The organism is Emticicia soli, from assembly GCF_037860775.1.
Classification (GTDB): Bacteria; Bacteroidota; Bacteroidia; order Cytophagales; family Spirosomataceae; genus Emticicia; species Emticicia soli.
Genome location: NZ_JBBEWC010000007.1, coordinates 171201 through 228871, shown reverse-complemented (window position 1 = coordinate 228871; position 57671 = coordinate 171201). Strand labels below are relative to the sequence as shown.

38 protein-coding genes (2 of these 38 cut by a window edge) are annotated in these 57671 nt (G+C 38.2%); 23 read left to right on the top strand and 15 right to left on the bottom strand.

The genetic code is table 11. The features are described 5' to 3' along the window. From WAE64_RS13035 to WAE64_RS13020, 4 genes are all read left to right on the top strand, one after another. On the top strand, positions 1 to 75 hold the 3' end of the coding sequence (locus WAE64_RS13035; protein WP_340237110.1) for a sulfate adenylyltransferase subunit 1. The gene continues 1185 nt to the left of window position 1, outside the view; 75 of the gene's 1260 nt are visible here — the last part of the coding sequence; its start codon lies off the left edge, out of view; the stop codon is at positions 73 to 75. Between the two features lie 138 nt (positions 76 to 213). Then, entirely contained in the window at positions 214 to 1707 is a 1494-nt protein-coding gene (locus tag WAE64_RS13030) for an FG-GAP repeat domain-containing protein (protein ID WP_340237106.1), read from the top strand. 303 nt (positions 1708 to 2010) lie between these two features. Continuing rightward, complete coding sequence (locus WAE64_RS13025; RefSeq protein WP_340237104.1) at positions 2011 to 3852, top strand: PAS domain S-box protein; 1842 nt, start codon at positions 2011 to 2013, stop codon at positions 3850 to 3852. A 70-nt stretch (positions 3853 to 3922) separates the two neighbouring features. Continuing rightward, complete coding sequence (locus WAE64_RS13020) at positions 3923 to 4336, top strand: response regulator (RefSeq protein ID WP_340237102.1); 414 nt, start codon at positions 3923 to 3925, stop codon at positions 4334 to 4336. Between the two features lie 53 nt (positions 4337 to 4389). On the opposite strand, the gene WAE64_RS13015 is transcribed toward WAE64_RS13020, so the two are convergent. After that, positions 4390 to 4968 carry a lysozyme family protein gene (locus WAE64_RS13015; RefSeq protein ID WP_340237101.1) on the bottom strand — a complete coding sequence of 193 codons (579 nt, stop codon included), beginning with the start codon at positions 4966 to 4968 and terminating at the stop codon, positions 4390 to 4392. 256 nt (positions 4969 to 5224) lie between these two features. Next, a complete protein-coding gene (locus tag WAE64_RS13010; RefSeq protein WP_340237097.1) occupies positions 5225 to 5839 on the bottom strand; it encodes a hypothetical protein in 615 nt (204 codons plus the stop codon). 756 nt (positions 5840 to 6595) lie between these two features. Between WAE64_RS13010 and gltB the strand changes: the two genes are divergently transcribed. Then, a complete protein-coding gene (gene gltB / locus WAE64_RS13005; RefSeq protein ID WP_340237096.1) occupies positions 6596 to 11167 on the top strand; it encodes a glutamate synthase large subunit in 4572 nt (1523 codons plus the stop codon). Between the two features lie 95 nt (positions 11168 to 11262). Then, a complete protein-coding gene (locus WAE64_RS13000) occupies positions 11263 to 12768 on the top strand; it encodes a glutamate synthase subunit beta (protein ID WP_340237094.1) in 1506 nt (501 codons plus the stop codon). A 71-nt stretch (positions 12769 to 12839) separates the two neighbouring features. Here the strand turns inward: WAE64_RS13000 and WAE64_RS12995 are convergent, their stop codons facing one another. The 3 genes from WAE64_RS12995 to WAE64_RS12985 are packed head-to-tail and all read right to left on the bottom strand — an operon-like array spanning position 12840 to position 15466. Then, positions 12840 to 13787 (bottom strand): phosphoribosylaminoimidazolesuccinocarboxamide synthase, encoded by a 948-nt coding sequence (locus tag WAE64_RS12995; protein WP_340237092.1) that lies wholly within the window; start codon positions 13785 to 13787, stop codon positions 12840 to 12842. 36 nt (positions 13788 to 13823) lie between these two features. After that, complete coding sequence (locus WAE64_RS12990; protein ID WP_340237090.1) at positions 13824 to 14483, bottom strand: tetratricopeptide repeat protein; 660 nt, start codon at positions 14481 to 14483, stop codon at positions 13824 to 13826. Between the two features lie 20 nt (positions 14484 to 14503). Then, positions 14504 to 15466 carry a vWA domain-containing protein gene (locus WAE64_RS12985; RefSeq protein WP_340237089.1) on the bottom strand — a complete coding sequence of 321 codons (963 nt, stop codon included), beginning with the start codon at positions 15464 to 15466 and terminating at the stop codon, positions 14504 to 14506. Between the two features lie 85 nt (positions 15467 to 15551). Here WAE64_RS12985 and WAE64_RS12980 point away from each other — a divergent pair, with 85 nt between their 5' ends. Beyond that, the gene (locus WAE64_RS12980) at positions 15552 to 16730 is read left to right on the top strand and encodes an SGNH/GDSL hydrolase family protein (protein WP_340237086.1); all 1179 of its coding nucleotides are present in this window, start codon (positions 15552 to 15554) and stop codon (positions 16728 to 16730) included. Here WAE64_RS12980 and WAE64_RS12975 read toward each other — a convergent pair. Both WAE64_RS12975 and WAE64_RS12970 read right to left on the bottom strand, forming a co-directional pair. After that, positions 16727 to 17779, bottom strand: a complete 1053-nt coding sequence (locus tag WAE64_RS12975) for an acyltransferase family protein (protein WP_340237081.1) — start codon at positions 17777 to 17779, stop codon at positions 16727 to 16729. The two genes, WAE64_RS12980 and WAE64_RS12975, sit on opposite strands and share 4 nt — an antisense overlap. Then, a complete protein-coding gene (locus WAE64_RS12970; protein ID WP_340237079.1) occupies positions 17766 to 18914 on the bottom strand; it encodes a glycosyltransferase family 4 protein in 1149 nt (382 codons plus the stop codon). Before WAE64_RS12970 ends, WAE64_RS12975 begins: the two co-directional genes overlap by 14 nt. Positions 18915 to 19042: 128 nt before the next feature. Between WAE64_RS12970 and WAE64_RS12965 the strand changes: the two genes are divergently transcribed. Together WAE64_RS12965 and WAE64_RS12960 are read left to right on the top strand one after the other, a co-directional pair. Further along, a complete protein-coding gene (locus WAE64_RS12965) occupies positions 19043 to 20401 on the top strand; it encodes a hypothetical protein (RefSeq protein ID WP_340237077.1) in 1359 nt (452 codons plus the stop codon). Positions 20402 to 20442: 41 nt separating this feature from the next. Further along, entirely contained in the window at positions 20443 to 21378 is a 936-nt protein-coding gene (locus WAE64_RS12960; RefSeq protein WP_340237075.1) for a formylglycine-generating enzyme family protein, read from the top strand. Between the two features lie 61 nt (positions 21379 to 21439). Here WAE64_RS12960 and WAE64_RS12955 read toward each other — a convergent pair whose 3' ends face one another. The 6 genes from WAE64_RS12955 to WAE64_RS12930 all read right to left on the bottom strand — a co-directional run bounded on the left by WAE64_RS12955 (position 21440) and on the right by WAE64_RS12930 (position 29621). After that, positions 21440 to 23302 carry a LysM peptidoglycan-binding domain-containing protein gene (locus WAE64_RS12955; protein WP_340237073.1) on the bottom strand — a complete coding sequence of 621 codons (1863 nt, stop codon included), beginning with the start codon at positions 23300 to 23302 and terminating at the stop codon, positions 21440 to 21442. 348 nt (positions 23303 to 23650) lie between these two features. Beyond that, complete coding sequence (gene pgi, locus WAE64_RS12950; protein ID WP_340237072.1) at positions 23651 to 25294, bottom strand: glucose-6-phosphate isomerase; 1644 nt, start codon at positions 25292 to 25294, stop codon at positions 23651 to 23653. Between the two features lie 76 nt (positions 25295 to 25370). Then, entirely contained in the window at positions 25371 to 26180 is an 810-nt protein-coding gene (locus tag WAE64_RS12945; RefSeq protein ID WP_340237070.1) for a glycoside hydrolase family 25 protein, read from the bottom strand. A 134-nt stretch (positions 26181 to 26314) separates the two neighbouring features. After that, positions 26315 to 26950, bottom strand: coding sequence for a peroxiredoxin (locus tag WAE64_RS12940; RefSeq protein ID WP_340237068.1), 636 nt, complete (start codon positions 26948 to 26950; stop codon positions 26315 to 26317). 189 nt (positions 26951 to 27139) lie between these two features. Next, positions 27140 to 27682, bottom strand: a complete 543-nt coding sequence (locus WAE64_RS12935) for a hypothetical protein (protein WP_340237066.1) — start codon at positions 27680 to 27682, stop codon at positions 27140 to 27142. A 211-nt stretch (positions 27683 to 27893) separates the two neighbouring features. Further along, positions 27894 to 29621, bottom strand: a complete 1728-nt coding sequence (locus tag WAE64_RS12930) for a T9SS type A sorting domain-containing protein (RefSeq protein WP_340237064.1) — start codon at positions 29619 to 29621, stop codon at positions 27894 to 27896. 250 nt (positions 29622 to 29871) lie between these two features. Here WAE64_RS12930 and WAE64_RS12925 point away from each other — a divergent pair, with 250 nt between their 5' ends. From WAE64_RS12925 to WAE64_RS12915, 3 genes are all read left to right on the top strand, one after another. Further along, positions 29872 to 32556: a carboxypeptidase-like regulatory domain-containing protein gene (locus WAE64_RS12925; protein WP_340237062.1), complete on the top strand. Its 2685-nt coding sequence runs from the start codon at positions 29872 to 29874 to the stop codon at positions 32554 to 32556. Positions 32557 to 32682: 126 nt separating this feature from the next. After that, complete coding sequence (locus WAE64_RS12920) at positions 32683 to 33975, top strand: Na+/H+ antiporter (RefSeq protein ID WP_340237060.1); 1293 nt, start codon at positions 32683 to 32685, stop codon at positions 33973 to 33975. Next, a complete protein-coding gene (locus tag WAE64_RS12915) occupies positions 33972 to 34760 on the top strand; it encodes a sialate O-acetylesterase (protein WP_340237058.1) in 789 nt (262 codons plus the stop codon). Before WAE64_RS12920 ends, WAE64_RS12915 begins: the two co-directional genes overlap by 4 nt. 7 nt (positions 34761 to 34767) lie before the next feature. Here WAE64_RS12915 and WAE64_RS12910 read toward each other — a convergent pair whose 3' ends face one another. Then, positions 34768 to 35577 carry a metallophosphoesterase family protein gene (locus tag WAE64_RS12910; RefSeq protein WP_340237056.1) on the bottom strand — a complete coding sequence of 270 codons (810 nt, stop codon included), beginning with the start codon at positions 35575 to 35577 and terminating at the stop codon, positions 34768 to 34770. A gap of 91 nt (positions 35578 to 35668) precedes the next feature. Between WAE64_RS12910 and WAE64_RS12905 the strand changes: the two genes are divergently transcribed. From WAE64_RS12905 to WAE64_RS12885, 5 genes are all read left to right on the top strand, one after another. Beyond that, positions 35669 to 36238, top strand: coding sequence for a Crp/Fnr family transcriptional regulator (locus WAE64_RS12905; protein WP_340237055.1), 570 nt, complete (start codon positions 35669 to 35671; stop codon positions 36236 to 36238). Positions 36239 to 36307: 69 nt separating this feature from the next. Next, the gene (locus WAE64_RS12900) at positions 36308 to 37228 is read left to right on the top strand and encodes an NAD-dependent epimerase/dehydratase family protein (RefSeq protein ID WP_340237053.1); all 921 of its coding nucleotides are present in this window, start codon (positions 36308 to 36310) and stop codon (positions 37226 to 37228) included. A 376-nt stretch (positions 37229 to 37604) separates the two neighbouring features. Continuing rightward, on the top strand, positions 37605 to 39995 hold the full coding sequence (locus WAE64_RS12895; RefSeq protein WP_340237052.1) for an ABC transporter permease: 2391 nt from the start codon (positions 37605 to 37607) through the stop codon (positions 39993 to 39995). A 150-nt stretch (positions 39996 to 40145) separates the two neighbouring features. Further along, complete coding sequence (locus tag WAE64_RS12890; protein ID WP_340237050.1) at positions 40146 to 42521, top strand: ABC transporter permease; 2376 nt, start codon at positions 40146 to 40148, stop codon at positions 42519 to 42521. Positions 42522 to 42653: 132 nt separating this feature from the next. Further along, complete coding sequence (locus tag WAE64_RS12885) at positions 42654 to 45032, top strand: ABC transporter permease (protein ID WP_340237048.1); 2379 nt, start codon at positions 42654 to 42656, stop codon at positions 45030 to 45032. A gap of 25 nt (positions 45033 to 45057) precedes the next feature. Here the strand turns inward: WAE64_RS12885 and WAE64_RS12880 are convergent, their stop codons facing one another. After that, the gene (locus WAE64_RS12880; RefSeq protein WP_340237046.1) at positions 45058 to 46350 is read right to left on the bottom strand and encodes a helix-turn-helix domain-containing protein; all 1293 of its coding nucleotides are present in this window, start codon (positions 46348 to 46350) and stop codon (positions 45058 to 45060) included. Positions 46351 to 46534: 184 nt separating this feature from the next. Between WAE64_RS12880 and WAE64_RS12875 the strand changes: the two genes are divergently transcribed. From WAE64_RS12875 to sov, 6 genes are all read left to right on the top strand, one after another. Continuing rightward, positions 46535 to 47164 carry an ABC transporter ATP-binding protein gene (locus WAE64_RS12875; protein ID WP_340237045.1) on the top strand — a complete coding sequence of 210 codons (630 nt, stop codon included), beginning with the start codon at positions 46535 to 46537 and terminating at the stop codon, positions 47162 to 47164. A gap of 64 nt (positions 47165 to 47228) precedes the next feature. Then, entirely contained in the window at positions 47229 to 48485 is a 1257-nt protein-coding gene (locus WAE64_RS12870) for an ABC transporter permease (RefSeq protein WP_340237044.1), read from the top strand. Positions 48486 to 48589: 104 nt separating this feature from the next. Then, on the top strand, positions 48590 to 49042 hold the full coding sequence (locus WAE64_RS12865; protein WP_340237043.1) for a DUF3299 domain-containing protein: 453 nt from the start codon (positions 48590 to 48592) through the stop codon (positions 49040 to 49042). Positions 49043 to 49182: 140 nt separating this feature from the next. Then, entirely contained in the window at positions 49183 to 49728 is a 546-nt protein-coding gene (locus WAE64_RS12860) for a hypothetical protein (protein ID WP_340237042.1), read from the top strand. 103 nt (positions 49729 to 49831) lie between these two features. Then, complete coding sequence (gene ruvA, locus WAE64_RS12855) at positions 49832 to 50425, top strand: Holliday junction branch migration protein RuvA (protein ID WP_340237040.1); 594 nt, start codon at positions 49832 to 49834, stop codon at positions 50423 to 50425. Between the two features lie 206 nt (positions 50426 to 50631). Continuing rightward, positions 50632 to 57671, top strand: the 5' portion of a protein-coding gene (gene sov, locus WAE64_RS12850; protein ID WP_340237039.1) for a T9SS outer membrane translocon Sov/SprA. 247 nt of this gene lie beyond the right edge of the window; the window shows 7040 of its 7287 coding nt (coding positions 1-7040); it begins with the start codon at positions 50632 to 50634; the stop codon falls past the right edge of the window.

Here is a 57671-nt window from a genome sequence, read left to right as displayed (position 1 = left end):
AACCCAACAAATGGTGCATTTATTTTGATTGACGAAATGACGAACAGCACTGTAGGGATTGGATTTGTAGAGTAAATGCAATTACAAATCATTCATCAACCAAACTTGCGACTTTGAATTAGTTTAGGGTTCGGTTAAAAATGGACAGCAACTTTGCTGTCTTTTTTTTTTAAGAAATTTTTCTTTACTTGTGGCTAGCAAATTATTCAGCTTATGACTTATAAAATCCTTATTCCCCTAGCTTTTCTGATTGTGGCACTCAATGCCTGTAACAAAGAACAAGACAATACGGCCGGCCTTGCATTAGCCGAAAAACATTGTGGCAGTTGCCATCTTTATCCAAAACCTGAACTTTTAGACAAAAACAACTGGGAAAAAGTATTGCCCAAAATGGCTCTGCTCATGGGCGTAACGCACGAAATAAAAAAGCAAGGCAAAATCGATGCGAATGAATTAGATAACCTTCCAGATAAACCTTTGGTAACAGAAAAAGAATGGGATCAAATAAAAGATTATTATCTATCTAAATCTCCTTACAGGCTTAGTTTTCCTTTGAGTGCTAACGTGCAGTCAGACTCAAAACTATTTGTCGGCAAAAGCCACATGCCTCTTTCTAAAAAAATGCCTAATATTACCTGCGTAAAGATTGATACAGCTAAGCAAATAGCCTACGCTTGCGATGAAGTAAATCAGGAGATATGGGTGCTTGACAAAGAAAGCAACGCAATTAATCATTACCCGCAACACGTGGCCATAAGCGATATTCAGATTTTGAAAGATAAGCTTCTGCTAACTTATATTGGCAATGCAATAGACCCAACGCTTAAGAAACATGGCTATGTTAAAACCACAGACCTTGTTGATACCGATAAAAACGAAATATTGGTGAGTAACCTTGCCAGGCCAACACAAACGCTTTCGGTTAATCTTGACGATAGCCCTGATGATGAATTGGTAATTAATGAGTTTGGGCTAAATAAAGGCGCCGTATCCGTATTTAAAAAGAAAGGAACAAACACCGAAAAGCCTATTATTGCCGATAGCCCCGGTGCAATTAAAACCATCGCAGTTGATTTTGATAAAGACGGAAAAACAGATTTAATTACACTTTTCGGGCAAGGCGATGAGCGAATTGTATGGTTCAAAAATAATGGTAATTTACAATTTACCCCTACTACCCTACTGCGATTCCCGCCTGTAAATGGGTCATCAAGTTTTGAATTGACCGATTTTAATAATGATGGCTTGCTGGATATTTTGTACACGGCAGGCGACAATTCTGACTATTCTCAGGAGTTGAAACCTTATCATGGTGTTTATATTTATATTAATCAAGGGAAAACCACCTTCAAAGAAACTTATTTTTTTCAGATGAATGGTGCGTATAAGGCCGTAGCACGAGATTTCGATTTAGATGGCGACCTCGATATTGCAGCCGTGGCATTTTTTGTTGATTATTTTGAAAAAACGCCTAAAGACTTTATTTATTTAGAAAACACAGGCAAAGGCTTTACGCCTAAAACATTAAATATCAGAAAATACGGTCGTTGGCTGGTTATGGATACCGGTGATATTGATGGCGACGGAGATGAAGATATTATTTTAGGTAGCCACCCGATTGGTGCTACACCCGGAACCCTATTGAAAGAATGGATAAATGCCAAGGGAGTATTGCTTTTGGTGAACCAGAAAATTAAAAAAAAATAATATTTATTTGACTTTTTACACCTTAAATTCATCTATCTTTTTTTTACAGCTATTTATCGAAGAGATAGTATTTCTAAATTAAAAATCTATATATTTGGGCTTACAACAAAGCTACGTGATATTAAGAAAACGCATTATTATTTTTCTGTAATAATGGCTATTGTTTCCCACCTGACACATTAATTGTTGTAATAAAACACTAATGTGCCATTCCCAAAAATAAAAAACTATACTATTTTACTATTATTTCAGGTATCAATTACTTTACTTTTGAGTGATTCAATTTATTTTGTTTACTAAAAAATGAAATACGAAAGGGCTAATTTACTACCCAATATAGGCACGTGGGAACTGGATTTGAAAACCGGAGTTCTGGAATGGGATTTTATTACCAAGTCTATCTATGATGTTGTTGACAATCAATTCTCTGATTATAATTCAGTTATTAATTCTTATGCTGGCTCTGAACATCGTGACAGAATAAATGCCCTGATAGAAAAATTGATTCGTACAGGAGAGCCTTTCGTAGAGCAATTTGAGATTTTAACCAGAAAAGGAAATTTAAAATGGGTTGAAAGTAGCGCTCAGGCTGAGTTTGAAGACGGCGTATGTGTATTGATTTACGGAACATTTCAGGATATTACTGCTCATAAAACCCTACTGAATTCACTAAAACTCAATGAAGAAAAATTTCAGAAAGCTTTTGAGTTTGCCCCTATTGGTATGGCACTGGTATCGCTTGAGGGGAAGTGGATGAAAGTAAATAAACAAGTATGCAAAATAACGGGCTATACTGAAGACGAATTAATGGAGCTGACATTTCAGGAAATTACGCACCCTGATGACTTAGATAACGATCTGGTGTTTCTGAACAAAATGCTCAAAAAAGAAATTGATAATTACGACATGGAAAAGCGTTACTTCCATAAAAACGGGCATACTGTATGGGTGCATCTGACGGTTTCGCTGGTATGGAATAATGAGGGGGCGCCGCTTTACTTTATCTCACAGATTAATGATATTACTGAACAGAAAAAAGCTTCGGAGGCACTTCTGAGAGAGCAACAAAGGCTGAAACAAACAATTGAAGGCACAAATATTGGTACCTGGGAATGGAATGTATCTGAAGGCAGAATTATCTATAACGAACGCTGGGCAGCAATTGTAGGTTATACACTAGAAGAGCTGAAACCCATAAGTAAACAAACCTGGACCGATTTGGTGCATCCCGATGATAAGGAGATTCCGGATAAAGCACTTGATAAATGTTTTACAAAAGAAACTGAGTATTATGAGTGCGAGTATAGAATGAAACATAAAAATGGCGAATGGGTTTGGGTACATGATCGAGGTAAAGTGATTGACTGGACCAATGATAATAAACCTTTGCTAATGCTTGGTACTCATGCCGATATTACTCAAAGGAAAAATAGCGAACAAGAACTCAGAAATACTTTAGATTTAGTAAGTGAACAAAATAAACGATTGGTAGACTTCACCCATATTACTTCCCATAATCTACGGTCGCACATAGGTAATTTTCAGATGCTACTGAATCTACTTCCTGAAGAGACAGATGAACATAAGAAAAAAGAACTCATTGATTTTCTGATAACCATAGCAAACGACTTACAAGAAACGGTTCATTACCTCAATGAGGTTTTGCAGATACAAACTAACCTTAACCAACAGATAAAAAAGGTAAATCTTTACCATGAGGTTGAAAAAGTACTCGTAAATTTCAAAGAAACTTTAGATAAAAATTCGGCTATTGTGCAGGTAAATATACCAACTAACCTAAGTATAAACTATAGTATCGAATATATAGAAAGTGTATTGGTAAATCTTATCTCAAATGCGATTAAATTTAGGCAGCCAGGGCGAAATCTGCGCATAAAAATTGAAACAGAGATACAAGAAAAATATATTATTCTTAAAATTGAAGACAATGGCACAGGAATTGATTTAGAATTACACGGACAAAAACTTTTTGGAATGTATAAGACTTTCCACTCAAATAAAGATTCTCGTGGGCTTGGCTTATTTATCACCAAAAATCAGGTTGATGCCATGGGTGGTAAAATAGAAGTTGAAAGCGAAGTAGGACAAGGAACCACCTTTAAAGTATATATTAAAAAGCATTAGAATATTTTTTATAAATTGCCCAATTCCACAGGCAATTAGCATTTATTAACAAAACCCATAACCTTCTGAGATGACCGCATATACAACAAGAAAAATAAATAATGCCTGGATTATCGACGACGATAAAATTCTCTCTTATGTTTTGCAGAGAATAATGGGCTCAGTAAATTTCAGCGAAAAAATAGAAGTTTTTGAAAATGGCCAGGAGGCAATCAATCAATTAGCAGATATTAAGTTGAATCCTGACTCACTGCCTGATGTAATATTATTAGACCTTAATATGCCGGTAATGGATGGGTGGCAGTTTTTAGATGAGTTTGAAAAGATACACCTGGATAAAAAAATAACACTTTATATAGTTAGCTCTTCTATTGATGCCAGAGACCATAAAAAAGCCAAGAGTTACAAAACGGTATCTGATTTTCTGATTAAACCTATTGGAAAGAAGCAAATAGAACAGATGATTGAATCCTATAATAAGTAAAAAGCCTTCTTACGAAGGCTTTTTTGTTTTTCTGACAATTTTACGAACAAATATCACTTAGCTGTTGGTAATATTATATAATCTTCAATTATATTCTCTTGTTCTTGTGGTTCAGGAGCTTTTTCTATATAAAAAGATTTGGCTCTTTTAAACCAGCCTTTATTCTTGCTCGCATCTTTACGGGTTCTATAATACCTTAATCGGTAATCAACATAAGGGTTTACAATATCTTCAGTTTTTTCGAACGAATTAGCCAGTTCTACATCAGCAACACTTAAAACGCCATCTTGCTCAGCCCCGATAATCTTTTCAAACGCCTTTATATTGCGTTTATCTTTACCTTCGCCGGCGTTAATCAGGTGGTCAATAAAAACTTCAGCTACTGTTTGGTCTGCAAATCTATTACCTAAATAGCGATTCCAGTAATAATGCTTGTGAATGTAGAGGGCTTCTTCTTTACTAAACATTTTATCGCCCCAGATGGGCTTATGGATTCCGTAACCTTCGCCTTCAAACTTTAATAGTTTGGGTGCATACTTATTAAAGGAGGCAGCATTGTTAAGAAATATCACGCAGGTAAACGACAGGCAAGAGATTGCCAGTAAAGTAAAAATTACTTTTTTGGGATTCATGGTAATGTTTAAAAATTAATTCAACTCAATATTGTGAGTTACAAAGCAAATATTATACCGCTTAATCAGAAAATACCTTAAAATACGTAGAATGTATAACAATAATGAAGATTTTTAGTATGAAGACTTGAACCTGATAGATTAAAAACGAGAATACCTCTCTAAAATTGCGATTATACAGAAATAAAAATCCCCTCAAAAATCATACTAATTTTGAGGGGACTCTTTAAAGTTTGAAAAAATAAATTTAAAAATGTTAGTCAACCTTTGAGGCGAGGTCGTCGGCTGGCGTTTCAAAATCCTCTTCCGGCGTTTTACCTACCAGTATATCAGGCAGTACCAGAAAATCAGCCAGTTTGTTGTTATCCTCATCCATTATGCCAAAGGCCCTTGCTCTAATTAACCATCCTGGGTATTTACTAGCGTTTTTTCTAGACCCATAGTAATGTAGCCGATAATTTACGTACGGATTAACTACATACTCACATTGGACGAAAGAATTAGCGACTTGCACATCTTCTTTTGAGAGTTTTCCATCTTGCGGTACGCCGATAATTGCCTCAAAAGCTCGAATGTTAACACTGTTTCTGCCTTCTCCGGCTGTAATAATCTGATCAATAAGGGCTTCAGCCACTTCCTGGCTTTTAAACAAATTTCCGTGGTATTTATTCCAATAGTATTTTCTATGGATTTTAAATGCCTCGTCTTTTGTGAAATTCTTTTTACCCCAAATTTCCTGATTAATTCCGTATCCTTTGCCTTCAAATTTTATGAGTTTTGTGAAGTATTTTTCAAAGGATGCCGCTTGAGAAGTAGCAGACATAAAGCTGACCAGAACCCCGGCCAGAAACATGCGTTGCAGTTGTTTCATTTACAATTTTGATATGTGGAACGCAAAGGTAACTAATAATATGCTGATTATCAAGCATTTACTGATTTATTGATTAAACGGCAAAGGAAAACACGGTATTTTACGACCACTTTTTACTTATTTATCGGTATGTTACATAGTCAGATTTTATTAGAATCATCCTAGTAAACTTCTACAAAAAATACTATAATTATAAAAATAGTACAATTCATAGAAAGTCATGGTGGTAGGCGTTTTCTAAGATTTTGAAAACTGCATAATTTTTTTTAACTTTAAGGTTCACTTTGCTGAGTGTAAGAGGTTTTCTTGCTCAAATGGTTAATGAGAATGGAATAACAGTTTTACGTATAATAGTAAAAAGATTATAACTCAGACATAAACTTAGCTTTTATTATTAACAAATTATTTTTTTGTTAACCTATTCAAAATCGCTTAAAATACGCTCAAAACAAGGGTTTTGGAGCGAAAATTCGCTATATCTAGTTAGCACATTTCTCAGCAATATTTAGTAACTTTAATTCTTATTGCATTATTCTTATAACATTTATTGTAAAAGAAAGTATTTTTATTAAAATAAATAAAATTTGGTTTCAAAGTTGTTATGCCAAATAAATTTGGTATTATATTGCATTTCAATTGCTGTATATACTATATATATATAACAATTCAGAAGATTATTAGGCAGTTAACTTCACGTTTAAGTTACAATTTATCTAAACAGAGTACAATTTAAAACCCTATAAATTTTATCGCACGATGACTGAAGCAGAACAAGTAACAGAACAAGGTCTATATCGTTCGGAATTCGAGCATGATGCCTGTGGTATTGGCTTTAGAGCCCATCTGAAAGGTAGAAGGTCTCATGGAATTGTTACAGATGCTATAAAAATGCTTGAGCGCATGGACCACCGCGGTGCATGTGGCTGTGACCCAAACACGGGTGACGGTGCCGGTATTTTATTGCAAATACCCCATGAGTTCTTTTTAGATGAATGCAATAAACTGAATTTCCAATTACCTTCAAGTGGTGAGTATGGCGTAGGCATGGTTTTCTTTCCGGGCAACGAAACAGAAAGAGAAGAATGTAGAGAAATACTTAACCGAAAGATTAAGAAAATTGGATTAGAATTATTGGGTTACAGAGTTGTACCTACCAGAGGAGATTGCCTTGGAGAAGGGTCGGGTTCGGTTGAACCACACGTAGAGCAGGTGTTTATCAAGCGCTCTGCTGATATTAAAGAAGAAATTGATTTTGAAAGAAAACTATATATTCTTCGTCAGTATGCTTCTCGTATTATTCGTGAATTGGTGGCTGGTGCAAAAGACCATTTTTATTTCTCTTCGCTATCGTGCCGTACAATTTCATATAAAGGGCAATTGACTACTGAGCAATTAAAGTATTATTTCCCTGATTTATACAATGACTCGGTAACTTCTGCATTTGCAGTAATTCACTCTCGTTTCTCTACCAATACGTTCCCATCATGGAAACTGGCACAGCCATTCCGCTTTATTGCGCACAATGGCGAGATTAACACAGTAAAAGGAAACGTAAACTGGATTAGAGCCGGAGAAAAATCTTTCATGTCAGAGTTTTTCACGCAAGAAGAAATGGATATGATTCTTCCTATCTGTGATGCCGGAAACTCAGACTCTGCTCAATTAGATAATGTAATCGAACTACTTTACTTGTCTGGTCGCTCGTTACCTCACGTAATGATGATGCTCGTACCTGAAGCCTGGGACGGCAACGAGCAAATGGACCCGGTACGTAAAGCTTTTTACGAATACCACGCCGCTATAATGGAGCCATGGGATGGTCCTGCGTCTATCTCATTTACCGATGGTAAAATGGTAGGTGCTACGCTTGACAGAAACGGCTTGCGCCCATCTCGTTACTGGGTACTAGATGATGATACAGTAGTGATGGCGTCAGAAGCCGGAGTATTAGATATTGACCAAGAGAAAGTAGTTTCGAAAGGACGTCTTCAACCTGGTAAAATGTTTATTGTAGACATGGAGCAAGGAAGAATTATTCCTGACGAAGAAGTTAAAGCTACCATTTGCTCTCGCCAGCCTTATCAGGAATGGCTAGATGAATATAAAATTAAAACCTCAGTATTACCAAAATCGATTCGTCCTTACCAAAATTATAGTGAAGAAACTTTACTAAAAAGACAAATTACTTTTGGATTTACTTCAGAAGATTTAAGAATGATTCTGGCGCCAATGGCGCAAACAGGTCAGGAAGCAATAGGCTCAATGGGTGTTGATACGCCATTAGCTATTCTTTCAGACCAAAGCCAGCATCTTTCGTATTACTTCAAGCAATTATTTGCGCAGGTTACCAACCCTCCTATCGACTCGATTCGTGAAAGAGCCATTATGTCGTTGATTTCGTTTGTAGGTTCAAACGAAAACATTCTGTCAGAATCGCCATTGCACTGCCGAATGGTAGAATTGGAGCAACCTGTGTTAACAGTAGAAGAATTTGACAAACTTCGTTTTGTAGATTATAAAGGCTTTCAGGCCAAAACCATCAATACATATTTCAATGCAAAAGCTCAGAATCCGGGCAAGGCACTAGAATTTGCCTTAGACAGAATCTGCCGCTATGCCGAAGATGCTATTGAAGACGGTTTCGAAATTCTGATTCTTTCAGATAGAGCCATTGACTCAGACCATGCCCCTATTTCATCGTTGCTTGCTACTGCGGCTATCCACCACCACCTTATCAAAAGAGGTATCAGAGGAAAAGCCGGAATTGTAGTAGAAGCCGGAGATATTTGGGAAACACACCATGTTGCTACGCTTATTGGCTATGGTTGTTCGGCAATATGCCCTTATATGGCTTTCGAGACCATTTCGTGGATGAACAGAAAAAATCTGATTGAAGGAGCCTTTGATGATTATACACTTTATAAAAACTACGTAAAGGCAGTTAATAAAGAATTATTAAAGATATTCTCAAAAATGGGAATTTCAACCTTGCAATCATACCAAGGTGCTCAGATTTTTGAATGTATCGGCTTAAATAAACAAGTTATTGATAAATACTTCACCGGAACCATCTCTCGTATCGGTGGTATGGGCATAGCAGACATTGCCAAAGAAGCCATCGTACGCCATAAAGTTGCGTATCCGGAAGTACCACAGGTTTCTATCCAAAGATTAGAAGTTGGAGGGGTTTATCAGTGGAAACAACGTGGCGAGCGCCATATGTTTAACCCGCAATCAATTCATCTTTTACAGCAATCAGGCCGTGTAGGTGAGAAAGATAAGGACAAAGGTTATCAGATTTTCAAGCAATATTCAAAGCTAATCAATGACCAAAGCATTGATGCTCTAACAATAAGAGGTTTACTTCAATTCAAAAAAGGGAATCCGATTCCGATTGATGAAGTTGAGCCAATCGAAAACATATTTAAGCGTTTTGCTACGGGTGCCATGTCATTCGGCTCGATTTCATGGGAAGCACATACAACGCTTGCAATTGCCATGAACCGTATCGGCGGACGCTCGAACTCAGGTGAGGGTGGCGAAGACGAAATCCGTTATGAATTAGACGGAAACGGAGATAATCTTAGCTCAAGCATCAAACAAGTAGCTTCTGGCCGTTTTGGCGTAACAAGTCATTACCTCACAAACGCCAAAGAGTTACAAATCAAGATGGCGCAAGGTGCAAAACCTGGCGAAGGTGGTCAGTTACCGGGTCATAAAGTAGATGATTGGATTGGCCGTGTACGCCATAGTACACCGGGGGTTGGTTTGATTTCTCCACCACCTCACCACGACATCTATTCGATTGAAGACTTAGCTCAGTTGATTTATGACTTGAAAAATGCCAACCGTGATGCCCGTATTTCAGTAAAACTTGTGTCGGAAGCTGGCGTAGGAACCATTGCAACAGGGGTAGCTAAAGCACACTCTGATGTGATTCTAATTGCCGGACACGACGGCGGAACTGGTGCATCGCCGCTATCATCGATCCGCCACGCAGGTTTACCTTGGGAGCTTGGTTTAGCCGAAACTCACCAGACCTTGGTTAAAAACAAGCTTCGTGGAAGAGTGGTAGTACAAGCCGATGGACAGATACGCACAGGTAGAGACCTTGTGATTGCAGCCTTGCTAGGTGCCGAAGAATTTGGTGTTGCTACTGCAGCTTTAGTATCGGTTGGTTGTATCATGATGCGTAAATGCCATCTGAATACTTGCCCTGTTGGTGTAGCTACGCAAAACAAAGAGTTGCGTGCTATGTTCAGCGGCAAACCAGAGCACGTAGTAAATATGTTTACTTATCTGGCAACAGAAATGCGTGAAATTATGGCTGAGTTGGGCTTCCGTACTGTTGATGAAATGGTAGGACAAGTGCAATTCCTTGAGAAACGTGATGATTTAACGCACTGGAAATACAAAAAAATCGATTTAAGTGGTATTCTATACAAAGAGCCTGCAGAACCAGAAGTAGCTCAGTACAAACAAGAAGAGCAAGACCACGGTATTGCAAACGTACTTGACTGGCGAATGATTGCAGATGCACAAGCCGCTATCAACGATAAACAAGAAGTTACAGCCGAATATACGGTTAATAACCTTGACCGTAGTATCGGAACCATGATTTCGAATGAGATTTCGAAAGTGCACAAAGGTGATGGTTTACCTTATGGCACTATTCACTTCAAATATCGTGGTACTTCGGGGCAATCATTCGGTGCATTCTCTACCAAAGGGCTGAAACTAGAATTAGAGGGCGACTCTAACGACTACTTCGGTAAAGGTCTTTGTGGTGCAGAATTAGTGGTTTACCCTGACAGAAAAGCGAAGTTTAAGGCTGAAGAAAACATGGTAATCGGAAACGTAGCATTCTATGGTGCTACATCTGGTGAGGCATATATCAGAGGTATGGCTGGTGAGCGTTTCTGCGTAAGAAACTCAGGTGCAAAAGTAGTAGTTGAAGGTATTGGTGACCACGGTTGCGAGTACATGACCGGAGGACTAGCCATTATCTTAGGCAAAACTGGTAGAAACTTTGCGGCTGGTATGAGTGGCGGTATTGCTTACATATATGACGTTGACGGCGATTTTGAATCGAAATGTAATAAAGAAATGGTAGGTTTAGAAAAACCAGACCATGAAGATGCTGAAATGTTGAAAGCATTTATTGAGAAACATCAAGCCGAAACCGATAGCAATGTAGCAAAAACTATTCTTGCCAATTTTGATGAAGCAGTTTCTAAGTTCGTGAAAGTAATGCCGACCGATTACAAACGTGTATTGCTTGAAAGAAAAAAGAAAGCAACAGCAGAAGCAGAAAAAGTTTTAGCATAAGAGCTACCCACTGAAAGCTGAAACTTCAAGATACATGAGGTTTTAGCTTTCAGAAAATAAACAACCTAAGATATACACAAAATCATAATAAAGAAATGGGAAAACCGACCGGTTTTTTAGAGTTTGATCGTCACGCGTCGCAAAAGCGTGATGTGCTCGAAAGAAAAAAAGATTATAATGAGGTAGAAACCAATTATGATGCCCAGCAAACACGCGAACAAGCTGCTCGTTGTATGGATTGTGGAGTTCCGTTTTGCCATAATGGTTGCCCGCTTGGAAATATTATTCCAGAATTTAATGATGCTGTTTGGGAAGAAAACTGGGAGTATGCTTATCAGATATTAAGTTCAACTAATAATTTTCCTGAGTTTACAGGCAGAATTTGCCCTGCGCCTTGCGAGGCCTCTTGTGTATTGGGGATAAATAAACCGCCTGTAGCTATTGAATACATCGAGAAATCGATTATTGAAAAAGCCTACGAAAATGGCTGGGTAAAACCAAATATACCAAGTAAAAGAACAGGTAAAAAAGTGGCTGTTGTGGGCTCTGGCCCGGCAGGTATGGCGGCGGCATCGCAATTAAATAAAGCAGGCCACTGGGTTACAGTTTTTGAAAGAGCTGACGAAATCGGTGGTTTGTTAAGATATGGTATTCCTGATTTTAAATTAGATAAATCGGTAGTAAAACGCCGTGTGGCTGTAATGGAGCAAGAGGGTATTGTTTTTAAAACCAATGCCAATGTAGGTGTGAATGTGAAAGCCAGCGATTTAGTACGTGATTTTGATGCAATTGTTCTTGCAGGTGGCTCAACAGTACCAAGAATGATTGATATTAAAGGTAAAGAATTAAAAGGCATTTATCCTGCTATGGAGTTTCTGAGCCAACAAAACAAACGTGTTGCAGATATCGAACGTATTACTGACCATAAAGGCGATGCTTATGCTAACGGCGAGCTACTAGCTACCGGAAAGAATGTAATGGTGATTGGTGGTGGCGATACAGGTTCTGACTGCGTGGGTACATCGAACCGCCATGGAGCTAAAAGCATTACCCAGGTAGAGGTTATGCCAGAACCAGGCATTGATGACAAAAAACAACCATATTACAAATTCAGAGCAGAAACTACACCTTGGCCAAACTGGCCTTTGACCAAACGTACGTCAACATCGCACGAAGAAGGTTGTGAACGTTTGTTTAGCATCAACGTAAAAGAATATATCGGCGATTCTGACGGTAATCTGAAAGGGATTCTGATTTCGGAAAGTGCTATGTTCAATGGCACCAGAGTAGAAATGAACGAAAGAGAAATTCCTTGCGAATTAGCCTTGATAGCCGCAGGTTTTGTGAATCCTCAACAAGATTTATTACAACAACTTGAAGTTGAGGTTGATGAAAGAAGAAATGTTAAAGCATTGGAGTATCAGACAAATAAATCTAAAATTTTTGCAGCAGGCGATATGCGTCGAGGACAATCTTTGGTTGTGTGGGCAATATCAGAAGGACGTGAGTGCGCCAGAAAAGTAGACGAATATTTGATGGGAGAATCGTTATTAGAAGCAAAAGCCGTTTCTATGATTTCTCCGGCTTATATTGGTATTTGATTTTATCTTCAGAAAAAGATTGAGCCGCACCATAGGTGTGGCTCAATTTATTTATGGTGTATTTGTAAGTATTAGCTATTTAGGTAATTCTTCACATTGGCCTCAATACGAGCAATAACATCGCCACTTGCCGAAGCCTCAAATTTTTCGCCTGTTACTTTCTCATAAAGCTCAATATAGCGTTTTGAGATCTCCTCCACTTTTTCATCAGTCATTTCAGGTATAGTCTGCCCTTCTTTCCCTTGAAAATTGTTAGCAATCAACCATTCTCTTACAAACTCCTTTGAAAGCTGTTTTTGAGGCAAGCCTTTTTCCAGATTTTCTTCATACACATCAGCATAAAAATATCTTGATGAGTCAGGCGTATGAATTTCGTCTATCAGATAAATAACACCATCTTTTTCTCCAAACTCATATTTCGTATCAGCCAGAATCAGCCCTTTTTCAGCAGCCATCTCTGTACCTCGTGCAAAAAGAGCCAAGGCATATTTCTCTAATTGAGCATATTTTTCTTCTGATACCAAACCTCGGCTTATGATTTCTTCACGAGAAATATCTTCGTCGTGCCCCTCATGTGCCTTTGTAGTGGGTGTAATAATCGGCGTAGGGAACTTCTGGTTTTCGACCATCCCTTCGGGTAGGCTTACACCACAAAGGGTTCTAAGACCACTTTTATATGTACGCCAGGCATGGCCTACAAGGTATCCCCTTACTACCATTTCAACCGGGAAAGTCTCACATTTAATACCCACCGATGCGTTAGGGTCTGGCGTTGCCAGAAGCCAGTTAGGTGCAATATCTTTGGTTGCGTTAAGAAATTTAGAAGCAATCTGGTTTAATACCTGCCCTTTCGAAGTGATTGGTCTTGGTAAAATTACATCGAAAGCCGAAATTCTATCAGAGGCAATCATTACTACTTTATCGCCAAAATCATATACATCACGCACTTTACCACGATAAAACCCGGTTTGTCCCTCGAAATTGAAATTTGTTTCTTTAACTACTGAATTTTCTGTCATATTTGTTAATAATAATTAAAATATACTTCATTCCCTCTACCAGTCCTTCTCATTCTTGGCATTTTTCTTGTTTGCGTCCTTTCTTTGAGGGTTATACTGTAACTCATTCGTTTTCATTGCTTCCAGTATCTGTAATGCCTTTTCTCTACTCATTTTTTCCGGATTCACCGACTGTAAGTCATCCTTTTTCTCTTCCGATTGCACCGTTTCTGAGTTCTGCTCTTGCTCGTCCTGATATTGAGGCGGCGGTGGAGGCGGATTGGTATCAGGCAATCGTTTTTTTAGCAATTCGTAGTTATATCGGGCTGTAAGATTAGCCGGATTTTTCTGTAAGGCTTCCTTAAACAACTTTAAGGCAGTTGCACTATCATTTTGCATGGCGTTTATTACACCAATCTGAATTAAAGCACCCGTAAAAATCTCCTCGTCGCTTACCCTCAGCAAACGTTTATATTCCTGCAAAGCCCTTGAAGTATCTTGTGTAAAGAAATAAGCATGAGCCATATTGAGGCGTGCTTCGGGCTCCAGATTAAACGAAATACTGGCTAAATTCTGGTATTTATCTCTTGCAAGGGCATAGTTCTTTTTCATAAAAGCCGCTCCGGCTTCTATTTTAAGCCTGTTACGTTCCGAAACATTTGTTAATGTACGAATGCTCAGAAAAAACAGAACAATATAATAGAACCATGTATTCATTAAATAATATTAAAGCACAATTAGAGCTTAATTGTGCGAATAGTTATGAGTATATCAATTATCATTAATATCAGCGCCAGAAAAACAAAATAATGATACTTGTTATTGGCTACTGTCATTTTTCGGGAATCTACCCAATTACTTTCCAGTTGCGACACTTCTTTCAGAATAGCCGGCACTTCGTTTACCTGATTTGAAAGTTGAAAATACTTACCTTTCAAAACTCTTGCTAGCTGTTTCAGATAATCTGCATCTAATTTTGAAACAATTTCAGCCCCGTTTTTATCCTTTTTAAATCCGCTACCTTCTCTTATTTTGCCACCAACGGGCGTTCCTACCCCTAATACCAGAAATCCTACTCCGTTTTTCCGTAAATCCTGAATAACGCTTGTTTCCAACTGCCCGAAGTCTTCACCATCACTTATCATAATAATTGCCTTTGCCTTACGGTTGGAAGCATTGCTTGCATTAAACTTTGTTTGTATCAACTTGAGTGCTTCATTAACATCAGTGCCTGACTCTGTAAACAAATCGCTGCTTAATTTTTGAATGAATAGCTTTAGCGCATCTTTATCATAAGTAAGGGGTATATGTACATACGCATTAGACGAAAAAACAACTATTCCTACCCTATCCGACTTTATGGCATTCAGGTTTTTAATCAGTTCAAATTTTACTTTTTCTAATCTTGTAGGCTCAATATCTATGGCATCCATCGAGCGAGAAACATCAAAAGCAAAATAGATGTCTTTCCCACTTGCTTGCGCTTCGATTTCATTTACGCCAAAACTAGGGCCTAACAAGCCTATGATACAAAGGCCCAGATAGCCCGTTCTGATAAAAAACTTAATAACTACCGAGCGAGCCGTTGTACCCAAATGCTTGGCTATTAAGTAGGTACGTATAAAATATACAATATATACGAGTAAAAATATGCCAATAAAAACGTATTCAACCAGCGTGAGAGGCTTTATCCAATTCATACTTTATAATGATATTTCATTAGTTTCCCCTCTGCAAAATATTTATCTTTGCGAAAAGTACACAAATTTGCAAAAAATTATTTCAATGTCTACCTTGATTAGAAAAGTTTTTCCTTTAGTTCTGACTTTTATCATTAGCATTTCAATAGCTCTCCTCATCGGCGAATTCATCGTTCGGATATTTTTCCCACAGGTTACATCACCAGTTCAGTTCTTTTATGATGAAAAACTCGGTGGCATGATACCCGTACCAAACCAGAAAGGCTTTAAAGATTTTCCGAAGATATATTATTACGAATATCAGAATAATGATATTGGCATGCGTGATACACGCAAGGTAGCCGACTATCAGCAATATCCACATAAGATACTTTGTCTTGGCGATTCGTTTACCTACGGATGGGGTGTAAACGACGACCAGACTTTTGCACATATTCTGGAAAAGAAGATTAATAAAGATACCATTGCTGTACTTAACGCCGGAGTGTCGGGCGCAGGTACCGACTATGCGCTTAAGTTTTTTCAGGTAAGAGGCAAAGAACTTGCCCCTAATACGGTTATTTATTTTTATTTCGACAACGATATGACCGATAACATGGCTAATGCCTATTTTCATATCGAAAACGACACTATTATTGCTAATGAAGAGCATTCTTATGCCAAAGTAAATGCATTGAAAAAGAATAAACTCGTTGATAACAAGCTTTATAACTGGTTATCGTCTAATTCGCAGTTGTTTGGGATGATTCGCTACAATATAGGCATGATGTGGAACCAACGTGTGAGCGATGCTAACAAAACAAGCCAGGCAACGCCAGAAAATAAACAAACGGCACAAGCACCGCAAAAAGATACTACCAAGGCTACGACGCAAGAAAAAAATACAGCTTCTACCCCAGCAGCACAACCGCAAGAAGCACAAGCCCCCAAAGGCTTACCACTGTATCATACTTATAAATACCTATCGGCTTTAGCTAAAGAAACCAAGAAACAAGGGGTTAATTTTGTAGTTTTTTACATTCCGGCACATACATCGCTTGAAGAATATCAAAAATCAGGGCGTATACAAGTAGAAGAAGAACTGAATAATTACTGTAAAAATAATCAAATCAGATTCTTTTCTTTTAAAGATGAAATAGTAAAAGAAAAGAACCCGATTGAAACATATTATTTACCTGTCGACTTCCATTGGAACGACAAAGGGCATGCACTTGGCGGAGATTATTTGTATAAAACGCTGAAACGTGAAAACCTTGTTCCTTAGAACTTGGCTTTTAATGCCCTTTGTTCTATCAGTTTCCACGATGTATAGGCTAGGATACTTACAATAATGGCCATCACTATTAAGTCCCAGATACTACCAAAGAAGCCGTAGCTAAGCATGGTATTAATAACAGGCAAATGGTATATATAAATACCATAAGAGATGTCGTTTTCGTTTAAGAGATTTTTACTCAGATTAATATAGGAGAACGCAAACGAAAGGCTGAATAATGAAAGTAAAGTGTTGGCAATGATTCCAAATACCGAAACATCATAAGGGTCTATATAGAGCTTTAGCCATGTATGAAATACAAGCACATAGGCAACATAAATAATTAACCATATAAAAACCTTTTCACGCAGAAATTTTTCAAGCCAGCCCCAATTTTTATAGATAGCTATACCCGTCAGAAAGAAATACAGGTAATAAAATACGGTGTTACCTAAAAACTTTGCCAAAAGTTCGTGGCTCAATATCCACGTATTAGTATTGATAACATACCTCATCATAACAGCCAGCACAAACATTATAGCAATAATGATATTGATATGCAGTAGTTTTTTTGCCCGATTGATTATGTACAAAACAATTGGCAATATCAGATAAAACTGTAGCTCAACAGCTATGCTCCACAAACTCCCGTTCGGGTGGCCTGCTCCCCAAGCTTTTAGTGAAGGTGTTACATAAAATTGTAGGAAAGTAATCTGAGCTACAAACCAGATAAGTAAATCTTTGATTATAATTGGTCTGAGAAAGTAAATCAGTAGTAGACCCGTGAGGATGGTACACACCCACAAAGCCGGATAGATCCTCAAGGCACGGTTTCTGAAATATTTCTTTAAATCAAAGTTATTGCGCTCTAACGAATAGCTAATCAGAAAGCCGCTTATTGTAAAGAAAACAGGTACCCCCGGAAAATGAAACAGTACAGATAGGGAACCGTACATATCATCAAAAATCTTGAAATGAACTGCTCCGTGCCAGATTAATACCTGCATTGCAGCAATCAATCGTATCAAATCAAAATTATTAGTTCTATTTATGTTCATACATTACTTTTTTAAAACCATCGTACATTTCCTGCGCCACTTGTTCGGGAGAGTATTTTTTAATTATTGATTGTGAAACAGCACCAAAACTCTTGATTAAATCAGGGTCATCAACAAATTTCTTCATAATTGCGGCTAGTTCATCGGTATCATACGGATTAAAAGTGTATCCATTTTCACCGTTTTTCACCAAATCATGAGACGAACCACATTTATTAGATACAATCACGGGCATTCCACCAACCATGGCTTCGTTTACAACCAAGCCCCAAGGTTCTGAGTAACTAGGTAGTACAAAAACATCGCCCAGTGCCATAAATTTAGGCACATTATACCATGCCTGCCCTTCTATAAACGTTACACCTTCCAGTTGCTCGTCGGCTACATACTTTCTAAGGTTTTCGCCTTCGGCACCGTCGCCTAAAATAACCAGTCCCCAGTTTTGCGGTTTTAATTTAGCAAAAGCAATCAATAAATTAGCAACATTCTTAATGGCCATCAATCGGCCGGTATAAATAAAATTAAATGGTCTAAGGCCATACTTTGCTTTTTCAGTTTCTCTGGTCTGGTAGGCTTCTTTGTAGATAGATGCAATCTTCTGGTTATCGACGGCATTATTTTCGAGTAAAATCTGATGCGGTTTTGCACCGAATTTCAGCATATATTCAGCTGCTTTTGAGCCATAACAGAAAAACCCCTGAGCCCTGTTTACTACAAAGCGCTTGATAGCCTCTTTCCACCAGATATTTGGTTTGTCTTCTTCGGTAGAATCAACAGAAATAATAACTTTGATACCAACCAGGCGGCAGTAAAAGAGCACAGTATTCATGGCAGGCTCATAATAGCCTGAAATATTCACCACATCGGGTTTGAATTTACGCACCCAATACAACATTTTCTTAGCGCGTGTCGTATTAGGTATGTTCTCATAATAATCATCAACCAAAACCTGATAGTTGTATTGATGAATGCTTCTATCAACTGGCCCAAGGTTAGCACGGGTTATTTCGTTTAATGAAGTCTGGAGAACTAATAATTCATCGTTTTTATGCGTATTGACTATTTTCTGAAGTTCTGAATAAATTTTGCCTTTATAATGAGACCAAAGATATTGATGAATGATAAGTATCCTCATTCGTTGCCGTTTTTTTCTTTTAATAACAATGCCCCAAAATTAAGAAATTTTCGGCCTTAAAATAGAAAATTCAAGGATAATAAATGACAATTAGAACTAGGTAGAGTATATTTGTAAAAAATTTAAAGATGGCAATCTACATAGACTTCATACTTAATAAGTTATTAAAATACAGGCAGAGTCTGGGTTTGAGCTTTTTCTTTTTTGGAGCTCCAATCATCTATTTCCTTCGGGACGGCCTAAAATTAGCTCCTAATAGTACTGCTTTTACTGCTGCGCTAACTATTGGCAGTTTGTTGATTGCATTTCCGTTTACTATCAAGCGAGTTTATCAGACCAATACATTGGGCTATCTGCTTTGTATTGCTTATTCAGTTATTGCACTCTTTTATCTGGCGGTTTATGCACCTAATAGAGGTTGGTTTACTAACACAACCGTTGAGCTTGTGTATCAAGGTGTTATTCTGTTATCAATGTTTATTTTTGCCGGAACATCCATTAACTCTCTGAAAGAGAATTTCTTATTCTTTTCGCTCATTATATGCCTCATAGGTGGTTTAAGCCTACTCTATTATATATTCCGTAACCCGATGTATGTAATTGGTATGCGTGCTTCTATCAGCTTTGGCGGCGATGATGAGATGTCGGCTATGGGAAACCCACATATCTATGCAAAAAGTGCTTATTCGGGGGTTGTGGCCGGAATTATATTACTCTCGAATGAGAAAAGAATGCTATGGCGTTTGTTTTATATAGGCAGCGTGCTATTAATGCTGTTGGTTGTAGCATTGTGCCAGGCGATGGCTATTATCCTTGTTACGGGTGTATTTTTCTTCTTATATTATTTGTCAAGCATCAATGCCCATAACATTTATAAAGTACTGAAATGGATGTTTGGCTGGCAAGGTTTAGTGTTGTTTCTGATGGCTTGCGGTGGGGTTTATTACCTTTGGAACTATACCCGCTTTGATGAGTACTTTATCAACGTATCGTCAATCATAACCGACCGGATAGAAAGGATTGTTACCTCACTAACCGATACCAAGACCGCCTCAAGCGTAAAACTGGCAGGTGATGATTCGGCCTCTACACGTGTAACCAATATTACAAACCTCTTTAAAAGTATTGACGAAAGGCTTGAAGATGGTGATTGGCTTACGGTGATTTTTGGCAATGGCTACCACCATAAATATATCGACTCTCCTATTTTCCAGACGCTAAACGACCTTGGCATAATGGGTTTCTTTGTATTTACTACACTCCACATTGTGTTACTTTATTGGGTTGCAAAAGAAGTTTTTAAGCCTAGCAATAACTTTACGCTTTTTGTTGCCTATGTATTTCTGGTAACAGCCATACAGAATTTTACAATGGGAATGCCTTATGATTATCAGCGATGGACTGCCATGATTTTTGTGGCCCGTTTTGCACTCAATTATAAACGGGTTCCGATTGTGAAACAGCCGCAAACTGCACTAGTCAATTAAAAATTTATGGGTTTCTTAAGCTTTTTTATTCTTACTTTGGTATGAGGTATCTATGTGTATTATTCTTTGTATTGCTTTTTTCGTGTAAAAAAGAAGTTGATTCTTATCAGTTTTCAGAGAACATTACTATTTACCAAGCAGAACCAGAAGAAAAAACTGCGGTTAATTCTCCTCCAAAAAATCTTCCTGCCGGAATGGTTTATGTACCGGGTGGCTTTACTCAAATTGGTGCTAAAGATGGTGTAGATTGGGAAAAACCCACTTTCTGGGTAAAAGTAAAACCCTTCCTGATTGATGCCCACGAAGTAAGTGTGGCAGATTTCAGAAAGTTTATTGAAGCAACCAAGTACCAGACCGAAGCTGAAAAATTTGGCGATGGTGGCACTCTGAATGAAGAAACCAAGCAATGGGTTTTAGAAAAAGGAGCAAACTGGGAGTACCCGTATGGTAGAAAAGCTGAGAAAGCTCCTGATAATTATCCTGTAACGCAGGTATCGTGGAACGATGCGAAGGCTTATGCACAATGGGCAGGCAAACGCTTACCCTACGAAATTGAATGGGAACACGCTGCCCGCAATGGTACTAACTCAAAATTACTCTATCCGTTCGGAAATGAACTTGTAGCCGGTGATAAATATCTGGCTAATACATGGAACGGCACTTTTCCGACTTTTGATAAAGCGCTTGATGGGTTTCATTTTGCTGCTCCGGTTGGCAATTATAGTGCTTCTCCTTTAGGCATATACGATATGTGTGGCAATGTATGGGAATGGTGTGAAGATTGGCGAACCAATTATGCTGATATTTTAGCAAAAACATCTACGGAAACAGATGAGAAAAAAGAAAAAGTACAGCGTGGTGGTTCTTTTTTATGCGAGCCATCGTGGTGTCATGGTTACAGAGTTTCGGGCAGGTCATTTACAACACCAGAGACAAGCCTAATGCACGTGGGCTTTCGTTGTATAAAAGACATTTAATAAAAAATTAGCCCCCACCAGTGGCAGAGGCTAATCTGAGCTATTGAGTGAATCTATACTATTACAAACGTCTAATTTTCAGTATTACTCCAACCTCCACAATATTGCTTGTTAAATTGTTTAATCTCCACAATTCTTCAAGTGTCACATTGTAATTTACTGAAATCTTAAACAAGGTATCGTCTTTCTTGACCGTGTGGTTCAAAAAATTTCCTTGCTCAATGGTTTTATTTTTTACGGTATTAGTGCGCTCAGGTGATGTCGCAGGTGTAGCTTTACTCTCTGTTTCTTGTTTTTTCTGAACCTGAGGAGTATCGGCTTTAATATCAACGTTATTTGGCAAATTTAAGTTCTTTGTTTCTTCTTTCCTAATTTCTTGTGCCAAAGCTGCTGAATTTAATTCCTGCGTTTTTGTTTCCTGTGCTATCTCTTTACCTGTATCTTTTTTACTTTCTTTTATTGCTACTTTTTCTTTCTCAGCCAATACTACTTCCTTTTCAACTAATACAACGGTATCAGCTTTTATCGGCTCTTTATTCAATGCATCCTCGTTAAACTCAAGATTACTTTCTGCCCTTACAATCTCATCAATCGCCTCTAGTTCGTCAGGCATATTAATATACTCTACCGGTTTATTTTTAGGTCTGGCCGCCTGCAACCAAATAACCCTTCCTCTTTGTAAACGTTGAATTGTCTCAAATCTGTTATTTTTTAACAAATTTTCTAATTTAACACCGTAAATGTGGGAGATACTCCATAAAGTCTCTCCCTCACGTACAACATGAAATGGGACACTCGCTTTGGCACTCTTACTCTCTAAATAGTAAACCTGCCCTATTTGCAGCAAGTCGTTTTCTTTTATATCGTTGTATTCAACAAATTTTTTGAGCGGAATATCGGCTTTATATGCCAAGGTTACGGCATTATCACACATTTCGGCTTGAATACCCGGCAGGTGGTTTATCTGATAGAAGATTCCGCCTTTACCTTTGTTCTTTGCCTGGTCGTTTTCTTTTTTTAATATCGGAAAACCTAAATCTTTTGTAGGTATGCCCGACTTTTTTGAGAGTTCGGTTAAAACCCTAATGTCGTTGAAACGGCTTATGGGTATAACTACCAATACCTGACAATCGGTATCGGGTACAGTCTTGGCCAATAACCACTGGTTGTATTCTGTCAGTACAGATAAATCTGTTTTCAGTTCTGCCGAAATGCGATTCAGGCTTTTAGCTCTACTGTACGGGTATTCATATACGATTTTTGGCACTTGTGGTTTGTATGCAGGCAGCTCTTGCTCTATTACGAGCTTATAGGCCAGAAACTCCAAAAGCGCCATATAAGCCGGGCTATCTAGTGCAATGTATTCGTTTTCATTGCTTCTTGTATTGGCCCACCTGCGGTTTACCTCTAGCTGATTTACGATTTTTTTGTGGGCAATGAGCGAATAAAGCGTTGCTCCCCAATTATTATATAATACGTTATTTCTCTTTAAGCAAAGTGCAGCGCCTCTTGTGGCCATAAGCAGATGTTTCCGTTCATCAATCTGCGCATTCATCTGCAAATCAACTTCTTCGGCTTTCTGGCGGTCTAAACACCAGAATACTCCTGCTTCCGGGCGCCCGTTACGCTCAATTGATGACTGAAATTTATCATAATTGACCAAAAACCTAAAATCATCAGGTACGCCCTGTTCTCTAAGAATTGGTTCAACGATGGGAAAGAACAATGAGATTTTTTCGAGCTTGTTTAAAAGCACTTGTCGGTTAGAAAGAATGTCTTTCATTTCAGCCTGAACCAGATATTTTGTAACATCATTCAGTTGAAAGGTAACATTCGCAAATTTAACCTCATTAGGAACTACTGGGTTGTATGGGTTTGCTGCCAACAAACTATTGTTCAACCAACAACCCAGTAGTAAATTCAAGTAAACAATATTTCTAAAAGCACGTAAGTCCATTTTTTAGATTCATTGCTACTGTAAATGGGAGACGCATACGCATCTCCCATAACAGTTGATAACTTTACGTTGGGTTTGAGTTCGAACTTGCGTTCTCGCCATGGCCTACCTTTGTGTGCGGTTTAACCATTTTTTTTTTAATTAGGAAAGCTTATTTGTAATTCTGATGCTAAAGTAAAATATGGGTTTGATATTTCCAAATGTAAACGCCATTTTTTTTTATAATTTCTATTAAAATAATTTTTTCAAAAAAAAATGAAAATATTTAAACAAAAATATAACCTGCTGGTTTACAACAGGTTATAATAAAATAGCTTATTTTCTCCACTTTTTATATTGGTTTATCAAACCATTGGTAGAAGTATCGTGCGATGCTACTGCGGCGTCATTTTGCAATTCAGGGTATATCTTATTAGCTAATTGTTTACCAAGTTCAACACCCCATTGGTCGAAACTAAAGATGTTCCAGATAACCCCCTGCACAAAAATCTTGTGCTCGTAAGCAGCTATCAGGCTTCCCAAAGTTTTAGGTGTTATTTTCTTCACCAGAATTGAGTTAGTTGGTCTGTTGCCTTGAAAAACCTTGTATGGTGCAATCTTGTCGATTTCTTCCTGCGATTTTCCAGCTAGTTCTTGCAACACTTCTTCCAACGACTTCCCGTTCATTAAAGCTTCGGTTTGTGCAAAGAAGTTTGACAATAACATTTTATGGTGGTCGCCAAGCGGGTTGTGCGAGATTGCAGGCGCAATAAAATCAGCAGGAATCAGTTTAGTACCCTGGTGTATTAACTGATAAAATGCATGCTGCCCATTTGTACCCGGTTCTCCCCAGATGATTGGCCCTGTTTGGTAATCAACTTTATTACCATTGCGGTCTACATACTTACCGTTCGATTCCATATCGCCTTGTTGGAAATAGGCAGCAAAACGGTGCATATATTGGTCGTAAGGTAAAATAGCGTGCGATTCTGCACCATAGAAATTATTATACCAAACACCCAAAAGGGCTAATATTACAGGAATGTTTTTTTCGAATGGCGTGCTTCTAAAGTGGTTGTCCATTTCGTGTGCACCTGTCAGTAAGGCTTCGAAATTATCAAACCCAATATAACAAGCGATTGACAAACCAATGGCCGACCATAGAGAGTAGCGGCCCCCTACCCAATCCCAGAAACCGAACATGTTGGCAGGGTCAATACCAAACTTTTCTACTTCTTTCTGATTGGTTGAGATAGCCACAAAGTGTTTTTTCACAAACTCTTCGTCAACTGCCGTATTCAAAAACCAACTACGAGCCGAATGCGCATTAGCCATTGTCTCTTGTGTTGTAAAAGTTTTTGAGGCAATCATGAAAAGCGTTGTTTCCGGCGATACCTTTTTCAGTGTCTCGGCAATGTGCGTGCCATCAACATTAGAAACAAAGTGTACTTTCAGCTTTTTAGCGTATGGCTTCAATGCTTCGGTTGCCATTACAGGGCCAAGGTCTGAACCACCGATTCCGATATTAACAATATCAGTGATAGCTTTATTGGTGTAGCCTTTCCATGCACCTGAGTTAACTTTCTCAGAGAACTCTTTCATTTTGCCTAATACTTCGTTCACATCAGGCATTACATCGTTGCCATCAACCAGAATCGGGCTGTTGCTTCTGTTGCGTAATGCAACGTGCAACACAGCACGGTTTTCAGTTTGGTTAATTTTAGCACCGCTGAACATCTGCTCAATGGCATCAGAAAGATTACACTCACGAGCCAGTTCAATTAGGTAAGAGATTGTACGGCCGTTGATATTGTTTTTCGAATAATCAAGCAGAATATCGTTGAACTTCAAAGAGTATTTCTTGAAACGATTTTTATCTTCAGCAAAAAGCTCTTTCAATTGCTTTTTGCTCATGGTTTTATGATGACTTTTTAGTTTTTTAAATGCCGGAGTTTGGGTAAAATTTGTAGTAGGTAGCATAGTATAAATACCTCCGTCCCCTAACGTGAGGTCTTGATTTGATTAGTATTTTTCCTTAAAGGGGTAGGAATAGGCTTTATTTTACGCAAATATCGTCTAAATGACTTTTAGATGCTACAAAAACATTAAAATCTACATCACCGCTGATGCCATCAAGGCGGCCATTGGTGCTGTGTTGCCATAGCATTAGCTTCGAATTCTCGTATCCTTCTAGTTTTCGGCTGTCATAATCTGACATCCAAAGTGGGTAAGAATCAAAATTACCTTTTATATATTGACGATAAATGTGCCTGTTTGTATAAATAATGGGTGTAACACCATAATGGCTTTTCAGCCGTTCGGCAAATGTGGTTACATTGGCCACCAGGTTCTGTCTTACTTTTTTGTTGAGACCTTGTATTTCAAAATCTATCACCGGAACAAAGTCACCCTCTTCGAGCGAGACTGTATTTATAAAGTTTTTTGCTTGAAGCACGGGGTCAGCCCACGGAACATAAAAATGGTAAGCCCCTCTTCTTAAACCAGCCTTTTTGGCTTCTTTCCAGTTATACTTAAAATCTTTGTCTTTCAGGTCTGTTCCTTCGGTGGCTTTAATAAAGCAAAAACTCACACCTACGTTTTCGTTACTATTTTTTACTTTATGCCAATCAATCTTTTTATTATGGTGCGATACATCAATACCATGGAGTGTATAGCGCAAAGGTACTTTAATGCCAAAGCTGTCAATATAAGTCCATTTCTGTCCATCGCTTACATAAACCGGATATAAGATGATAAGCGCAATAACAACAAAAGCATAGAGTGTCTTTAGATTGAATAATCGCTTTACCAACGGTTTTTGTTGATTAGCGGCTGGCTGTATCAGGGTCTTTTTCTTTCTTTTCATTAGACGCAATAGCGAAGTCTTTATCGATAATTCTAATGCTATTCTTATCGCAAATATTGTGCAAAAATAATCAAAAAATAAAAACCGAAAGTTTTTGCTTTCGGTTTTCTGAGAAAAATGTATTTCAGCGAATCTTATTTATTCGGTTGCGGAGTGTATCTCAAGTAAGGTTTTACCACGTTTACACCTTTCGGGAATTTAGCAATCGCATCTTCTGTTGACACCGCAGGTACTACAATGGTATCATCACCATCTTTCCAATCGGCTGGTGTAGCAACCTGATAATTGGCAGTTAATTGAAGAGAATCGATAACTCTTAGAATCTCCTGGAAATTACGGCCTGTTGAGGCAGGATATGTTAAAGTCAATTTGATTTTTTTATCTGGCCCGATAACAAATACTGAGCGCACTGTTGCTTTTTCAGAAGCATTTGGGTGAATCATATCGTATAATGTAGCCACGTTACGGTCTCCGTCGGCAATGATAGGAAAATTAACCTCAACATTGTTTACTTCCTGAATATCTGGCACCCATTTGTTATGAGAATCTAAATCATCAACTGAAACAGCAATAACTTTTACATTTCTTCTTTCGAACTCACCTCTTAAAAGTGCTGTTTTGCCTAATTCGGTTGTACAAACAGGTGTAAAATCGGCCGGATGTGAAAACAATAAGCCCCATGAGTTTCCGAGCCATTCATGAAAATTGATTGTTCCCTGTGTGGTTTCTGCTGTGAAGTCAGGTGCGATATCTCCTAATCTAAGTGACATAAGCTTTATATTTTAAAAAGATGAATAATATTTAATAGCGACAATAATCTACTAGTTTAGTAGATAATGTATTTGTATTTATTTTAGTTCCAAATGTAAAGAAAAAAACGGTCAGGTAGCCCGAACTTCAAGCATTAATTATAAAACAAAAGAGGCTTCTTTCAAAGCCTCCTGATAGTAAGATTAATATTACTGAATCTGTGCCAATGGAATTTTGTTTTTATAATTCCAGAATGCTGAAACATTCACAATTTTCCATTGCCCGTTGAGTTTTTCCATCAAGCGTACTTCTTTACTCTGCAAGAAATACTTCTGGTTACGGTCGCTATTGTATTGGTCCCAGGTAAGATGAGCGGCATTGTTTCCGTAGAATTTGAAACGCACATTTTCACGTTTCACAATTGGGTGGCTATTACCTGCCTCTTCTTTTTCAGCAGGATTTTCTTTTATAAACTTGCCGAGGTTTTTATTGATACTTTCCCAACCTACGCTGGCATCAAAAGTTCCATCGGCGTTACTCCAAGCCTGATACGAATAGTCAGAGTGAGCAAATTGGTTTTGCCAACAATTATAATCTCTCTTAAAAAAACAATCAGTTTCGGATTGAATAACAGCCATGATTTCTTTTTTCTCTTTTTCGAGGTCAGTGAAACCAGTCGTAGACGAATTGGCTGTCTGGCAGGCGTAAGCAATTGCTGAAATCAGCATAAGCGATAACAAATTCGTTTTCATGATTAGAAAAATTTTAAAGTCTAATAAAAATTTGTCTGCGAAAACTTCTGTTTAGGGTATCATCACTTAATTATATTGATTTAAACATAAGAAACATATATGATATTTCCAATATTTATTTGATTTATTTTAAGCAAAGAAAGGACTCAGCCCAGCTAAGCCCTTCTTGGTGATAGTTCCGTCATAAACAATCGGTTTACTTTTTGCGAAACTACCTGATTACAACAATTTTCTTTTCAATAAGCCTGTCTTGCAAGTGTATTTTAATGAAATAAACCCCACTGACTATTAAACGTGGTAGATAAATATTTATACTTTGCGCTGAAATATCGTTTTCATGCATTAGCGTTTTACCTGCTAGATCTATCAGCTCGAAACGCCAGTTCTGATCCACCTCTCCTTTTAAATGAATAGTGATGCCTGCATCAGCAGGATTCGGAGAAATCACCACCGCAATTCGTTCATCTGCATTTAACTCAACACCGGTAATGGTAGTACCACCACCAGGGTCAACGATAATGTTTTTTTTTCCGACTATCTTGTCCGACAATTCATTCAAGTAGCATTCCAGATTAGTATAACCCTCTATACCCGTGAATTTCTTTGATAATTGCGTACCATTATGGTCTTGCACATTAGGATTCAAGCCATTGGCTGTTTCCCACGCATCAGGCATGCCGTCGTTATCTGTATCTATTGGTGCATTTTGCGCAGGGTCGGTCAGAAAAGCATCGTTGTAATAGTCAGTCCCGTTAATGGCTTGGTTATTAATCGCATTGTTTTTGAGTGGATTCAGCAAGCGCCTGTCCATTGGGTCTCTCGGAAACGCCCCTACGTTCTCAACCGCATAGGTAAGTAATTGTGCAGATGGCGTATAGCTAATGGCAGGAAAATTATGCCTTGCACCTAAATGCATAGCCGCACCTTGATTAGTATTTGGTGCACTGGAATTAAAATCATTACAGCAATAAAACAACTGATAATCGGTAAAATTGGCGTATTGGTTCATACTATTACCACTCACAAAAAGCTTATTACTCGCATTAGCCAACATATCAAAAGAAGCCATAGGGCCTGTGTAAGTACTACGAGCTATGGTGCGATTATTAACGAAATTGAGATTGAGATGAAAATCCCGGCAGCCATCACCACCTTGTGTACACGGATTATACCAGGTCTGAATCTGTTGATCCCAGAATAGATTATTAGAAATCTCAAAGTTCAGGGTGCGATTTCTGCAATGTGGTGATTCACACGAAAGTTCTGGCATTCTCCCGCCTATCCTATTCCATACATTATGATGAATACTGATGTTGTCTTGTTCGTGCCCTTCTTCGCTATAATTAATCAGCATTCCTCCTAAAGCATAATGCTCACCTAATGTTTCGGCCAATTGACTATTTTGTATCGTAATGTTCTTTGAATTTGAAATCTGAACGGCTTCATCAACCGCATTGGCAAACGAGCAATGGTCTACAATTACATTAGATGCACCATCGAGCCGCAGGCCATCATCAAGCACATACCCTTGATTAGGTAGATTTGTGCCTAACTTTGGCCTTGAACGTAAATGTCTTATAATTACGTTCTTCGCATTTGTATTGGTTTCATAAATTTCATCCAGTATAATTCCCCGCACAATTACACCACTTGGTGAGGTTTGCCCTGCAATATATACATCGCCCTGAAAAACCTCTGCTGCACATGGGATAACACCACTCACTTTAAACAAAATGTACTTTTTGCCAACCACCTGCAAAGCCGCTGCTAATGACCCTGCCCCACTGCAATTTAGATTAGTTACATAAATAACCTGCCCGCCTCGCCCACCCGAGGCCGATGCACCAAAGCCCTCGGCTCCGGGAAAAGCAGGAATTGACTGGCTATAAAGTGAGCAACACATTAATTGACAAAGCAGTATAAAAACAATGGTTTTCATGTTAGTTTTTAGCTTATAGGGTATTGAAAGAAAACAGTTTTTCAATTTTGTTCAATCTGTGTTTATTCATGGCATTGATTCGTATGCTACAAAATTCTGTTAAAAACGTGCAAAGCACATGGAAAATAACGCCAAATACTCGTAAAAAAACGACTAGATAAAAAGATAGCAGCTAATCTCTCCTCATAAGTTAAGATTTAACTATATTTGAACTATACTCATAAAAAATCAGACATTTCAAATACCCCGAATGATAAATCGTGTATTACTTGGCGTTTTAACTTTGTTATTGAGTGGTAGCCTTATTGCTCATGCACAAAGCAATACCTGGACGGTTCGGGGGAAAGTTCTGGAAGCCACCAAAGCTCCGCTTGAGTTTGTAAATGTGTATGTCAATAATACATCAATCGGTACAACTACTAAAGCCGATGGCAGTTTTCTGTTAACTGTTCCTAAAACCATTCAGCGGGTCGAGATCGTGGTTTCGTTTATCGGCTATAATAGCATAAAAAAGGTTCTTACACCGCAGGAAATGAACAAAACCATTGTGTTTATACTTGAGGGCTCAACTCTATTGAAAGAGGTAAAAATAACAGCCAAACGAGATAAGGACTGGAAAAAAAAATGGCGGATTTTTAAAGATGGCTTGCTGGGAGATTCGCAATTTACGACTGATTGCGAGATACTAAACCCTGATGCTATTAAACTTACCTACGATAAAAAGAAAAATGTAATAGCCACAGCCAACGAACCTATTTTTGTCCAGAACAATGGTTTAGGTTATAAGATTATGTTTCAGATGGAAACGTTTATTTCTGATGGTAAGCTTACGTTTTTTGCAGGAGATAAGTTTTTTGAAACACTTACATCGAAAGATGAAAGGCAAGAAAAACGATGGAACAAATTAAGAAAAAGGGCTTATAGGCATTCGTTCCGAAACTTTCTGGTCTCGTTGAGCCAAAACAAATTGCATCAAAATGGTTTTGAAGTATTTAAAGAAAAAAAAATAAAAGATACTTATCTTGGGCGCAGCAGCGTGTATAAAGAGCTAAGAGACAGTATCATGTTTAATTGCAATGTCAACGAAATTTGCAGCTTTGATAGCCTAAGCAATCGTTTCACGCTTCACTCAGATAAACCATTGCTGGTTTTTCTGACAAATCATTTTAATACCCTACCAATCTTCAGCGATTATCCTTATAAACTCTCGCAGATTGTGTTACCCAATGGCTCGCTGGAATTTACACAGAATGGCTGGGTAACAGTGCCTAATGGCATGATTCTTCGGGATTTTTGGGGTAACGAGGGCTTCTCTAGCCTTTTACCTGATGACTATGCCGATGACGATATTCTTAATCAAAATAATTCACCGGAAACGCTGGTGAGATTATATGCCGAGAACGAACAAAAATTTTGGTTTATAAGCGGCAAAGTAACCGATGCTAATGGTATTCCGGTTGAATCTGCCGATGTATTTATTAATCAGACACAGAACGGGGCCAAAACTAATAGCAATGGTAGCTTTACCTTAAAAGTACCTGATATTTTAAAACAGCCTGAATTGCTGGTAACACATCCGAAATTCTATACCGCCAAAAATAAGATAGATACGAAAGGAAATATCAATCAGTACAAAATCAGCCTACAAGCAGATAATTTTCAGGCTTCAAACGAGAAAGACAAGGAGTTTCAACGGAACTGGAAAATATTTTCGAAGGTATTATTAGGTGACCCTAGTGTTATACAAAGCAAAACACAGTTTCCTGAGAGTTGCGAAATTACTAACCCGGAGCTTATCAGTTTTGAACAAGATGGCAACAAAAGACTGAAAGCTAAGGCAAGTAAACCACTTTTTATTACCAATAAGGCACTTGGGTATGCTGTTACATATCAACTAACACATTTTGAGTCAGACGGAAAAGATAGTAGTATTATTAAAGGTGATATGTTTTTTGAAAAACTAACGCCTACCGACAACAAACAAGCATTAATCTGGAAAAGAAATCAGTTGAAAGTTTATCAGGAAAGTTTCAGGTATTTTCTGAGTTCGCTGAGCCAGAACAAATTAAAAGAAAATGGGTTTGAAGTATTCAAAATGGCTTCTATTCTTGACAATTACGATGCCCTGGTAACAGTAGAATCGCAGATAGCCAATGGCTCGTTTATACCCTGCAAAGCAAGTGATTTGTACAAATTTGACCCTCAAACCAATCGGTTTTACTTGCATTCAGAATTACCATTATTGATATTCTTAACAAAAAGAACCGAGCCTATAAAACTAACTTTTAAAGACTATCCTTATAAACGCTCGCAAATTGTATTGCCTAATTTCTCGCTTGAATTTGCAGCAGACGGCACAATTACCAACTATAACGATGTAGAGTTACGTGATTTCTGGAGCAACGAAGGCCTATCAAGTACTTTACCTAATGATTTTATTTTTAACGAGCAAAGTACCGATAGAACCAGTTTTGAGACTTTTGAAGAACTCAGTAATCGCCCACTTGTTGCCGATAGTAGTAATAGATTTAACACCAATGGCATAGGCCTTAATCGCTCTCAGGTTGAGTTAGTACAAGAAAAAAGCTATGCGAGCGTTCCGACTGATTTTAATGTACGGATTTACGAAAAGGACGAAAATCTTACAATCTTTGATTTACTAAGGCGAATCCCCAGTTTGACAGTAAGATTAAAACCTGAAACAGGTGATTATTTCATAGGATTCCCAAGCGCTATGAGTTTCCAGAGCGGAATGCAAGCTGCGGCATTATTGCTCGATAATTATTTCACCGACGATGCCTCGCAGATAAATAACTTACTTAGTACATTGCAAGTAAGAGATATTGAAACCCTCGGTGCAATAAAATACAGCAGTGGCGCAGCCTTTGGCGCAAGAGGCGCTAATGGTGTGATTGTGATAACTACCAAAAAATAAGATTAAAAAATACTTAAGTCATGAAGTTTGGTTAATGCATAATTTTTCTTTTTACTGATTTTTATTCTTCTTTGCTACCACTTCTTATTCTGACTCTGTTTAAACAGGGTCTTTTCGTAGCAACAAATGGAACACTATAGCATAGTTTTGTTTATTCTGGGTTTAATGATTGTTTTGTCGGCGCTTGCAACCCGAATAAAAATCCCTTACCCTATTTTACTGGTTAGTGTGGGTATTGGCATGGGATTTATACCGAGTATGCCTACTATCATTTTAGACCCTGAAATTATTTTCCTCATTTTTTTACCCCCCCTTTTGTTCGATGCCGCCTATAATATTTCATATAAAGAGTTACGGAGTAATCTGGCAACAGTAGGCACTTTGGCAATTCCATTGGTATTTTTAACCACCACCGCTATTGCGGTGGTGGCACATTACCTTATACCCGGCATGAGTTGGCCTATTGCTTTTGCATTAGGTGCCATTCTTTCACCGCCCGATGCTGTTGCTGCTACCAATGTAACCAAAGGCTTGGGGCTATCGCACCGTACTCTTACCATTCTTGAAGGCGAAAGCCTTGTAAATGATGCTTCGGGCCTTATAGCTTACAGATTTGCAGTAGCCGCTATTACAGGCACAAGTTTTGTTTTCTGGAAAGCAGGTGTACAGTTTTTAACTGTTGCACTCGGAGGTGTTGTAGTAGGCATGCTTTTTGGCAGAATATTAGCCATTTTCTTACTAAGGGTTTATAATAATAACCTCATTGCCATTAGTGCCATTGTTATATCTCCGTTTATTACTTACTTGCTAGCCGAAGAATTTCATGTGTCTGGCGTAATAGCTGTTGTGGTTTTGGGTGTTGCTTTGGCTGTTCATTCTGGCAGACTAGTTTCGCCTGAAGCCAAGAAACAAAACAAATCTTTTTGGGATGTAGTTATTTTTCTGCTTAATGGGCTTGTGTTTATTCTTATTGGCTTGCAATTCCCTTATGTAATCAACAGCATCAACCACGAAGACTTTCTGCCATTTATTGGTTATAGTTTTCTGATAAGCCTTATTATGCTTATTCTGCGAATCTTCTGGGTGTTTTCACACAGCAAAAACTTGCAAAAATCTATTGAGAAACGCACCAAGAATATAGTGGGTTTCAGGTCGAATCTTTATGCCGATGAAAAAATTGACTGGAAAAACTCCTTGATTATTGGTTGGGCTGGCATGCGAGGTATTGTATCGCTGGCAGCGGCACTCTCTCTGCCACTTGTATTGAGCGACGGGACTCCTTTTACACAGCGCGAACCTGTTATTTTTATCTCGGTAGTAGTGGTTTTAATCACACTTATAATTCAAGGACTAACTTTACCTCTTCTTGTTAAAGTGCTTGATAGCATCGAAAAAAGACTTCAACAATCAAAAATATGAAAAAATTATACGTTGCCATTGCTGTTTTGCTTGTAATATTTGCCTGTAAACCACAACACCAATCAGCAAATAATGCCAGAAAGCAGAAAGAAACCTGGGTATTTATAATGGCCGGGCAGTCGAATATGGCTGGAAGAGGCATTGTTGAGGCCCAGGATACGATTACGAACGCCCGAATTTTAACAATCAATAACCAAAACCAGATAGTTAAAGCCAAAGAACCTATCCATTTTTATGAACCAAATCTGAAAGGTGTAGATTGCGGCCTATCTTTCGCTCAAACCTTAACAAAAAGCCTTCACGATAACATCACAATTTTGTTGATTCCTACGGCTGTTGGTGGGAGTTCTAGCAGACAATGGCTGGGCGACTCGGTACATAGAAATGTAAAATTATTGAGCAACTTTAAAGAAAAAGTAGCCTTTGCCAAAACACAAGGTATAATAAAGGGTATTTTATGGCATCAGGGCGAAAGTGATGCAAATGCCAAAGCAATTCCTTTATATAATGATAATCTTACAAAGCTTTTCGGAATTTTCAGAAAAGAAGTTGGCGATTTAAAACTTCCTATTCTGATAGGTGAATTAGGTGCTTACTCTAAAACACCTACCGAATGGAATGCTATCAACGAGATTATAAAGCAATACGTTGCCAATGACCCCAATAGTTATTTAATCAGTACAATAGATTTAACACACAAAGGCGATTTTATTCATTTCAATTCAGAAGGACAACGCTTGATTGGTCAACGATTCGCCGAAACTTATCTAAAATCAGTAAAGTAGCAGTAAATTAAATACTCGCTTCATTGATTTTTGTTATTGGATTCATCAGATATGTAACAATATCGTTATTCTTTTTAAGTTCCACTACTCTGAAACCACGATAATCTGTACCCCAACTACCACCAATATGAGAATCGAATAAATACGGAATTCCATCTTTCACTTTTATACCTTCCTGGTCGTGGTCGTGCCCATTGAAAATACCTCGCACGTTTTTATATTGCTTCACCAGTTCCTGAAACTCTATACAATCTTTACCATTATCCGTCCATTTTACCGGAGTAATGTGCACAAAAATGAATACGTTCTTTTTATCCTTATGCTCTTCTAGTTTGTTTTTAAACCAACTTACATTAGGGCATAAATACTGCCCTTTAATATTAGAAGTTGTGCCAAACAAAAAAGCATTATCTTTTACCACAACATCATAATCAAGTGCCATTTTCCAGGTTTCTTCCCATACTTGCGGCTCAACTCTGTCGTGGTTTCCTTGCGTTACATAGTAAGGCATTGCAAGGCCATCAAGTGCTTTTTTTGAAGCAGGTAAAAAATCAGGATTATCATGAATCACATCGCCGTTAAACACGCATAAATCTAGTTTTTCTTGCTTATGTTGCTGATTAATTTGCTTTACTGCCGTATCGAAATAACTTTCGAATTCGGTTTTAGCCTGGCCATAGTGCCCATCAGAAGCTACCACAAACCTTAGTTTGGTTTTCTTGGCAAGTGAATCGGCACCTAAAGCAGGTATAATGCTGCCATCGGCTAATAAGACAGTAGCTAAGGAGATGTTTTTAAGAAATTCGCTGCGTTTCATAAATAGGTTGAGGTTTAGTGTTTGATTTTCAAAGCTACATAAAATATTATTCTTAATTTGGAGCCTTGTATTAAGATTCAATAAAAATTTAATGACAGAACTCGAAAAATACATTACGTCATACTTTGGTGTTGAGCAAGAAGACCTTATCATGATAAGTTCGCTATTTAAGCTCCAAACGCTAAAGAAAGGAGATTTTTATTTACGAACAGGCAGGTATTGCGAAAAGCTAAGTTTTGTTAAATCCGGTCTGCTTCGAATTTACGTAAGCACCGAAGACAAAGAAGTAACGCAGTGGATTTCAACAAAAGGCTATTTCATAACCGACCTGTCGAGTCTGGTTTTTGATTCGCCTGCCCGATGGACGATACAAGCACTGAGCGACGCCGAACTATATACAATAAAAAAAGAAGACTATAACCAGTTGGGCAACAAAATACCAAAGTGGCATTTGCTCGAAAAACTTTTCATTGCCAAATGCTTTACTATGCTTGAAGACCGCATTTTTAGTCACCTTTCAATGACAGCAGAAGAACGCTATCATGTTTTTTTCGAAAAAAATAAAGAACTCTTCAACCAAGTTCCGCTACAATACATAGCATCTATGCTAGGCATGACACCAGAAACTTTCAGCAGAATCAGGCGAAAAACGATTTCTTGATTTTTATCAAGAGCACGTGTCTGTTTGTTTATGACCTTTGTAACATCAAAAACAAACAACAGAAATATCATGCAAACCATATTAGGAGCCAACGGTACAATAGGTACCGAACTAGCCAAAGCTTTAAAAAATTACACAAGCGATATTCGTCTTGTAAGCCGAAACCCAAAGAAAGTAAATGACACTGATACACTTTTTGCGGCTGATTTAACTAATAAAGATGAGGTTTTCAAAGCCATCAGCGGTTCTGAAATTGTATACCTTACAGTAGGTTTTGAATACAAACTTGATATATGGAAAAAACAATGGCCTACGCTCATGAAAAACGTGATTGATGCCTGCATAGAAAATAAAGCCAAGTTAGTTTTTTTCGACAATGTATATATGATTGGCGGCGACAACGTAAAACACATTACAGAAAAGTCGCCCTTTAGCCCTACAAGTAAAAAAGGTGAGATTAGAGTTGAGCTTAATAAAATGATATTAGAGGCCATAAAAGAAAGAGGTTTACAGGCAATCATTGCCCGTGCAGCCGATTTTTATGGAGTTATTAAAAATAACAGCGTATTGATTGAACTGGTACATAAAAATCTGGCCGAAAACAAAAAAGCGCAATGGTTTTTCAACGCTAAAGTGAAGCACTCCTTTACTTATACACCCGATGCAGGTAAAGCTACTGCCCTACTTGGCAATACTCCCGAGGCTTATAATCAAATATGGAATCTACCTACTGACCGTAATTCACTAACAGGCGAAGAATGGATTCGGCTATTTGCCAAAGAAATGGGTAAAAGCGACAAGTATCAGTTATTTCCGGCTTTTATGGTAAAGTTAGCAGGCTTATTTGTTCCGTTTCTGAGAGAAATCTACGAAATGCGCTATCAGTATGACCGTGAATATTTTTTTGATAGCAGCAAGTTTGAAAAATACTTCAATTTTAAACCAACCCCTTACCAGCAGGGCGTAAAAGAGATATTGGCCAATAACTAAGTTTATTGTTTCAGCATTTTATTTATCTATCGTAACAGCTCTATTCAGGGCTGTTTTTTGTTGTTAAAGCCTGTACGGTATCGGACAAACATACTGTACGATTTCGGACACCTGACTATTGAAAAACAACATAAAAAGCCTCGTTTTTATATGATTTTCTGCTTGGCATATCATTTGTACTTTTTATTAAATGATGAATCATGTTTAAATTTATTCTTTTCTTTGATTAAATACGAATTGTATCTATTGTTGAAAAATGAAACAAGTTTGCAATTGCATCGAGTCTCATATTTTATCTGTAACAGGCATTAAGTGATAAAACAAAGAAAGAAATTTTTATTTTAAACCTAAACGAACACCTTTCCCTTACAAAATTATGATACGTAACTACTTTACTTTTGCACTCAGAAACCTGCTTAAAAACAAGGTTTCTTCTTTTATTAATATTTGTGGTCTTGCGGTAGGCATGGCCGTGGCAGTATTGATACTGATATGGGTTCAGAACGAATTAAGTTTTGACACCTATCATGAAAAAGCCGACAGAATTCGTGCAATAATTACACACAATAAAGTTAGCAAAGACGACACCTGGCATTGGACAACTACCCCGCTACCTTTAGCCGAGCAACTAAAACAATTGCCTGAAGCAGAAGCAATTACCCGACTGGCAAACCCATTCTGGAATGGTGCTCCAATGAGAATCGGCGAAAAATTAACAATAGAGAAAAACATAGCCGCTGTTGACACCAGTTGGTTTGGTATCTTTGATTACAAATTAATTGATGGTGATTTTGGTCAGTTTGGCAAGAATATCAGAAGTATTGCACTTACAGAGTCTAAGGCTCTTCAATTATTTGGCAACAAGCATGCAAGTGGAAAGATAATTAGAATTGATACACTTGACTATATGGTAAGGGCTGTTTTTAAAGATAATCCAACCAATTCAAGTTTTCAGTACGATTTTCTGATACCTATGGCAGCCCATCTGGCTAATCCGAATACTTTACAAAACGATAACAATTGGAATAACTTCAATTATGAAACCTATGTTCTGGTAAGACCTAATAGCAATTTAGCTGCGCTAGACTCAAAAATTACCCGGATTGTGCAGATAGCAAAAAAGGATGAAAAAACGGGTAAGATTGACGACAGCATAACCCTTGAAACTGAGCCAATAAAAGCAATGCACATGGATGGTCTATCTCGTACTAATGCAGGAGGAGATGCCAAAACTACTTACATTTTTTTAGCTTTGGCTTTAATAATATTATTTACTGCCTGCATAAATTATGTTAACCTTTCTACAGCCCGAGCAAGCCTAAGAGCCAAAGAAGTTAGTGTTAAAAAGATTATCGGAGCCGAATATACCCAATTATTTACTCAGTTTATGATTGAATCGGTGTTGATGTGTACCGCAGCATTATTAATTGCCTTATGCCTTGTTTACAGTTTGCTTCCGGTATTTAACGACCTTTCTAATAAAACCTTTGTATTTAATTTGGCCGATTCTACACTTTGGCAAGTGCTTTTGGGCACTACTTTTCTTGCAATTCTACTAACTGGTATTTATCCTGCTATTCTATTGTCTTCTTTTCAACCTATTCAGGCACTCAGGGGAAATAACATCTTAAAATCAAACAACAGTTCGTTCCGAAAAACACTCGTAGTTGTGCAATTTGTTGTTTCGTCTGTTTTTCTAATAGCAACCTTGGTGGTATTTCAGCAGATAAGGTTTATAAAGGACATAAAACTTGGCTACGAAAAAGCAAATATGTTTCAGTTTACAATTCCCTGGAATATTAAGTCTAAAATGGATCTTAACACTGTTAAAGCACGCTTACTTGCCGAATCAAGCATTGAAGCTGTTACCACTGCCGGACAAAATATTATAAATATAGCGAGTACACACAGTGGTAGCCTTGACTGGGATGGCCGACCAGAAGATTTTCAGCCTACTGTTGCACAAATTGCCGTTGAACATAATTATCAGAAGGTTTTCGGCTTAAAAATGGAATCAGGACGCTGGTTTGAAGAAAATAATCAGTCTGATAATCAGAACGTAGTACTTAATGAAGCCGCTGTTAAAAAGTTTAATATCAAGCAACCTATCGGTAAACGGTTCCATTTTCAAGGGCGCAAAGGCACGATTGTTGGTGTTGTCAGAGATTTTCATTTCAAGAGTTTGCACGAACAAATAGGGCCACTTGTACTTTTTACCGGCGATAGCTGGCGCAGCGGTGTGTATATAAAACCTGTAAAAGGTAAAGAACAGGAGGCTATCAGAACAGCCGAAAAACTATGGACTGAATTAGTGCCTAATCGTCCGTTAGAATATCATTTTCTAAACGAAACTTATGATAGATTATATAGTACAGAACAACGAGTAGCGACACTTTTCAATGCCTTTGCCATTGTAGCCATTTTTGTTTCTTGTTTGGGTTTGTTTGGTCTTGCCGCTTTTGCTGCCGAGCAGCGTACCAAAGAAATTGGTATTCGCAAAGTATTGGGTGCTTCGGTTGCAAGTATTACCGTTCTGCTTTCTAGCGATTTCTTGAAATTAGTTGGCATCGCATTCATTGTGGCTTGTCCAATCTCATATTATTTTATGAACAAATGGCTACAAGATTTTGCCTATCACATCAATATCGAATGGTGGTTCTATGTCATTATCGGAGTTTTGATTATAGCAGTGGCTATTGCAACGGTTGGTTATCAGTCAATCAAAGCTGCATTAACAAACCCTGTTAAATCTTTAAAGGCAGAGTAACCCCCCGACCGCAGCGGCGGACCGTCCCTGAAGGGGAGTTGCTTACGCACAACTTCAAGTTGTGGAATTGCAATATTTAAAAAGGGAGTTGAGCCATAAAATTATCTAATCAAATTTAAACGTCCCCCTTTAGGGGCTAGGGGTGTAATTATGATACGAAACTATTTCAAAATCGCATTCAGAAGTCTTTTTAAAAACAGGCTTTATAGTTTATTGAACATTCTTGGTTTAAGTATTGGCTTTGCAGCTACTTTAATTATTGCCTTTTGGGTAAAATCTGAATTGGCATTTAATACATACAACCGCAACTATGATAGTGTTGGACTACTCCAGAAAAACTTATTATATAATGGCAATATCAACACTACTGAGTCGAACTCTGTACCAATGGCTGATGCACTCAGAAATGAGTACGGTCAATATTTTGATGAAGTAGTGGTTTCTTCTTTTGGCGGCGAGCAAGCTTTAAGATTTAAAGATGCATCGGTAGTAAAACGAGGTTATTTTATGGAAAAAGGTGGCAATAAAATACTCGACCTGCAAATGGTAAAAGGTTCGCCTAGTTTCCCGCTCGACCCTACATCAGTTTTAATCAGCGAAAAAACGGCCAAGGCATTATTCGGTCAAGAAAACCCGATAAACCAAATTGTTAATTTCAATACAAAGGCTAATTTGAAAGTAGCCGGAGTGTACAAAGATTTCCCTATAAACTCTACTTTCCGAAATGTCGACTTCTATGCAGATTTTGAGGCTTACGCAAATATGGAAGAATGGGTAAGAGATTCAAAACCCTTGTGGGAAGAAAATTCTTTTCCGATTTATGTAAAAATAGCAGCAAATACCGATTTTGAGACAGTTTCAAAAGCGATTGCAAAAATTGCACAGCCTCATACAAAAGACAAATCTGAGCCCGAAATATTTATCCACTCAATGTCAGACTGGAGATTGTATCCTAGCTTCGAAAATGGTAAAGCGGTAGGTTCAGGGCTTACTAACCTAATAATATTTGCCAGTATAGGATTCTTTATTTTGCTATTGGCTATCATCAATTTTGTAAATTTAGTTACCGCTCGAGCAAGTATTAAGGCCAAAGAAATCGGTGTGCGTAAAGCCATTGGTTCAACTCGCAAGGGTATTCTGCAAATGGTTTATACCGAGGTAGCTATCTTGGTTTTTATAGCGGGCTTTTTAGGCCTGGTTCTATCACAGATGTTTATGGGGTGGTTTAATATGCTAACTGCTATCAAAATTCAAATCAACATTACAGACCCCGTTTTCTTACTACAGTTTGGTGCTGTAATCACCATTATTATATTGCTAGCCGGTATTTATCCTGCCATTTACTTGTCTTCATTTAGCCCAATAAAAATTCTGAAAGGCATGAAAATAGGCTCAGGGAAAGAAGTAGTATTAAGAAAAACGCTGGTAGTGTTTCAGTTTACTATTTCAATTGTGATGCTTGTGGCAATGCTTGTTATAAGCCAGCAGTTAAAACATGGTATGAGCCGCCCGCTAGGGTATGATAAAAACCGACTAATTCAGATTCAGAAAACGACGCCAAACCTCCGAGGCCATTTCTGGGCAATGCGAGAGCAGCTATTGGCATCGGGTGCCGTTGAAGAAATGGCAGAAATGAATACGCCAATAAACGAAAACTGGCATAACCAATCAGGCATTAATTGGCGAGGTAAACCCCAAAATAGTTCAGAAAGCTTCGGGCAAGTAATAGTAACACCTGAATTTGGCAAAACAGTAAACTGGAAAATTATAGAAGGTCGAGATTTCAGCCGTAAATTTTCGACCGATACATCGGCAGTTATTCTTAATAAATCAGCGGCTAAACTCATTGGGTTTAAGAAGCCACTAAACGAATTTATTGAGCTTGAGGGAAAACAATTTGCCATTGTAGGTATTGCAGAAGACATTATTTTTGATTCGCCTTACGACAATGCCAAGCCAACGGTATTTTTTATGCGGTTAGCCAATGCGCCATTTATTACATTAAAATTGGCTGAAAACCTATCAGCGGCAGAGTCTGTGAGCCGTATTGAAAAAGTACTGAAAGGCTTTGACCGTGAAGCTAACCTCAATATCAAGTTTGCTGACCATCAATTAGAATCAAAATTCTGGCAAGAAAAAAGGGCACTCGAAATGATTAGCATTTTCACCTTTATTGCCATTCTAATCTGTTGTTTAGGCTTATTTGGCTTGGCTACCTTCACCGCTGAACGCAGAATAAAAGAAATTGGTATCCGTAAAGTATTGGGCGCATCGGTTGTGGGTATTACGTCCTTATTATCGAAAGATTTCTTGAAATTGGTTTTCACAGCCTTATTAATAGCAGGCCCCATTTCCTATTATTTCATGAACCAATGGCTGCAAGGCTTCGTGTATCATATCGAATTAGAATGGTGGATATTTGCCACTGCAGGCGCAATGGCAATACTAATCGCATTCCTGACGGTTGGTTACCAAAGCATAAAAGCGGCATTAGTCAATCCGGTAAAGTCTTTAAAATCAGAGTAAAAAACACCCCCGGCCGCAGCGGCGGACCGTCCCTAAAGGGGTGTTGCTTACGCACGAGTTAAGCAAAACGGGATTTAAGATAAAATAAAATGTAAATTTTAATAAAGTCCCCCTTTAGGGGCCAGGGGTATTATGATAAGCAATTACTTAAAAATCGCACTTAGGAATATCTATAAATACAAAGGATATTCTTTTATTAACATCTTCGGCCTTGCTACAGGAATGGCTGTTGCTATTCTGATTGGCCTATGGATTTATGATGAATTATCGTACGATAAGCATCATGCTAATTACAATCGTATTGCACAGGTAATGCAACATCGGACTTTTAATGGTAAAATAGCTACACATAAGTCGATGCCGGCTGTTATGGCCGAAGAAATCAGGAATAATTATGGTAGTGACTTTAAATACGTGCTGCAATCATCGTGGACATCAATCCATATTTTAGCGCATGGCGAAAAGAAACTATCGAAGACCGGAAACTTCTTTGAGCCACAAGTAATAGATATGCTTTCATTGAAGATGCTGAAAGGTACACAAGCATCGCTAAACGAGCCATCGTCTATTATTTTATCTGAATCATTCGCTAAATCTTTTTTCGGCGACACTGACCCGATGGATAAAATTATAAAACTCGATAGTAAAACTGATGTAAAAGTTACGGGTGTTTATGAAGACCTACCGTATAATTCGAGTTTCAGAGATATGAATTATGTGCTCCCTTGGCAGTTATACCTCAATCTCAACGATTGGATAAAAAAAATGGAAAACCCCTGGGATAGCAATTTTTCGCAAACATTTGTACAAATTGCCGACAATGCCGATATGGAAGCAGTATCTAAAAAAATTGTTGATATAAAACGCAAGAAAACCCCTCGGGAAAACTCCAACGCCCAAGTATTTTTGCATCCTATGTCGAAATGGTATTTGTTTCCTGAGTTTAAAGATGGTCACAATACAGGTGGCAGAATAGAGTTTGTGTGGCTTTTTGGTATTATAGGCATTTTTGTATTGCTTCTTGCATGTATCAATTTTATGAACTTAAGCACTGCCCGCAGCGAGAAAAGAGCCAAAGAAGTAGGCATCCGAAAATCGATAGGTTCGGTTCGCAGCCAGTTAATTATTCAGTTTTTTAGTGAGTCGTTGCTGGTAGTAGCTTTAGCATTTTTAATTTCATTAGTGCTTGTGTATGTCCTGACTCCTTCATTCAATGAACTGGCTGATAAGAAAATAGCTATATTATGGACGAATCCGATTTTCTGGTTATTAGGCATTACATTCAGTATCATTACAGGTCTTATTGCCGGCAGTTATCCTGCACTTTACCTTTCATCGTTCCAACCTGTTAAGGTGCTTAAAGGTACTTTCCGTGTGGGGCGTTTTGCCTCAGTGCCTCGCAAAGTGCTTGTAGTGCTTCAATTTACAGTTTCTGTTACGCTCATTATAGGTACAATTATTGTCTTTCGCCAGATTCAACACGCCAAAAACCGCCCCGTTGGTTATAATCGTGATGGCTTAATTAATATGTATATGATGACAGATGATATTCATAAGCATTTTGATGTCATCAGAAATGAATTGATAAACTCGGCTGCCATTCTGGACATGACCGAATCAGGAAGCCCTACAACCGAAGTCTGGAATACAAATGGTGGTTTCGACTGGGAAGGGAAAGACCCTAATTTGGCCGTCGATTTCCCGAATAATGGGGTTACACAAAGTTATGGCAAAACCGTAGGCTGGCAATTTAAAGAAGGACGTGATTTCTCCAAAGAGTTTGCTAGCGATTCGAGTGCTTTTGTGGTGAATGAGTCAGCAGTTAAATTTATGGGTTTGAAAAATCCAGTTGGCAAATTTGTTAAATGGAATGGTACACCTTATAAAATCATCGGAGTTATAAAAGACATGGTTGTGCAGTCGCCTTATTCACCCGTCAGGGCATCGTTATTCCATATTTCAGGTTCAGCAGAAAGTGTAGTTATTCTCAAATTAAATCCTGAAAAGAATTCGAAAGAATCCTTAGACAAAATTGAAACCGTTCTCAAAAAATATAACCCTGCTGCGCCTTTTGAATATCAATTTGTTGACCAAGAGTATGCCCACAAATTCGGCGATGAAGAGCGCGTGGGGAAATTATCTACTTTTTTTGCTATACTGGCAATATTTATATCATGCTTAGGCTTGTTTGGCTTGGCAAGTTTTGTAGCCGAGCAACGCACCAAAGAAATCGGTGTACGAAAAGTATTGGGCGCATCGGTGTTGAATCTATGGCAGTTGCTTTCGAAAGACTTTGTGATTTTAGTGCTTATTTCTTGCTTTATTGCTATTCCGATTGCTTATTTTTATCTGAATGGCTGGCTACAACGCTATGATTACAGAACAGATATTTCGTGGTGGATTTTTGCGGTATCGGTAGCCGGAGCATTATTTATTACGCTCTTAACAGTTAGTTTTCAGGCTATTAAAGCTGCCATCGCCAATCCGGTTAAATCATTAAAGACAGAGTAGTGAGCAGAGGGGAAATGCTACTCTCCTAGCCTTTTGTTTTTGTAAATTCTTTTGGGCTTTGCCCGAAATACTTTTTAAAAACTTTAGCAAAATACGCAGGGTCAGAAAAACCAACAGCATAAGCAACTTCCGAGATGTTTCTGCTGCTGGTTTTTAGCATTACAGCAGCTTCTTCCATTTTTATTGTGCTTATAAAGCTATTGGGTGTAATATCTAGTTCTTCTTTAAAAATTCTTTGCAGTTGTCGCAAACTCACACCTAATTCAGCAGCAAGTTCGGCAGGGGTTACATCTGCATCAAGGCGTTTTACTACAAATTGCCTGGCGTTTTTAACAAAGGCTTTTTCGGTGGTAGTTTCGTTAAGTTTTAGTTTTTCTTCCTCATTCAAAATTAAATACAGTTTCTCGTCAAGTTTTTCAGATTTTGGCTGAATCTGTTTCAATTTATTATTTAAAACTAACAGATAGATGATAAGAGGTACCAAAACCACCCCAATAAGTAATGTCAGAATCCACCAATAATGCCCATAAGTATCATTCAATTTTTTTAACCATGAAGCCTGCCCTATCAATACCGCTTTTGTCCATTTATCTGGGTATCCAAAATCAGAGTTTCCGGTAATACTTTCATAGCTATAATACGGAATCGGGCTTGTTTCGGGCAATGGTTTAATATCCATAAAATCATCAGCATCATTGAAACAAATATCCATTTTAAAAAACGCTCCTTCAACCGGTACAATCCCAAGCGATGCCCAAGGCAAACGAAACTCTACTATATATTGAGCATCAACATCTTTACTATTGTTTACTGTACCATTTTTTGTACTCTTCCCCTCAATTACAAAATTGGTTGTAATGGTATCTTTGGGCACTAGCGATTCTTCGACCTGAATCTGGAATCTATCGCCACCTCTGAATACCGTTACATTGCTATTCAAGTCTATAATAATCTGGTAGTCAGAAGCATCCATTCTATTCTGACTATTATTTTTCGCATCAATATATAGTTCAATAGCATCGTTGAAAGAAATTCTTGGGCTTCCGCTTTTATCTAGGGCCAAATCGGTAAGATACTTATCAGAAACCTGAAATAAACCGTAGAGGTTCTGTTCATCAAAACCCAAAGCATATTTTACTGTATTGGCAGAAAACACATTTTTAGCTTTTGATTGGAAAGTACTGGCTTTTTGCAAATCCCAATCATTGGCCAAACCATCAATTTCGGGCGGATTATTAAGGTAACGAATAGGTATCTGTGCCTGTAATGATGTAACAAGCAACAAGAAAAAACAACAAGTCAGCAGTGTTTTTTTCAACGATTGGATGATTATCTGAGCTTAGAAAACTTGTAGCAAGTAAATTATTTTTTCAGAAAATATTCTCATTTTTTTTCTGAAAACATTACCAGCTTAGTAGCTTTGAGTTAAATTTATATAAACACAGTAGAAACATTTGTGCAATATAGTTGCAAATCTGTATCTTTGACCAAAAATACCCTAAATGCTTACTTGTTCTGACCTCACATTTGCTTATAATAACCAAAAGAAATTCAGTTTTCCTTCTTTCTCCTGTGCCGAAGGTGATACGCTGTTGATACTAGGCAACTCTGGTAGTGGCAAAACCACGCTCCTACACCTTTTGGCCTTGTTGCTTCAGCCCAGTGGAGGCTCAATACAGATAAACAAGCAGGAGTTTGCTAATCTAAGCCCAAAAGAAGCCGCTAAAATGCGTGCTACGCATCTGGGCATTATTTATCAGAAATCACACTTTGTGAGTTCATTGAGTGTGCTCGATAATTTGCTATTGGCTAATTATCTGGCTGATAAAGCGCAGTCGAAAGAACAAGCCGAAAAACTTGCCAGGAGTTTAGGTTTCTATGAGTTGCTTGATAAACCCACAAGTCTTTTAAGTGGTGGCGAGCAGCAAAGAGTAAGTATCGCCCGGGCTTTAATGAACAACCCGGAGGTAATACTAGCCGATGAACCGACATCAAACCTTGACGACGAAAACTGTGAAAAGGTGATTAATCTTTTAGAAAACCAATCGAAAAACATTGGTGCTTCGTTGGTCATAGTTACGCACGACCAACGCCTGAAAGATAAATTCAGCAATAAAATTATTTTGAGCTAAATCAACAGCTTTACAAGCTACTGCAAGAAAACCCTATACTAATTACCGAAAAAAGTATTAAGAAATGCTTCTAAAAATCAGTTGGAAAAATATACTCAACAAAAAACTCAATAGTTTTTTATGCGTGTTGCTCATGACACTGGGTATTGCCATTATTTCATTGTTGCTTCTATTGGTCAAACAATTACAAGATAAATTCGCCAAAAATATCAGCGGTATTGATATGGTTGTGGGTGCTAAAGGCAGCCCATTACAATTAATACTATCGAGCGTTTATCAGATAGATAATCCGACAGGAAACGTGTATCTGGACGATGTAACAGCAATTGCTCAGAACCCACTGGTAAAAGAAATGATTCCTTTATCGATGGGCGATAATTACCAGAGCTACCGTATTGTTGGCACAAACAAAAAATACTTTGAGCATTTCAAAGCGCAATTTGCCAGTGGTACAATGTTTAAAAACAACCTTGATGTAGTACTTGGCGGACAAGTTGCTTTAAACACAGGCTTGAAAATTGGCGATACATTTGCCAGTTCGCATGGTTTAGATGCAGCAGGCGAAGTACACGGCGATACTAAGTATAAAGTAGTAGGAATTTTAGAATTTAATAACTCTGTAATTGACAATCTTGTTCTTACAAGCCTGAACAGTGTCTGGAGTATTCATGACCATAACGCTGAGGAAGGCCATGCCGAAGGAGAAGAAGAGCATAAAGAAGAAGCAGGCGAGCCTCATGACCACGAACACGAGACCGAAGAAGCCGAGATGCCAAAGCGTGAAATCACGAGTGCTTTGATAAAATTCCGCTCACCAATGGGCTTAATGAGTATGCCTCGCAACATCAACCAGAATTCAAAATTACAAGCAGCATTGCCATCTATTGAGGTTAATCGCTTGTTTGAACTGTTAGGCATAGGTATTGATGGCTTGCAAGTTTTAGCGGCTGTTATTATGCTAATTTCGGGTATCAGCGTGTTTGTATCCTTATACAATTCTTTAAAGGAACGTAAGTACGAAATGGCATTGATGCTTTCGATGGGTGCAAGCCGAACTCGTTTGTTCCTGATGTTGTTATTAGAGGGAATTTTACTGGCCTTATTTGGCTTCGTAGCAGGTATAGTTTTAAGCCGTGTGGGTATTGTTCTGATTTCGAATCAGTTGAGCAAAAAATTTCATTTTGATGTAGCCCAGATGAATTTACAAACAGGCGAAATTTACCTTTTTGCAGGTGCTTTAGCCATCGGGATTCTGGCAGCGGCATTGCCATCGATTAACATTTACCGATTGAATATTTCGAGAACACTTGCTGAAGAGTAAATAATCTCGTAATTTTATACAATAATTTCAATTTTCTCGGGTTAAAACGGGAACAACATCTATAAACTAAACGGTTCTTTTTTCAGAAAAAGGACAATGAAAATATGAAAAAAATATCTAAATACTTCATCATTAATCTAGCAATTTTAGGCACTATTTCTTTCGGTTTTGTAGAAGGGCCAACCAAAATTACATGGGAAACGTTGAGAGACGTTACGTTTAAGAAAAAATGGAGTGCAGAAGAATCAATGTTTATCCTCTACCCTACGTTCGGGCAAAAAGTTGCAGGTTTACAAAATAAAGAGGTTGAATTGACAGGATACATGATTCCGGTAGATGTTGATGCCAATATGTATGTATTATCGGCAAACCCTTATAGCTCTTGTTTCTTCTGCGGACAAGCAGGCCCGGAATCTGTGGTACAGGTGAAATTCAAAAAAACTACCAAAAGGTTTAATACCGACGATAGAATTACGGTTAAAGGCACTTTAAAACTTAATGCCGATGATATTAATGAGTTAAATTATATTTTGACTAATGCTGATTTGGTTCAATAATTTTTTTGTGACAAAAAATCTTTTTTTGCGTCTGAAAATAAATTCAGACGCTTTTTTATTGAATAAATAGGGGCTCCTATTCGTTAAAATGTCGTTATATTTGTTTTAATATACTTTCCCATTCACATAATAGTAAAAACATGAAAAAGTTACTGTTTTTGGTTATTCCAATACTTATTCTTTCTTCAATTTCAACGGCTCAGGCACAATATGATTACAACTGGTCGGTAGGTTTCCGGGTTGGTGAGCCATTAGGGTTTAATATCAGGAAATATTTCCAGAACGGTGACAGAGCACTCGATGTAAACGTTGGAACTTATGGTTTGATTTATAACAATGACCGTAGATATAACAGAGGCGAGTACAAAACAGCAGGTTTAATGATTCAGGGTATATACTTGTTTCATACTGCCATATTTAACCGGGACTGGGCTCATGCGTACTATGGTTTTGGTGGGCAAATCAATTCAAGAAAGCATTTCCCTGATGCCTGGCGCAACGAAAGTATCAAATCTGTCAGTAAAATTTCACTTGGGCCTACCGGAACAGCCGGGCTTGAGTTTAAAATACCAAACCAGAACATGGGTTTCTTTATTGATGCCGGGCTATACGTTGAGGCTCTTCCTTCTCCGTTTTTTATTAATCCTCAGATAAGTGCAGGTATAAGAATAAATATTGTAAAATAGGACAAATCCTAGAAACTTTCGCTTATTTTTCATTTCTTTACATTATCAAACGATTTACTAATCCTTAAAACCAATTACAGATACTGAACATCTGTAAACCTATATGATTGCTTATCTTGATGGTAAACTAGCCTACAAAGACCCAACTTATGTAATAATAGATGTGGCAGGTGTAGGCTATCTGGTTAAAATTTCGCTTCAGACATACGCCGCCCTCCATAATACGGGTGAACGATGCAAACTTCATACTTTGCAGATAATACGAGAAGACTCTCATACACTCTTCGGTTTTTCGGATGGTGCTGAAAAAGAATTGTTTGAAGATCTGATTAGTGTTTCGGGTATTGGACCGAGTACGGCAATTATTATGTTATCGTCATTATCATCAGGCGAAATAAAACATGCCATAGTTTCGGAAGATGTACGTACCATACAAAGCATTAAAGGCATTGGCCTTAAAACTGCCCAAAGAGCCATTATTGAGCTAAAAGATAAACTCAAAAAAGATTCGATGCTAGGCGGTGTTACACCAAATATATTTGCTCCGGCCAATACTGCTTTGCGTAACGAAGCACTCACAGCACTTGTTACGCTGGGTATTCAACGTGCAGCAGCCGAAAAGAGCATAGATACTATATTGAAACGTGAAGGTAGTGATATTACACTTGAGCAATTAATTAAATTGGCTTTAAGATAAATAAAAAGTACCCATTGTTTGCTATGAAAATTTAGTTTTACCTGAAAGTAAAATTTTTTGCTATGATTAAAAACATTGTGTATCTGGTTGTTTATTCTTAGAAACCATTAAATAAAAAGCATACAATTTTTTGTATTTCTCATAGACTATCGGTAAGATTTTAGTCGTTAAGTGAGAGGTACCTATTGATTACTCCCTAAAAATTTATGTTCGGACAGCCATTTGTAAAAAATTTTACATTATTCTTTATTTTGTTTTTCAGCTTTGTATTGGTTAGTGAGAAAGCCGACGCTCAATTATTAGGCAGAAAAAAGAATGCAACAACCAAAGCTGATACTTTACGCACCGATTCCCTAGCAGTTCCGGAAAAAGATACTATTATTGCCCGCACGGGTCGAGAACCTGCCTACCGTTGGCAAGACCGTTACCTAAACCGTTATGCTCAGGCTGTACCGCAATCGCCTTTTTATTTAAAAGACCCCAACAATATCACAACCGATTTTAGTGTTTCTCCAACTTCAAGTGATATTTCGATTACCGAAAAAGCAGGCAAAGGCATTGATTATAAACTTCCTCAATCATTAACATTCAACGAATATTCGAGTCTTCAAAATGCCTATGTAAGAAAAAGTATTTTACGAGAATATGAAGAGCTACAAGACGGTAAAAGTGCCACAACTGGCAAAGGTCTAAGGCCGCTATTACAGAAAAACCCTATTGTAGATAGGATTTTTGGTGGAAACATGATGGATAAATTAAAACCAAATGGTTTTGTAACGCTAGACTTCAAAATTATTCATCAATTTATTGATAACCCTGTTATACCTATTATTCAACGCCGCCAGACCTACTTCAATTTTGACGAACAAATTAATATCAACTTTAATGGACAGATTGGCGAAAAGCTGGGAATGTTAACTAACTTGGACACCAAAGCGGCTTTTAATTTCGAGAACCAATTAAAACTGAATTTTAAAAATCAGCCGGAGGATATTCTTCAAAAAGTTGAAGCGGGTAATATAAGTATGCCTGTAAAAAGCCAGTTGATTCCGGGTGTGCAAAATCTGTTTGGGGTAAAAGCCGGATTCAAGCTTGGTAAATTAGATGTTACGCAGGTAGTAGCGCAGCAGCGTTCTAAAACGGAGTCGATTGTATTAAATGGTGGTACGCAAAACCGTACATTTGAAATACGTTCAGATAGCTACGAAGAAAACCGACATTTCTTTCTGGCGCAGTTTTTCAGGGGTAATTATGAAAAAGCCCTGCGCAACCTTCCTTTGGTACTTTCAGGTGTAAAAATTACCCGACTTGAGGTTTACGTAACCAACCGTACAAACTCTGTTGAATCAATGCGTAACCTTCTTGCGTTTACTGATTTAGGAGATTTGAAAAGTGGCACAAGCTATAAACCGGCAGATAACGAAACTACATCACTTTTTAAAAATCTTAATAATAACCCAGGTATCAGAAAACTTGACTCAACTTCTTCATCACCAGCTTTATCTGCATTAGGTCTTAAAAAAGGAATTGATTATGAAATATTAAGAGGAGCTAAACGCCTGACAGAGCGTGAGTTTAAATATCATGATGAACTTGGCTATCTCTCTTTAGTTACGCCGCTTCGTAACGATGAAGTTCTGGCCGTTGCTTTTGAATATACCTATAACGGGCAAAAATATAAAGTCGGAGAATTAACAGAAGATTACTCTATTCGCCGTGAAGATGAAGCCATAATTTTGAAGTTGGTTAAATCCTCAACCATTCGTAACCGTACCAACGCGCCAATGTGGGACTTGATGATGAAAAACATTTATTCGTTGGGTGTACCGGGTATTGGCAAACAAGGCTTTCAGTTAAGAATCATTTATAAAGACGACCGTACAGGTATTGATAACCCTAACTTGCAAGAAGGTAAAACCTTGAAAGATGTGCCTTTGGTAAGGGTGATGAATCTTGATAATCTGAATCCTAACAATGACCCCCAACCCGGCGGTGATGGAAACTTTGACTTTATAGAAGATGTAACGATTGATGCTAAAATGGGAAGGCTGATTTTTCCGGTGCTTGAGCCTTTTGGTTCTCACTTGTCCTCAAAATTTGCCTTAGACGAACAGATTTTAAGAGATAAATACGTTTACAACGAATTGTATCGTACAACTCTTACCGATGCACAGCAGGTAACTACCAAAAACAAGTTCTTTATAAGAGGTAGTTTGCAGGCCAGTAATTCATCTGAAATTATGTTGCCTTTAGGCGCTTCGGGTGCATCTGTAAGAGTATATGCAGGTGGTGTGCAATTGCAAGAGGGTGTTGATTATACAATCGAACCACAGTTGGGCCGTATCAAAATTATGAACCAGAGTGTGCTTAATTCGGCCCGACAAATCAGAATCGAGTGGGAACGCCCCGATTTGTTTAATACACAAATCAGAATGATGCTCGGCACACGCCTTGATTATAACTTGAGCAAAGATATTCATATTGGTGCCACAGCCATGACCTTACGAGAAAGTACCCCAGCATTTATGACTCGTATTGCCATAGGCCAAGAGCCTGTTAATAATACCATTGTAGGGCTCGATATTAATTATCGTAAAGATGCCCGATTCCTGACTCGTTTCCTTGATGCCTTGCCGCTGATTCAAACCAAAGAAATGTCGTCTATTCAGTTTACTGCCGAATACGCCAAGCTATTTCCCTCGGTAAACAATAAGCGCATTAATGGCAATGCCATGATTGATGATTTTGAGGCAACAAGAAATATAAACGACCTTACACGCCAGCCAACCAGATGGCGCCCTGGTAGTGTGCCTGAGCCATTAAGAGGGAATGCTATTAGCTACAACCAGAACTACAAAAGAGCCAAAATATCGGTCTATACCATAGACCAGACCACTTATTTTGATGGTGGTTTTGGTGGCGAAGGAGGCAACGTACTACCTCCACAAGTTCAGGAGTCTGCTAATGCTAACTTATACGAAAGGGCTTTTACTCCTCAACAGATTTTCCCGGGGCGTTCAATTCCTACCTATGGGCAATCGGTTCCTGTTACAGTACTAGACGTATCTTATTTCCCATCAGAAAGAGGTATGTATAACTATAATCCGAGGCTGACAAGCGAGGGTTTATTGTCGAATCCCAAAGACAATTTTGGTTCTATAATGAGAGGTATTACGGCAGATAATGATTTTGATAATGCCAATACAGAGTACCTCACATTCTGGATGCTTGACCCCTTCAAAGACGTTGTACGCGATGGCTCACCCAACGGTAACAAAGCCAATACGAGTGGTGGTAAACTTAAATTTCATTTAGGCGATATTTCAGAAGATTTTATTCCTGATGGAAGAAATAGCTTCGAGAATGGTTTGCCTGCCAATGATTCGGTATCGGTTCAATCAAAACCAGACCAGACACCCTGGGGCTTTGTACCCAAAGTACAGTTTATGACCGATGCCTTTGATAACCAACCCGGCTCAAGAGCAAAACAAGACGTTGGTTTAGATGGTATGAACAACGAACAAGAGAGAGATTTTCCGCATATTAAAACATTCTTGGGAAATATTACCAATGCATCGGCCAGAGCAATAGCAGAAAAAGACCCATCAGCCGATGATTTTAAATTCTTTACCGACCCTAGCTTTACAGCAAACCAATCGTTAGTAGAGCGTTTTAAAAACTACTTGGGTGTTGAAAACAACTCACCACAAAGTAATGCATCAACTACCGGCCCTACATTAGCCAACTCGGTTATGCCTGATAAAGAAGACATCAACGGAGATAATACGATAAACGACGTTGAAAACTATTATGAATATGAAATTGATTTAGCACCCAACAGACTAACAGTTGGTAATGGTTTTATTGTAGACCAGGTAACGGTTCAAGGTACACAAGCTACCTGGTATTTGTTCCGGGTTCCTATCAAGCAGTTTACACGCAAATTTGGCGATATTAACGGCTTCAAGTCTATTCGCTTCATGCGTATGATGCTTACTGATTTTGAACAACCAGTAGTTTTACGTTTTGCTTCATTGCAGCTAGAGTCAAATCAGTATCGTATATATGATAAAAATCTTACCCAAGGCGGATTAACCGAAGTGCCTGAGCCTTATGATGCCAAGTTTAAAATGGGTGTGGTAAATATTGAAGAAAACGGCTGCGCTGAAGACGGACAAAGTTGTAATATTAAAGATGGCAAAACGCCTTATAAAGTTCCACCAGGGTTTATCAGAGACCAGGATATTACCCAACAACAGTTCAATGTAAAATTCAACGAGCAATCAATGTCGTTGGCCGTAACTAATCTGCGTGACGGAGATTCGAGAGGCGTATTTCGCAATACTCGCATCGACATGATTAATTATAAAAGATTAAGAATGTTTATCCATGCCGAAAACGAGGCTAACGACGAAAAAACAGTGGGTGGCGCATTTATCAGAATCGGTACAGACTTAAATCAGCATTATTACGAAATCGAGATTCCACAATTAAAGATTACACCAAACGGCTCATTAGACGAAAACGTGATATGGCCAAAAGAAAACTGGCTGGATGTTGCCCTGCAAGATTTAGTAGCACTGAAAGGTGAACGAAATAGACAAGCGGTTAATATTACAGTGCCATATTCGGGTACAACAACCGGAATAATGGATGATGGAACCGAAGGAAATACCTATAAAATAACGGTATTAGGTAATCCTGATTTAAGTGCTATACTTACAATTATGGTGGGTCTTCGGAATCCGAAATCGGAAGACGAACAGCCGAATACATATACGGTTTGGATGAATGAATTGCGTGCCTACGGTTTTGACCAGACCTCGGGCGATGCAGGGCTTCTAGCTGCAAATATTAAACTGGCTGATATTGCAACGGTATCGATCAACGCCAACTTGAAAACCTTTGGTTTTGGTGGTGTGCAAGATAAAATATCAGAAAGAGCCCGTGAAACCGGAAAAGGCTTTGGAGTAGCATCAAACATTGAACTTGATAAGTTTTTCCCAGAAAACTGGGGGCTTAAGATTCCGTTCTTTGTGAACTTCGACCAGCAAACGGTTACGCCACATTTTAATCCGCTTGACCCTGATATGCCGCTTGAAAACGCACTCAATAATATTGATGACCCCGTTCGGCGTGAAGCATACAAACGAATGGTGATTGACAATAGTGTGCGCAAAGGCTTTAACTTCTCGAATGTGCGCAAAATAAAAACCAGAGAAGGCGCATTACCACATTTTTATGACATTGAAAACTTCTCGTTCACGTATGCCCAAAACAACGTAAACAGAAGCAATATATTGATTGACGATTACTCGCTTAATCAGCATAAAGGTGGTTTTACGTATCAATATCAGCCGAAACAAATTAATTGGGAACCATTCAAGAACAATAAAAGTATGGAAAGGCCATTTTTATATTGGCTGAAAGATTTCAACCTCTCTCCTATTCCGACAGTAATGGCATTCAGAACAGACTTTGACAAGAGCTTTGCCAGAACTATGTTAAGAAATGCTGACCTATCTACCGATGGTGTTGCACCTTACTTTGAGAAATACTTTTTAATGAACAGAAACTATGACTTACAATGGAATTTGACGAAGAGTATTCTGTTTAATTATACTGCTACCATGAACGCCATTGTTGACGAACCTTATGGCGATATAAATACCGAAACTAAAGCCCGTGAATTACGCCAGAGTATTCTTGGCTTTGGTCGTGCCAAGAATTTCTATCAGGAAATGCGCTTTACCTATCGCTTACCTCTTGATAAATTCTTCTTGCTTGACTGGATGACAGCCGATGCCAAATACAACAACAACTTTGGTTATCAGGCTATGGCTTTGAATCTCATAGACGAAGAATCTAACCGTTTCGGTAACACAATCAGAAACGGAAGAGACAGAGGTATAAGAGGTAAAATTGACTTTGTAAAACTTTACAACAAGGTTAAATACCTTAAGTTTGCTAACAGCCCAACGCCTAAAACCAAAAGATTTACACGTAACCCCGGCAACGACGAAGACATTGAAGTTGCGCCAAACAACGTAGCAAAAGCCTTTACTCGTTTATTGATGGCAGTTAGAGGTATTGATTATGACTACTCTATTGTAGAAACCACTATCTTGCCCGGCTTTATGCCAACGCCTAAATTCTTTGGCTTGGGCGAAGATGGTGCACCGGGTCTGGGCTTTGTATTAGGGAATCAATATACAAAAGACAAAAACTTTCTAACTGAAGGTGCCAATTTCCAAGAGATTGCTGCATCAAAAGGCTGGTTATCAAAAACAAAAACTCAAACCGATCCATTTGTACAAACCAAACAAAAGAAATTTAGTTACCGCACTACCATTGAGCCATTTAAAGATTTCAGAATGCAAATCAGTGGTAATTTTAGCCGTGGAGACAGCTATCAGGAGTATTATATCGTCGACTCAACAGGCAGATACTCAAGCACTTCTCCGGTAAGAAACGGTAATTTCAGTACTTCATTCTGGTCGTTCAATACCTTCTTTGCTCGCATGACTAAAGATGATATCAGAAACAACTATAATTACAGCATATTCAATAATATGCGTGATTATCGTCAGCACTTTGCTGAAAAACTACGTTCAATGCAATCAAGTGAACAGGGAGCCTACGACCTGAATTCGCAAGATGTGCTGGTGCCTTCGTTTATAGCAGCCTACAGTGGCAAAGGGAAAGATCTTGATTTAACTAAGTTTCCATTTTCAAAGGGCTTTAGATTCCCTATGCCAAACTGGCGTATAGATTATAGCGGCTTGGCAAATCTGGAACCATTCAAAAAACTCTTTACCTCTATCTCAATCAGCCATAGTTATAGCTCGACTTATAGTGTTGGTAACTATACATCATCGCTCGACTACGGTTCAGCTGTAGTTAACCTAATGATTCAGAACTATCCATATATGCCTAATGAAAACTCTAAACAACAATCTATAGTTAGAGATGGGTTATTTGTTCCAATATTCGTGATGAGTACTATCTCGCTTGAAGAGAAATTCCAGCCATTTATTGGGGTACAGTTCACCACAAAGAGCAAGATTACAGGTAGATTTGATTGGAACAGAGAGCGTAGAGCAGCCTTGAACCTTTCAAACTCTCAGGTAGCCGAATACAGTAGTTCTGACCTTGTGTTTAATCTAGGCTTCAAAAAAAGCGGAGTAAAGTTACCATTGAGAGGCCGTGATGGGAAAGTGATTACGCTGAAAAACGATTTGAACTT

What these genes read in the sequence shown, in the direction of transcription:
- WAE64_RS12945 (WP_340237070.1), bottom strand. Translation starts at nt 26,180, where the DNA reads ATGAAAAGAAAGAAAAAGACCCTGATACAGCCAGCCGCTAATCAACAA.
- WAE64_RS12990 (WP_340237090.1), bottom strand. Translation starts at nt 14,483, where the DNA reads ATGAATACATGGTTCTATTATATTGTTCTGTTTTTTCTGAGCATTCGT.
- WAE64_RS12900 (WP_340237053.1), top strand. Translation starts at nt 36,308, where the DNA reads ATGCAAACCATATTAGGAGCCAACGGTACAATAGGTACCGAACTAGCC.
- WAE64_RS12940 (WP_340237068.1), bottom strand. Translation starts at nt 26,950, where the DNA reads ATGTCACTTAGATTAGGAGATATCGCACCTGACTTCACAGCAGAAACC.
- WAE64_RS13020 (WP_340237102.1), top strand. Translation starts at nt 3,923, where the DNA reads ATGACCGCATATACAACAAGAAAAATAAATAATGCCTGGATTATCGAC.
- WAE64_RS13015 (WP_340237101.1), bottom strand. Translation starts at nt 4,968, where the DNA reads ATGAATCCCAAAAAAGTAATTTTTACTTTACTGGCAATCTCTTGCCTG.
- WAE64_RS13025 (WP_340237104.1), top strand. Translation starts at nt 2,011, where the DNA reads ATGAAATACGAAAGGGCTAATTTACTACCCAATATAGGCACGTGGGAA.
- WAE64_RS12920 (WP_340237060.1), top strand. Translation starts at nt 32,683, where the DNA reads ATGGAACACTATAGCATAGTTTTGTTTATTCTGGGTTTAATGATTGTT.
- WAE64_RS12980 (WP_340237086.1), top strand. Translation starts at nt 15,552, where the DNA reads ATGTCTACCTTGATTAGAAAAGTTTTTCCTTTAGTTCTGACTTTTATC.
- WAE64_RS12995 (WP_340237092.1), bottom strand. Translation starts at nt 13,787, where the DNA reads ATGACAGAAAATTCAGTAGTTAAAGAAACAAATTTCAATTTCGAGGGA.
- WAE64_RS12960 (WP_340237075.1), top strand. Translation starts at nt 20,443, where the DNA reads ATGAGGTATCTATGTGTATTATTCTTTGTATTGCTTTTTTCGTGTAAA.
- WAE64_RS12860 (WP_340237042.1), top strand. Translation starts at nt 49,183, where the DNA reads ATGAAAAAGTTACTGTTTTTGGTTATTCCAATACTTATTCTTTCTTCA.
- WAE64_RS12910 (WP_340237056.1), bottom strand. Translation starts at nt 35,577, where the DNA reads ATGAAACGCAGCGAATTTCTTAAAAACATCTCCTTAGCTACTGTCTTA.
- WAE64_RS13000 (WP_340237094.1), top strand. Translation starts at nt 11,263, where the DNA reads ATGGGAAAACCGACCGGTTTTTTAGAGTTTGATCGTCACGCGTCGCAA.
- pgi (WP_340237072.1), bottom strand. Translation starts at nt 25,294, where the DNA reads ATGCTACCTACTACAAATTTTACCCAAACTCCGGCATTTAAAAAACTA.
- WAE64_RS13010 (WP_340237097.1), bottom strand. Translation starts at nt 5,839, where the DNA reads ATGAAACAACTGCAACGCATGTTTCTGGCCGGGGTTCTGGTCAGCTTT.
- WAE64_RS12915 (WP_340237058.1), top strand. Translation starts at nt 33,972, where the DNA reads ATGAAAAAATTATACGTTGCCATTGCTGTTTTGCTTGTAATATTTGCC.
- WAE64_RS12925 (WP_340237062.1), top strand. Translation starts at nt 29,872, where the DNA reads ATGATAAATCGTGTATTACTTGGCGTTTTAACTTTGTTATTGAGTGGT.
- WAE64_RS12970 (WP_340237079.1), bottom strand. Translation starts at nt 18,914, where the DNA reads ATGAGGATACTTATCATTCATCAATATCTTTGGTCTCATTATAAAGGC.
- WAE64_RS12965 (WP_340237077.1), top strand. Translation starts at nt 19,043, where the DNA reads ATGGCAATCTACATAGACTTCATACTTAATAAGTTATTAAAATACAGG.
- WAE64_RS12875 (WP_340237045.1), top strand. Translation starts at nt 46,535, where the DNA reads ATGCTTACTTGTTCTGACCTCACATTTGCTTATAATAACCAAAAGAAA.
- WAE64_RS12905 (WP_340237055.1), top strand. Translation starts at nt 35,669, where the DNA reads ATGACAGAACTCGAAAAATACATTACGTCATACTTTGGTGTTGAGCAA.
- WAE64_RS12895 (WP_340237052.1), top strand. Translation starts at nt 37,605, where the DNA reads ATGATACGTAACTACTTTACTTTTGCACTCAGAAACCTGCTTAAAAAC.
- WAE64_RS12865 (WP_340237043.1), top strand. Translation starts at nt 48,590, where the DNA reads ATGAAAAAAATATCTAAATACTTCATCATTAATCTAGCAATTTTAGGC.
- WAE64_RS12870 (WP_340237044.1), top strand. Translation starts at nt 47,229, where the DNA reads ATGCTTCTAAAAATCAGTTGGAAAAATATACTCAACAAAAAACTCAAT.
- WAE64_RS13030 (WP_340237106.1), top strand. Translation starts at nt 214, where the DNA reads ATGACTTATAAAATCCTTATTCCCCTAGCTTTTCTGATTGTGGCACTC.
- gltB (WP_340237096.1), top strand. Translation starts at nt 6,596, where the DNA reads ATGACTGAAGCAGAACAAGTAACAGAACAAGGTCTATATCGTTCGGAA.
- WAE64_RS12985 (WP_340237089.1), bottom strand. Translation starts at nt 15,466, where the DNA reads ATGAATTGGATAAAGCCTCTCACGCTGGTTGAATACGTTTTTATTGGC.
- WAE64_RS12885 (WP_340237048.1), top strand. Translation starts at nt 42,654, where the DNA reads ATGATAAGCAATTACTTAAAAATCGCACTTAGGAATATCTATAAATAC.
- ruvA (WP_340237040.1), top strand. Translation starts at nt 49,832, where the DNA reads ATGATTGCTTATCTTGATGGTAAACTAGCCTACAAAGACCCAACTTAT.
- WAE64_RS12890 (WP_340237050.1), top strand. Translation starts at nt 40,146, where the DNA reads ATGATACGAAACTATTTCAAAATCGCATTCAGAAGTCTTTTTAAAAAC.
- WAE64_RS12975 (WP_340237081.1), bottom strand. Translation starts at nt 17,779, where the DNA reads ATGAACATAAATAGAACTAATAATTTTGATTTGATACGATTGATTGCT.
- WAE64_RS12930 (WP_340237064.1), bottom strand. Translation starts at nt 29,621, where the DNA reads ATGAAAACCATTGTTTTTATACTGCTTTGTCAATTAATGTGTTGCTCA.
- WAE64_RS12935 (WP_340237066.1), bottom strand. Translation starts at nt 27,682, where the DNA reads ATGAAAACGAATTTGTTATCGCTTATGCTGATTTCAGCAATTGCTTAC.